At 66.4% G+C, this 55492-nt stretch carries 56 protein-coding genes (2 of these 56 only partly in view); 38 read left to right on the top strand and 18 right to left on the bottom strand.

Features of this window, described 5'->3' with window-relative positions:
- The 11 genes from bchC to dxs all read left to right on the top strand — a co-directional run.
- Nucleotides 1-799, top strand: the 3' portion of a protein-coding gene (bchC, locus tag QQK83_RS00555; protein WP_284260592.1) for a chlorophyll synthesis pathway protein BchC. It extends 179 nt beyond the left edge of the window; the window shows 799 of its 978 coding nt (coding positions 180-978); its start codon lies off the left edge, out of view; it ends in the stop codon at nucleotides 797-799.
- Nucleotides 796-1797 (top strand): chlorophyllide a reductase iron protein subunit X, encoded by a 1002-nt coding sequence (locus tag QQK83_RS00550; protein ID WP_284260590.1) that lies wholly within the window; start codon nucleotides 796-798, stop codon nucleotides 1795-1797. The genes bchC and QQK83_RS00550 overlap by 4 nt, the downstream gene beginning before the upstream one ends.
- Before the next feature lie 4 nt (nucleotides 1798-1801).
- On the top strand, nucleotides 1802-3394 hold the full coding sequence (gene bchY, locus QQK83_RS00545) for a chlorophyllide a reductase subunit Y (protein WP_284260588.1): 1593 nt from the start codon (nucleotides 1802-1804) through the stop codon (nucleotides 3392-3394).
- A complete protein-coding gene (gene bchZ / locus QQK83_RS00540; protein WP_284260586.1) occupies nucleotides 3388-4866 on the top strand; it encodes a chlorophyllide a reductase subunit Z in 1479 nt (492 codons plus the stop codon). The genes bchY and bchZ overlap by 7 nt, the downstream gene beginning before the upstream one ends.
- Nucleotides 4863-5081 carry a cytochrome PufQ gene (gene pufQ, locus QQK83_RS00535; RefSeq protein ID WP_284260584.1) on the top strand — a complete coding sequence of 73 codons (219 nt, stop codon included), beginning with the start codon at nucleotides 4863-4865 and terminating at the stop codon, nucleotides 5079-5081. The genes bchZ and pufQ overlap by 4 nt, the downstream gene beginning before the upstream one ends.
- 218 nt (nucleotides 5082-5299) lie before the next feature.
- The gene (gene pufB, locus QQK83_RS00530; RefSeq protein ID WP_213684747.1) at nucleotides 5300-5449 is read left to right on the top strand and encodes a light-harvesting antenna LH1, beta subunit; all 150 of its coding nucleotides are present in this window, start codon (nucleotides 5300-5302) and stop codon (nucleotides 5447-5449) included.
- Between the two features lie 15 nt (nucleotides 5450-5464).
- Nucleotides 5465-5629: a light-harvesting antenna LH1, alpha subunit gene (gene pufA / locus QQK83_RS00525; RefSeq protein ID WP_109666569.1), complete on the top strand. Its 165-nt coding sequence runs from the start codon at nucleotides 5465-5467 to the stop codon at nucleotides 5627-5629.
- 141 nt (nucleotides 5630-5770) lie between these two features.
- On the top strand, nucleotides 5771-6670 hold the full coding sequence (gene pufL / locus QQK83_RS00520; RefSeq protein WP_284260576.1) for a photosynthetic reaction center subunit L: 900 nt from the start codon (nucleotides 5771-5773) through the stop codon (nucleotides 6668-6670).
- A 3-nt stretch (nucleotides 6671-6673) separates the two neighbouring features.
- Nucleotides 6674-7681, top strand: coding sequence for a photosynthetic reaction center subunit M (gene pufM, locus QQK83_RS00515; RefSeq protein WP_284260574.1), 1008 nt, complete (start codon nucleotides 6674-6676; stop codon nucleotides 7679-7681).
- 3 nt (nucleotides 7682-7684) lie between these two features.
- Entirely contained in the window at nucleotides 7685-8785 is a 1101-nt protein-coding gene (pufC, locus tag QQK83_RS00510) for a photosynthetic reaction center cytochrome PufC (protein WP_284260573.1), read from the top strand.
- A gap of 167 nt (nucleotides 8786-8952) precedes the next feature.
- Complete coding sequence (gene dxs / locus QQK83_RS00505) at nucleotides 8953-10872, top strand: 1-deoxy-D-xylulose-5-phosphate synthase (protein ID WP_284260572.1); 1920 nt, start codon at nucleotides 8953-8955, stop codon at nucleotides 10870-10872.
- 47 nt (nucleotides 10873-10919) lie between these two features.
- Here dxs and idi read toward each other — a convergent pair whose 3' ends face one another.
- The 6 genes from idi to QQK83_RS00475 form a co-directional block, all read right to left on the bottom strand.
- Nucleotides 10920-11441 (bottom strand): isopentenyl-diphosphate Delta-isomerase, encoded by a 522-nt coding sequence (gene idi / locus QQK83_RS00500; protein WP_284260571.1) that lies wholly within the window; start codon nucleotides 11439-11441, stop codon nucleotides 10920-10922.
- The gene (locus QQK83_RS00495; protein WP_284260570.1) at nucleotides 11438-12619 is read right to left on the bottom strand and encodes a geranylgeranyl diphosphate reductase; all 1182 of its coding nucleotides are present in this window, start codon (nucleotides 12617-12619) and stop codon (nucleotides 11438-11440) included. Before QQK83_RS00495 ends, idi begins: the two co-directional genes overlap by 4 nt.
- Nucleotides 12620-12621: 2 nt before the next feature.
- A complete protein-coding gene (locus QQK83_RS00490; protein WP_284260569.1) occupies nucleotides 12622-13914 on the bottom strand; it encodes a BCD family MFS transporter in 1293 nt (430 codons plus the stop codon).
- Nucleotides 13911-14834, bottom strand: coding sequence for a chlorophyll synthase ChlG (gene chlG / locus QQK83_RS00485; RefSeq protein WP_284260568.1), 924 nt, complete (start codon nucleotides 14832-14834; stop codon nucleotides 13911-13913). Before chlG ends, QQK83_RS00490 begins: the two co-directional genes overlap by 4 nt.
- 105 nt (nucleotides 14835-14939) lie before the next feature.
- On the bottom strand, nucleotides 14940-16397 hold the full coding sequence (gene ppsR, locus QQK83_RS00480; protein ID WP_284260567.1) for a transcriptional regulator PpsR: 1458 nt from the start codon (nucleotides 16395-16397) through the stop codon (nucleotides 14940-14942).
- A 6-nt stretch (nucleotides 16398-16403) separates the two neighbouring features.
- Nucleotides 16404-17219 (bottom strand): cobalamin B12-binding domain-containing protein, encoded by an 816-nt coding sequence (locus QQK83_RS00475; RefSeq protein ID WP_284260566.1) that lies wholly within the window; start codon nucleotides 17217-17219, stop codon nucleotides 16404-16406.
- A 316-nt stretch (nucleotides 17220-17535) separates the two neighbouring features.
- Between QQK83_RS00475 and bchF the strand changes: the two genes are divergently transcribed.
- The 15 genes from bchF to QQK83_RS00400 all read left to right on the top strand — a co-directional run bounded on the left by bchF (nucleotide 17536) and on the right by QQK83_RS00400 (nucleotide 33515).
- The gene (bchF, locus tag QQK83_RS00470) at nucleotides 17536-18021 is read left to right on the top strand and encodes a 2-vinyl bacteriochlorophyllide hydratase (RefSeq protein WP_284260564.1); all 486 of its coding nucleotides are present in this window, start codon (nucleotides 17536-17538) and stop codon (nucleotides 18019-18021) included.
- The gene (locus QQK83_RS00465) at nucleotides 18018-19301 is read left to right on the top strand and encodes a ferredoxin:protochlorophyllide reductase (ATP-dependent) subunit N (RefSeq protein WP_284260563.1); all 1284 of its coding nucleotides are present in this window, start codon (nucleotides 18018-18020) and stop codon (nucleotides 19299-19301) included. The genes bchF and QQK83_RS00465 overlap by 4 nt, the downstream gene beginning before the upstream one ends.
- Nucleotides 19298-20872 (top strand): ferredoxin:protochlorophyllide reductase (ATP-dependent) subunit B, encoded by a 1575-nt coding sequence (bchB, locus tag QQK83_RS00460; protein ID WP_284260562.1) that lies wholly within the window; start codon nucleotides 19298-19300, stop codon nucleotides 20870-20872. Before QQK83_RS00465 ends, bchB begins: the two co-directional genes overlap by 4 nt.
- Nucleotides 20862-24431 carry a magnesium chelatase subunit H gene (locus QQK83_RS00455; protein WP_284260561.1) on the top strand — a complete coding sequence of 1190 codons (3570 nt, stop codon included), beginning with the start codon at nucleotides 20862-20864 and terminating at the stop codon, nucleotides 24429-24431. The genes bchB and QQK83_RS00455 overlap by 11 nt, the downstream gene beginning before the upstream one ends.
- Nucleotides 24432-24486: 55 nt before the next feature.
- Entirely contained in the window at nucleotides 24487-25410 is a 924-nt protein-coding gene (gene bchL / locus QQK83_RS00450; RefSeq protein ID WP_284260747.1) for a ferredoxin:protochlorophyllide reductase (ATP-dependent) iron-sulfur ATP-binding protein, read from the top strand.
- 1 nt (nucleotide 25411) lies between these two features.
- On the top strand, nucleotides 25412-26104 hold the full coding sequence (gene bchM / locus QQK83_RS00445) for a magnesium protoporphyrin IX methyltransferase (protein ID WP_284260560.1): 693 nt from the start codon (nucleotides 25412-25414) through the stop codon (nucleotides 26102-26104).
- The gene (locus QQK83_RS00440) at nucleotides 26101-27534 is read left to right on the top strand and encodes a PucC family protein (RefSeq protein ID WP_284260558.1); all 1434 of its coding nucleotides are present in this window, start codon (nucleotides 26101-26103) and stop codon (nucleotides 27532-27534) included. Before bchM ends, QQK83_RS00440 begins: the two co-directional genes overlap by 4 nt.
- A gap of 28 nt (nucleotides 27535-27562) precedes the next feature.
- Nucleotides 27563-28348: a photosynthetic reaction center subunit H gene (gene puhA, locus QQK83_RS00435; protein WP_284260556.1), complete on the top strand. Its 786-nt coding sequence runs from the start codon at nucleotides 27563-27565 to the stop codon at nucleotides 28346-28348.
- A 69-nt stretch (nucleotides 28349-28417) separates the two neighbouring features.
- Nucleotides 28418-29062 carry a photosynthetic complex putative assembly protein PuhB gene (puhB, locus tag QQK83_RS00430; protein WP_284260554.1) on the top strand — a complete coding sequence of 215 codons (645 nt, stop codon included), beginning with the start codon at nucleotides 28418-28420 and terminating at the stop codon, nucleotides 29060-29062.
- 6 nt (nucleotides 29063-29068) lie between these two features.
- Nucleotides 29069-29557, top strand: a complete 489-nt coding sequence (puhC, locus tag QQK83_RS00425) for a photosynthetic complex assembly protein PuhC (protein WP_284260552.1) — start codon at nucleotides 29069-29071, stop codon at nucleotides 29555-29557.
- A gap of 3 nt (nucleotides 29558-29560) precedes the next feature.
- Nucleotides 29561-29857 (top strand): hypothetical protein, encoded by a 297-nt coding sequence (locus QQK83_RS00420; RefSeq protein ID WP_284260550.1) that lies wholly within the window; start codon nucleotides 29561-29563, stop codon nucleotides 29855-29857.
- Nucleotides 29854-30969 (top strand): magnesium-protoporphyrin IX monomethyl ester (oxidative) cyclase, encoded by a 1116-nt coding sequence (acsF, locus tag QQK83_RS00415; RefSeq protein ID WP_284260549.1) that lies wholly within the window; start codon nucleotides 29854-29856, stop codon nucleotides 30967-30969. Before QQK83_RS00420 ends, acsF begins: the two co-directional genes overlap by 4 nt.
- Nucleotides 30969-31784, top strand: coding sequence for a putative photosynthetic complex assembly protein PuhE (gene puhE, locus QQK83_RS00410; RefSeq protein WP_284260547.1), 816 nt, complete (start codon nucleotides 30969-30971; stop codon nucleotides 31782-31784). The genes acsF and puhE overlap by 1 nt, the downstream gene beginning before the upstream one ends.
- Nucleotides 31781-32992, top strand: a complete 1212-nt coding sequence (hemA, locus tag QQK83_RS00405; RefSeq protein ID WP_284260545.1) for a 5-aminolevulinate synthase — start codon at nucleotides 31781-31783, stop codon at nucleotides 32990-32992. The genes puhE and hemA overlap by 4 nt, the downstream gene beginning before the upstream one ends.
- A 109-nt stretch (nucleotides 32993-33101) precedes the next feature.
- A complete protein-coding gene (locus tag QQK83_RS00400; protein ID WP_284260543.1) occupies nucleotides 33102-33515 on the top strand; it encodes a c-type cytochrome in 414 nt (137 codons plus the stop codon).
- A gap of 60 nt (nucleotides 33516-33575) precedes the next feature.
- Here the strand turns inward: QQK83_RS00400 and bchO are convergent, their stop codons facing one another.
- From bchO to crtA, 4 genes are read right to left on the bottom strand one after another with little or no spacing between them, the layout of a single operon-like run.
- Nucleotides 33576-34442, bottom strand: coding sequence for an alpha/beta fold hydrolase BchO (gene bchO, locus QQK83_RS00395; protein ID WP_284260541.1), 867 nt, complete (start codon nucleotides 34440-34442; stop codon nucleotides 33576-33578).
- Entirely contained in the window at nucleotides 34439-36142 is a 1704-nt protein-coding gene (locus tag QQK83_RS00390) for a magnesium chelatase subunit D (RefSeq protein ID WP_284260539.1), read from the bottom strand. The genes bchO and QQK83_RS00390 overlap by 4 nt, the downstream gene beginning before the upstream one ends.
- Nucleotides 36139-37143 (bottom strand): magnesium chelatase ATPase subunit I, encoded by a 1005-nt coding sequence (bchI, locus tag QQK83_RS00385; RefSeq protein ID WP_284260746.1) that lies wholly within the window; start codon nucleotides 37141-37143, stop codon nucleotides 36139-36141. Before bchI ends, QQK83_RS00390 begins: the two co-directional genes overlap by 4 nt.
- Before the next feature lie 11 nt (nucleotides 37144-37154).
- Complete coding sequence (crtA, locus tag QQK83_RS00380) at nucleotides 37155-37892, bottom strand: spheroidene monooxygenase (RefSeq protein ID WP_284260538.1); 738 nt, start codon at nucleotides 37890-37892, stop codon at nucleotides 37155-37157.
- 135 nt (nucleotides 37893-38027) lie between these two features.
- On the opposite strand from crtA, the gene QQK83_RS00375 reads away from it, so the two are divergent.
- From QQK83_RS00375 to tspO, 3 genes are read left to right on the top strand one after another with little or no spacing between them, the layout of a single operon-like run.
- On the top strand, nucleotides 38028-39581 hold the full coding sequence (locus tag QQK83_RS00375) for a phytoene desaturase (protein WP_284260536.1): 1554 nt from the start codon (nucleotides 38028-38030) through the stop codon (nucleotides 39579-39581).
- Nucleotides 39578-40603, top strand: a complete 1026-nt coding sequence (gene crtB / locus QQK83_RS00370; RefSeq protein ID WP_284260534.1) for a 15-cis-phytoene synthase — start codon at nucleotides 39578-39580, stop codon at nucleotides 40601-40603. Before QQK83_RS00375 ends, crtB begins: the two co-directional genes overlap by 4 nt.
- 17 nt (nucleotides 40604-40620) lie before the next feature.
- Nucleotides 40621-41094, top strand: a complete 474-nt coding sequence (gene tspO, locus QQK83_RS00365; RefSeq protein WP_284260744.1) for a tryptophan-rich sensory protein TspO — start codon at nucleotides 40621-40623, stop codon at nucleotides 41092-41094.
- On the opposite strand, the gene QQK83_RS00360 is transcribed toward tspO, so the two are convergent.
- From QQK83_RS00360 to rimP, 6 genes are all read right to left on the bottom strand, one after another.
- Nucleotides 41091-41435, bottom strand: coding sequence for a type II toxin-antitoxin system RelE/ParE family toxin (locus QQK83_RS00360; protein ID WP_284260532.1), 345 nt, complete (start codon nucleotides 41433-41435; stop codon nucleotides 41091-41093). The two genes, tspO and QQK83_RS00360, sit on opposite strands and share 4 nt — an antisense overlap.
- Nucleotides 41419-41694 carry a type II toxin-antitoxin system ParD family antitoxin gene (locus tag QQK83_RS00355; protein ID WP_284260530.1) on the bottom strand — a complete coding sequence of 92 codons (276 nt, stop codon included), beginning with the start codon at nucleotides 41692-41694 and terminating at the stop codon, nucleotides 41419-41421. Before QQK83_RS00355 ends, QQK83_RS00360 begins: the two co-directional genes overlap by 17 nt.
- 96 nt (nucleotides 41695-41790) lie before the next feature.
- Nucleotides 41791-44280, bottom strand: a complete 2490-nt coding sequence (gene infB, locus QQK83_RS00350) for a translation initiation factor IF-2 (RefSeq protein WP_284260527.1) — start codon at nucleotides 44278-44280, stop codon at nucleotides 41791-41793.
- On the bottom strand, nucleotides 44277-44909 hold the full coding sequence (locus QQK83_RS00345) for an RNA-binding protein (RefSeq protein WP_284260525.1): 633 nt from the start codon (nucleotides 44907-44909) through the stop codon (nucleotides 44277-44279). Before QQK83_RS00345 ends, infB begins: the two co-directional genes overlap by 4 nt.
- A 24-nt stretch (nucleotides 44910-44933) precedes the next feature.
- Nucleotides 44934-46565, bottom strand: coding sequence for a transcription termination factor NusA (gene nusA / locus QQK83_RS00340; RefSeq protein WP_284260522.1), 1632 nt, complete (start codon nucleotides 46563-46565; stop codon nucleotides 44934-44936).
- A 6-nt stretch (nucleotides 46566-46571) separates the two neighbouring features.
- On the bottom strand, nucleotides 46572-47105 hold the full coding sequence (rimP, locus tag QQK83_RS00335; protein WP_417750322.1) for a ribosome maturation factor RimP: 534 nt from the start codon (nucleotides 47103-47105) through the stop codon (nucleotides 46572-46574).
- 203 nt (nucleotides 47106-47308) lie between these two features.
- Here rimP and QQK83_RS00330 point away from each other — a divergent pair, with 203 nt between their 5' ends.
- Complete coding sequence (locus QQK83_RS00330; protein WP_284260518.1) at nucleotides 47309-47761, top strand: hypothetical protein; 453 nt, start codon at nucleotides 47309-47311, stop codon at nucleotides 47759-47761.
- A 192-nt stretch (nucleotides 47762-47953) separates the two neighbouring features.
- Here the strand turns inward: QQK83_RS00330 and QQK83_RS00325 are convergent, their stop codons facing one another.
- Entirely contained in the window at nucleotides 47954-48223 is a 270-nt protein-coding gene (locus tag QQK83_RS00325) for an I78 family peptidase inhibitor (RefSeq protein WP_284260516.1), read from the bottom strand.
- Between the two features lie 75 nt (nucleotides 48224-48298).
- On the opposite strand from QQK83_RS00325, the gene QQK83_RS00320 reads away from it, so the two are divergent.
- Genes QQK83_RS00320 through QQK83_RS00305 form a run of 4 tightly spaced genes read left to right on the top strand, consistent with a single transcriptional unit; the run spans nucleotide 48299 to nucleotide 51059 of the window.
- Complete coding sequence (locus QQK83_RS00320) at nucleotides 48299-49429, top strand: S-(hydroxymethyl)glutathione dehydrogenase/class III alcohol dehydrogenase (RefSeq protein WP_284260514.1); 1131 nt, start codon at nucleotides 48299-48301, stop codon at nucleotides 49427-49429.
- Nucleotides 49430-49437: 8 nt separating this feature from the next.
- The gene (locus tag QQK83_RS00315; RefSeq protein ID WP_284260513.1) at nucleotides 49438-49935 is read left to right on the top strand and encodes a GNAT family N-acetyltransferase; all 498 of its coding nucleotides are present in this window, start codon (nucleotides 49438-49440) and stop codon (nucleotides 49933-49935) included.
- On the top strand, nucleotides 49898-50356 hold the full coding sequence (locus QQK83_RS00310) for a hypothetical protein (protein ID WP_284260511.1): 459 nt from the start codon (nucleotides 49898-49900) through the stop codon (nucleotides 50354-50356). The genes QQK83_RS00315 and QQK83_RS00310 overlap by 38 nt, the downstream gene beginning before the upstream one ends.
- Nucleotides 50343-51059 (top strand): NYN domain-containing protein, encoded by a 717-nt coding sequence (locus QQK83_RS00305; protein WP_284260509.1) that lies wholly within the window; start codon nucleotides 50343-50345, stop codon nucleotides 51057-51059. Before QQK83_RS00310 ends, QQK83_RS00305 begins: the two co-directional genes overlap by 14 nt.
- Here QQK83_RS00305 and QQK83_RS00300 read toward each other — a convergent pair.
- Nucleotides 51032-51940, bottom strand: a complete 909-nt coding sequence (locus QQK83_RS00300; protein ID WP_284260507.1) for a CPBP family intramembrane glutamic endopeptidase — start codon at nucleotides 51938-51940, stop codon at nucleotides 51032-51034. The two genes, QQK83_RS00305 and QQK83_RS00300, sit on opposite strands and share 28 nt — an antisense overlap.
- Nucleotides 51941-52086: 146 nt before the next feature.
- On the opposite strand from QQK83_RS00300, the gene ilvD reads away from it, so the two are divergent.
- The 4 genes in view from ilvD to QQK83_RS00280 are tightly spaced (at most 59 nt apart) and all read left to right on the top strand, a layout consistent with a single transcriptional unit that may run on beyond the window.
- Nucleotides 52087-53820 carry a dihydroxy-acid dehydratase gene (gene ilvD / locus QQK83_RS00295; protein ID WP_284260505.1) on the top strand — a complete coding sequence of 578 codons (1734 nt, stop codon included), beginning with the start codon at nucleotides 52087-52089 and terminating at the stop codon, nucleotides 53818-53820.
- Nucleotides 53801-54607, top strand: a complete 807-nt coding sequence (locus QQK83_RS00290; RefSeq protein ID WP_284260503.1) for a hypothetical protein — start codon at nucleotides 53801-53803, stop codon at nucleotides 54605-54607. Before ilvD ends, QQK83_RS00290 begins: the two co-directional genes overlap by 20 nt.
- A 59-nt stretch (nucleotides 54608-54666) precedes the next feature.
- The gene (locus QQK83_RS00285; RefSeq protein WP_284260501.1) at nucleotides 54667-55440 is read left to right on the top strand and encodes a DUF6478 family protein; all 774 of its coding nucleotides are present in this window, start codon (nucleotides 54667-54669) and stop codon (nucleotides 55438-55440) included.
- A gap of 19 nt (nucleotides 55441-55459) precedes the next feature.
- Nucleotides 55460-55492, top strand: partial view of a hypothetical protein gene (locus tag QQK83_RS00280; protein ID WP_284260499.1) — the 5' end (the start) only. 342 nt of this gene lie beyond the right edge of the window; the window shows 33 of its 375 coding nt (coding positions 1-33); the start codon lies at nucleotides 55460-55462; the stop codon falls past the right edge of the window.

Raw genomic sequence — 55492 nt, 5'->3', positions numbered from 1 at the left:
GCTTGTCCCCGGCTACGAGGCCGCGGGCGAAGTGGTCGAGGCCGCGGCGGGCACAGGCTACACGCCCGGCGACATCGTCTTTGTCCCCGGTGCCAATTGCTACGGCGACGTGAAGGGCCTGTTCGGCGGTGCCGCGCACAGGCTGGTCACGAAATCCGACCGCGTCGTCCGCATCGACGGCGCGCTGGGCGCCGAGGGGGCGCTGCTGGCGCTGGCCGCAACGGCGCGTCACGCGCTGGCGGGGATGAACACGCAGCTGCCCGAACTGATCATCGGCCACGGCGTATTCGGCCGCCTGCTGGCGCGGCTGACCATCGCCGCGGGCGGCAAGCCCCCCACCGTCTGGGAGATCGACGCGGACCGTCAGGCCGGGGCCACCGGCTATGAGGTCATCCACCCCGATGCCGACGAAAAGCGCGATTACGGTTGCATCTACGATGCGTCCGGCGTGTCCTCGCTGCTTGACACCATGGTCGGCCGCCTTGCCAAGGGTGGCGAGATCGTGCTGGCCGGGTTCTACCCCGAGCCGCTGCAATTCTCCTTCCCGCCCGCATTCCTGCGCGAAGCCCGGTTCCGGATCGCCGCGGAATGGACGCGCGAAGACCTGGTCGCCACCCGCGACCTGATCGACCACGGGGCCCTCAGCCTTGCCGGTCTCATCACCCACACCGTCCAGGCAGAGCAAGCCGAGAGTGCGTATCAGACCGCGTTCGAAGACCCCGCTTGTCTCAAGATGATCCTGGATTGGATGCCCTCAAGCAGCAACGCGGTAGGGCACAAAAAGGAGAACGCCGCATGAGCCTCGATGTTCCGAACCTGCGTGAGTATGACGCCAAGCTCCGCGAAGAAGCCAGCGAGCCCACGCTCGAGGTGCCGCAGGGCGAGCCCACCAAGAAAACCCAGATCATCGCGATCTACGGCAAGGGCGGCATCGGCAAGTCCTTCACGCTCGCCAACCTCAGTCACATGATGGCCGAACAGGGCAAGCGCGTGCTGCTGATCGGCTGCGACCCGAAATCCGATACCACCAGCCTTCTGTTCGGCGGCAAGGCCTGCCCGACGATCATCGAGACCTCGACCCAGAAGAAACTGGCCGGAGAGGAAGTGAAGATCGGCGATGTCTGCTTCAAGCGCGGCGGCGTCTTCGCCATGGAGCTTGGCGGGCCCGAGGTCGGCCGAGGCTGCGGCGGGCGCGGCATCATCCACGGGTTCGAACTGCTGGAGAAGCTGGGCTTCCACGATTGGGATTTCGACTATGTCCTGCTCGACTTCCTGGGCGACGTGGTCTGCGGTGGCTTCGGCCTGCCCATCGCGCGCGACATGGCGCAGAAGGTGATCCTTGTCGGGTCGAACGACCTGCAATCGCTTTACGTGGCCAACAACGTCTGTTCGGCGGTGGAATATTTCCGCAAGCTGGGCGGCAATGTGGGCGTCGCTGGCCTTGTCATCAACAAGGATGACGGTTCGGGCGAGGCGCAGGCTTTTGCCGAGGCAGTGGGCATCCCGGTGCTGGCCGCCATCCCGCAGGATGATGACCTGCGCAAGAAATCCGCGAATTACCAGATCGTCGGCACCGCCGAGAGCCAGTGGGGCGCGCTGTTCGCGGCGCTGGGCGAGAACGTCGCCGTTGCCCCGCCGATGCGCCCCGTGGCGCTGTCGCAGGACCAGCTGCTCGAGCTGTTCGACGGGTCGGAAACCGGAGCGGGCATCACGCTGGAGCCCGCCACCGACATGGACATGCGCGGCAAGAACTCGGTGCCGAAAGCCTCCCTCGAAGTCGTCTACGACGAGGCCTGAACCGATGGATGATCAACCCAGAGAAGTCCGCTACGACGACGCAGCCGACGCCGAGGTGATCCGGGGCGAGGCGCGTGTCGACGTAACTGAATCAGGCTCTGCACCGCAGGGTGGTGACGGTATGGGCTGCCATTCCGGGTCCACCATGGCCGAGGCCGCCCGCAAGGCGGGCAAGTCGGAGATCCTCGACCAATACGCCAAGGATTACCCGCAAGGCCCCCATGACAAACCGCAGTCCATGTGCCCCGCCTTCGGCTCGCTCCGCGTGGGTCTCCGGATGCGGCGCACGGCGACCGTGCTTTCCGGCTCGGCCTGCTGTGTCTACGGCCTGACCTTCGTCAGCCATTTCTACGGGGCGCGCCGCTCGGTCGGCTATGTGCCCTTCAACTCGGAAACCCTCGTCACCGGCAAGCTGTTCGAGGACATCCGCGACGCGGTTCACGAGATGGCCGACCCCGCGCGTTACGACGCGATCGTGGTCACCAACCTCTGTGTGCCCACCGCGTCCGGCGTGCCCCTCCGGCTGTTGCCTGACGAGATCAATGGGGTTCGGATCGTCGGCATCGACGTTCCGGGCTTCGGAGTGCCGACCCATGCCGAGGCGAAAGATGTCCTCGCCGGGGCGATGCTCAACTATGCCCGACGGGAAGTGGAGGCCGGCCCAGTCCAAGCCCCCGTTTCGGGTAAATCAGACCGTCCGACAGTGACCCTGTTGGGCGAAATGTTCCCTGCAGACCCATTGGGTATTGGAGGGATGCTCGCGCCACTCGGTCTGGCGGCAGGTCCGGTCGTTCCCTGCCGTGAGTGGCGCGAGCTCTATTCCGCGTTGGACAGCAAGGTGGTGGCCGCGATCCACCCCTTCTACACCAGCGCAATCCGCGAGTTCGAAGCGGCGGGCCGCACCATCGTGGGGTCCGCCCCGGTGGGCCATGACGGCACCGCGGCGTGGCTCAAGGCCATCGGTGAGGCTTACGGCGTTTCGCCTGACAAGATCGCCGCCGCGCAGAACGCGTTCCTGCCCGCGATCAAGGGCGCGCTTGCCTCGGTTCCGATCAAGGGCACGATCACGCTCTCGGGCTACGAAGGGTCCGAACTGCTGGTCGCGCGCCTGCTGATCGAGAGCGGGGCGGATGTGCCCTATGTCGGCTCGGCCTGTCCCAAGACGAAATGGTCCGCGCCCGATGTCGAATGGCTGGAAGCGCGCGGCGTGAAGGTGAAATTCCGCGCCAGCCTCGAGGACGATTGCGCCGCGATGGAGGCGATCCGCCCCGACCTCGCCATCGGCACCACGCCCGTGGTGCAGAAGGGCAAGCAGATGGGCATCCCGTCGCTCTACTTCACCAACCTGATCTCGGCCCGGCCCCTGTTCGGCCCCGCCGGTGCGGGCTCGCTGGGGCAGGTGGTCAACGCCGCCATGGCGAACAAGGACCGCATGGACCACATGAAGGCCTTTTTCGACGGCGTCGGCGAAGGCGATACCGCCGGGATCTGGGAAGGCGCGCCGAACCTGCGCCCCGATTTCCGGGCGACCAACCTCAAGAAGCTCGAAAAGGCTGAAAAGGCCCGCATCGCGGCGAATGGGGGTGTGAAATGCTGATCCAGGATCACGACCGCGCCGGGGGTTACTGGGGTTCCGTCTATGCCTTCACCGCGGTGAAGGGCCTTCAGGTCATCATCGACGGCCCCGTGGGTTGCGAGAACCTGCCGGTGACCAGCGTCTTGCACTACACCGATGCGCTGCCGCCGCATGAGCTGCCCATCGTGGTGACGGGCCTGGCCGAGGAAGAGCTGGGCCGCGACGGCACCGAGGGCGCGATGAAGCGCGCCTGGGACGTGCTGGACCCGGCCTTGCCGTCCGTTGTCGTCACCGGTTCCATCGCCGAGATGATCGGCGGCGGTGTCACGCCGCAGGGCACCAACATCCAGCGGTTCCTGCCGCGCACCATCGACGAGGACCAGTGGGAAAGCGCCGACCGTGCGATGACCTGGATCTTCACCGAGTTCGGCATGACCAAGGGCCGGATGCCGCCCGAGAAGAAGCGCGAGGAGGGGGCCGCGCCCCGCGTCAATATCCTCGGGCCGATGTACGGCACGTTCAACATGCCCTCGGACCTGCACGAGATCCGCCGCCTGGTCGAAGGCATCGGCTGCGAGGTCAACATGGTGATGCCGCTCGGCAGCCACCTGGCCGAGATGCGGAACCTCGTGAATGCGGACGTCAACATCTGCATGTACCGCGAATTCGGCCGCGGCCTCTGCGAGGTGCTGGGCAAGCCCTACCTGCAGGCGCCCATCGGGGTGGAAAGCACCACCAAGTTCCTGCGCAAGCTGGGCGAGCTGACGGGCCTTGACCCCGAGCCCTTCATCGAGCGCGAGAAGCATTCGACGATCAAGCCGGTCTGGGACCTCTGGCGCTCGGTCACGCAGGATTTCTTTGCAACCGCCAGCTTCGGCATCGTGGCGAACGAGACCTATGCCCGCGGCGTGCGCAACTTCCTCGAGACCGACATGGGCCTGCCCTGTGCCTTTGCCGTCGCCCGCGTCGCCGGTCACAAGACCGACAACGACGAAGTGCGCGCGATGATCCACGGCAAGCGGCCGCTCGTGCTGATGGGGTCGATCAACGAGAAGATGTATCTCGCCGAGATGTCGGGCGGGCACGGGCCGAAACCGGCCTTCATGCCCGCAAGCTTTCCCGGTGCCGCCATCCGGCGCGCGACCGGCACGCCCTTCATGGGCTACGCGGGCGCGACCTACATCATCCAGGAGGTCTGCAACGGCCTGTTCGACGCGCTGTTCCACATCCTGCCGCTCGGCAGCGACATGGACAGCGCCGAGGCCACGCCGACCACGCTGCGCCGCGATTTCCCGTGGGATCCGGACGCGCAGGCCCTGCTCGACCGGATCGTCGCCGAACACCCGGTTCTGACCCGCATTTCCGCCGCCAAAAGCCTGCGTGACGCCGCCGAAAAGGCTGCGCTGGCGAACGGGGCCGAGCGGGTCGTCAAGGATACCGTCCGCGCCCTCGCGCCGGCGGGTTTCGAACTCAACGAGGGAGAGGAAAGATGACGGACTTCACCTCCAACCACACGGTCGTAAAGCACAAGCCGCCGAAGACCGAGTTCATGATCTATTTCGGGATCATCTTCCTGGCGACGCTGCCGCTTGCGACCCTGACCTGGGCGCTGGCGGCGATCCGCTCGGGAAGCTTCACCGACAAGGGGCCCGTCAAACGGGCCTGGGGTCAGGCGAGCATCATCACACCGATGATCTTTTCCGCCTGATCCGGCTCTGATCCGCCCATGCGAGCCTGTCGTCAGACCACAGGCGGGCGGAGCGAGAGCCACCAAGACACACTCGGCGTGACGACCGGAGCCGATTTCAGGAGTTCGCCACATCCCGCGATGCGGGGTGGGGTGGATGGCCGGCAGGGCAATGAGGCCTTGCCGGGGCCCGGCCGCGGGGTTCGCGGCATCGGTCTAACGTTCCGGAGGAAAGTTAAATGGCTGATAATTCCGACCTGTCCTTCACGGGTCTTACCGACGAGCAGGCTCAAGAGCTGCACGCGGTGTACATGAGCGGGCTCTGGCTGTTTGCGGCCGTCGCCCTCGTTGCTCACCTTGCCACGTACATCTGGGCACCCTGGTTCTGAGGAAGGAACACCAACATGGCTAAGTTCTACAAGATCTGGCTCATTTTCGACCCCCGCCGCGTGTTCGTGGCCCAGGGCGTCTTCCTGTTCCTTCTCGCGGCGATGATCCACCTGGTGGTTCTGTCGTCCGGTCTGAACTGGTTCGAGTCCGCAGCAGCGACCGCCGGTTTCGGCGGGTGACCTGCGCCCGCGCCGCTCGAGGCGCGGACAATCCCTTGCTGCGGGCGGCGCGTGTCCGCCTCGCCCGCAGCGATCCGACCAAATTGACTGACGGCTGACCGGTTTTTCGACCCACGCCGCCAAACTCGCGGAGACAGACGCATGGCTTTGCTAAGCTTCGAAAAAAAGTACCGCGTCCGCGGAGGGACGCTGATTGGCGGTGATCTGTTCGACTTCTGGGTAGGGCCCTTCTACGTGGGCTTCTTCGGGGTCACGACAGCATTTTTCGCCCTGTTGGGGACGGTTCTGATCTTCTGGGGGGCTGCCATGGATGGCAACTTCAACCCCTGGACGATCAACATCGCACCCCCTGACCTGAGCTACGGGCTCGGGTTTGCGCCGCTCATGGAGGGCGGCCTGTGGCAGATCATCACCTTCTGCGCGATCGGGGCCTTCGTGTCCTGGGCGCTGCGCGAGGTCGAGATCTCGCGCAAGCTGGGCATGGGGTATCACGTTCCCTTCGCCTTCGGCTTCGCCATTTTCGCCTATGTGACGCTCGTGGTGTTCCGCCCGCTTCTGATGGGCGCCTGGGGGCACGGCTTTCCCTATGGCATCTTCAGCCACCTCGACTGGGTGTCGAACGTCGGCTACGCCTACCTGCACTTCCACTACAACCCGGCCCACATGATCGCGGTGACGTTCTTCTTCGCCACGACCTTTGCGCTGGCGTTGCACGGCGGCCTGATCCTCTCGGCGGCGAACCCCGAGAAGGACACCGAGGCGAAAACCCCGGATCACGAAGACACCTTCTTTCGGGATTTCATCGGCTACTCGATCGGCACGCTGGGCATTCACCGTGTCGGCCTGTTGCTGGCGCTGAACGCCGGTTTCTGGAGTGCGGTCTGCATCATCATCTCCGGCCCGGTCTGGACCTCCGGCTGGCCCGAGTGGTGGAACTGGTGGCTGACCCTGCCGATCTGGCCCGACCAGGGCGTCGTCTATGACAGCACGGGCATGGTCACCTACGGCACCAACGCCCCCGCCGTCGTGGGAGGGAACTGAACCATGGCCTATTTCGAATATCAGAACATCTTCACCCAGGTGCAGGTCCAGGGCGAGCCCGAGATGGGCATGGCCCAGACCGGCGAGAACATCCTGGGCGGCGAGCGGACCAAGAAGGCCGGGTTTTCGACCCTGATCGGCTGGTTGGGCAATGCGCAGCTCGGTCCGATCTACCTCGGCTGGGCGGGGCTGATCAGCCTTGCCACCGGCACGCTCTGGTTCAACATCGTGGGCCTGAACATGCTGTCGCAGGTCGACTGGTCGATCCCGGAATTCATCCGTCAGCTCTTCTGGCTGGCGCTCGAGCCTCCGGGGCCGGAACACGGGCTGAGCTTCCCGCCGCTCAATGACGGCGGCTGGTACATCATCTCGAGCTTCTTCCTGCTCGTCTCGGTGATGAGCTGGTGGCTCAGGACCTACCTGCTCGCCGTGCAGCACCAGATGGGCAAGCATATCGCCTGGGCCTTCCTCGCGGCGATCTGGCTCTTCCTCGTGCTCGGCCTGTTCCGTCCCGTCCTGATGGGATCGTGGAGCGAGGCGGTGCCCTACGGCATCTTCCCGCACCTCGACTGGACCACGGCCTTCTCGATCCGCTACGGGAACCTCTACTACAACCCGTTCCACGCGCTTTCGATCGTGTTCCTTTATGGCTCCGTCCTGCTCTTTGCGATGCATGGCGCGACCATCCTGGCCGTCTCCCGCTATGGCGGCGACCGCGAGCTGGAGCAGATCTACGACCGCGGCACGGCATCCGAACGCGCAGGCCTGTTCTGGCGCTGGACGATGGGCTTCAACGCCACGATGGAGGGGATTCACCGCTGGGCCTGGTGGTTCGCGGTCCTGACACCCATCACCGGCGGGATCGGTATCCTTCTCACCGGCACCGTGGTGGACAACTGGTTCATCTGGGCCATCGAACACAACTTCGCACCCGAATACCTCGGCGCTTACGGCTACGAAGCCTACGGCACCTACGAGAACTTCGGCGGCGTCCCGGCGGGAGGTAACTGAGCCATGTTTCCCAAGTGGTTTGACAACTGGAACAAGGACAACCCGACCAACATCTTCGGCCCTGCTATCGCCGTGGGTGTCGCTGGATCGGCGATCTTTGTTGCAGCCATGATCGTGGCCTGGGGCCAACCCTTCGCCACGGCCAGCCAACAGACCGGCCCCCGCGGCACCGGCATGCATGTGCAGGAGTTCGTCTCGAGCCTGTCCGAATACCCGGATGTCGACGGCTACGTCACCTCCGAGCCGGTGGTCCCGACCGCCGACTCGCAGCTGGCCATCGATGTGCTCGAGGGGGTTCCCCCCACGCTCGCCAATGTCACGGTCGAGAATTACGAGCGCCTGCGGGAGGCGATGCGGTCCTGGACCGGCATCCCCGACCTGCTGGAGCCGGGTAACGACAGTTACCAGACGGCGCTGGCCTACTCGATGATCGAGATGACGCAGAACCTGAACCAGAACTGGATCGGACACGTCCAGGCCAACGCGGAGGTGGGGGTGACCTGTTACACCTGTCACCGCGGACAGCCCGTGCCGAACAACATCTGGTTCCGCGTCGGAAACGTGAATTCGAACGTGGCCGGCTGGCCCGCGATCCAGAACCGGGTGACGATGACCTCGAACTTCACCTCGTTGCCCTCGACCTACCTGGAGCATTTCCTGCTTCAGGACGAGAACGGGCAATACGGTGTCGCGCAGGTCCACGACCTTGTCAGCCGGGCCGAGAACCCGCCGGGCAGCCCGCTCATCCAGCAGACGGAAATGACCTATGCCTGGATGAACTACTTCGCCAACTCGCTGGGCGTGAACTGCGTGTTCTGCCACAACTCCCGCGCCTTCTACGATCCTGCGCAGGTGACCCCGCAATGGGCCACTGCCAGCCTCGGGATCATCATGGTGCAGGAAACGCTTGAGCAATACATCCTTCCGCTCGAGTATGTGCTGCCCGAAGAGCGCCTCGGCCCCGTCTTCGCCGACGTGCCGAAACTGGCCTGCCGCACCTGTCACCAGGGCGAGCAGCGGCCGCTCAACGGGTTGAACGTGATCCGCAACTGGCCCGAGCTTGCCGTCCTCGACGATGAGCCGGACTACTCGGCCTTCGAGTAGGCGATGCGGGCCGCGGCCCATATCGAGACAGGCCGGGGGCGCCCCACAGCGCCCCCCGCCAAGACGGACCCTTACGTCCCTTCGTGAGGTTCCCTGAGCCGCGGGCAGGTCAGACCCTGTTCGCGGTTTTTTCGTCTCTGACCAGCCGGTTCGGGAGGACCGACAGAATGACCGACAGACCCCACACCCCCGTTCTCGACCGTGTCACCTACCCCGCGGACCTGCGCCGCCTGACTGACGCCGAGCTGAAACAATGCGCCGACGAGCTGCGCGCCGAGACGATCTCGGCGGTCAGCGAGACGGGCGGGCATCTTGGCTCCTCGCTTGGGGTCGTCGAACTGACCGTCGCCATCCACGCGGTCTTCAACACGCCCTATGACAAGCTGGTCTGGGACGTCGGCCACCAGTGCTATCCGCACAAGATCGTCACCGGCCGCCGCGACCGCATCCGCACGCTGCGGCAGAAGGGTGGCCTTTCGGGGTTCACCAAGCGCAGCGAAAGCGATTACGATCCGTTCGGGGCCGCGCATTCATCGACCTCGATCTCGGCCGCGCTGGGCTTTGCCATGGCGCGCGAGATGGGGCAGGCTACGGGCGACGCCATCGCCGTGATCGGCGACGGCTCGATCAGCGCGGGCATGGCCTACGAGGCGCTGAACAACGCGGGCCATATCGGCCGCCGCCTCTTCGTGATCCTGAACGACAACGACATGTCCATCGCCCCGCCGACGGGCGCGATGTCGAGCTACCTCGCCGGGCTGTCCAGGAACTCGCCGCTGGCAGCGCTCAAGGATATTGCCGACGGCGTCGCCGCCCATCTGCCTCAGCCGCTGCGCGAGGGCGCGGAACGCGCCAAGGAACTGGTGACCGGCGCGCCCAAATCCGCGACGCTCTTCGAGCATCTGGGTTTCACCTATATCGGCCCGGTCGACGGGCATGACATGGGCCAGCTGCTCAACGTGCTGCGCAGCGCCAAGGCGCGGGCGACCGGGCCGGTCCTGATCCATGCGGTCACCGTGAAGGGCAAGGGCTACGCCCCCGCCGAGCGGTCGGATGATTGCTATCACGGCGTTGCGAAATTCGACGTGGCGACCGGGGTGCAGCAGAAATCCACGCCCAACGCGCCCGCCTATACCAAGGTCTTCGGCGAGTGTCTGAAGCGCCATGCAGAGACGGACTCCGCCGTTGTCGGCGTCACCGCCGCGATGCCGGGGGGCACGGGGCTGAACATCCTGCAAAAGGCGATGCCGGGCCGGGTCTTCGACGTGGGGATCGCGGAACAGCACGCGGTGACCTTTGCCGCCGGGATGGCCGCGGGGGGGATGAAACCCTTTTGCGCGATCTACTCGAGCTTCCTTCAGCGTGGCTATGACCAGGTGGTGCATGACGTCGCGCTGCAGAACCTGCCCGTGCGCTTCATGATCGACCGCGCCGGGCTGGTCGGGGCCGACGGCCCGACCCATGCCGGGGCCTTCGACGTGAATTTCCTGGCCGCCCTGCCCAACATGACCGTCATGGCCTGCGCCGACGAGGCGGAGCTGGTTCACATGATGGCCACCGCCGCCGCCCATGACAGCGGGCCGATTGCCCTTCGCTATCCGCGGGGCGAGGGGACCGGCGTGCCGATGCCCGACCAGGGCGAGGTGCTGGAGATCGGCAAGGGCCGCGTCCTGCAGGAGGGGCGTGACGTTGCCCTCCTGTCTTTCGGCGCGCATCTGACCGAGGCGACCGAGGCCGCCCGCGCATTGGAAGCCCGCGGGTTGAGCGTGACCATCGCCGACGCGCGCTTTGCCAAGCCGCTGGATACCGCGCTGGTGGACAGGCTGGTCGCAGGCCACGGCGCGCTGATCACGGTCGAACAGGGCTCGATGCTGGGCTTCGGGGCGCTGGTGCTGCACCATCTCGCGGCCACCGGCCAACTCGACCGCGGCTGCGCGATCCGCACCATGACCCTGCCCGACCGGTTCATCGACCAGGCCAGTCCCAGCGACATGTATGCCGACGCTGGGCTTACCGCGCTGGACATCGCCGCCGCCGCGTTGCAGGCGCTGGGGGTTGCCACGCTGCACGAAAAAGCCCGCGCCTGAAGGGGCACGGGCCGGAAAGGAAAGGGGCGCCCTTGCGGCGCCCTTTTTCATGCGTCCTGAAAGATCACCCCGGCATGGTCGCGCAGGTAGATCTGCAGCCAGGGCGTGAAGCCCTTGGGGCTTTCCACCACCTCGCGCATCAACTGCGCAAGCGGCTGCCAGATCGTGTCCATCACCTCATCGGGGTTCGGCACGGGCTCGCGCCCGGCGGGCAGTTCGCCCACGAAGATATCGACGACCTCGTGCTCGATCAGCCCGCCGCCGACATCGGCGCGGTATTCGACCGTGTCGCGGAAGGTCAGCGCGATACCGCCCAGGCCCAGTTCCTGCTCCAGCCGCCGGGTGGCGCAATCCAGCGCGGCCTCGCCCCAATGCGGATGCGTGCAGCAGGTGTTCGCCCACAACCCCGGCGTGTGATACTTGCCAAGCGCGCGGCGCTGCAGCAGCACCTTGTCCCCCCGCATCAGGAACACGGAAATCGCCTTGTGGCGATGGCCCTTCACATGGGCCTCCAGCTTTTCGACGGGGGTCAATGTGCCGTTCACCCAGGCCGGGATCATGTCGGTCATACGCGCGTCGGGGCCACGAGCCCGGTCAGGTGGGCAAGGTTCTTGATACCGATCTTTATATGCGCAAGCGGGCGCGCCTTGACCAGTTCCTTGTTCATGTAGGCCTCGAAGGTCAGGCGCTGCACATCGACGTCATGGCAGAGCGAGACGAACCGTTCCCGGCGTTCGTCGGACTTGTAATAGGCATCCTGCATCGCGCCGAGGATCTTGAAGACCGATTTGTGCTCGCGCATGAAGAGTTTCCGCGCCAGTTTCAGGTCCTTGATCATGCCGGTCTGCAGCTTGGTCGCCGCGGCGATGGCCGCAACGCGTCCGCCCATCATGGCGTAGTAGATGCCTTCGCCCGAGGACGGGGCCACGACGCCGGCGGCATCGCCTGCCAGCACCACGTCGCGCCCGTTGTCCCATTGGTCGAGCGGACGAAGCGGGATCGGCGCGCCCTCCTTGCGGATGGTCTTGCAATCGGCGAGACCCGACGCCTCGCGCAGATCGGCGGTGGCCTTCTTCAGGTCCACCTCCTTCAGGAAGCTGCCCATGCCGATGCTGGCGGATTTCCCGTGCGGAAAGACCCAGCCGTAGAAATCGGGGCTGATGCGCCCGTCATAGACCACGTCGCAACGGTCGGGGTGGTATTCGCCGCGGGGGCCGGGGGCCTCGACGATCTCGTGATAGGCGATGACATAGGGGATCTTGTCACCGTCCTTGATCTCGGTCCGGGCGACGTTCGAGCGCGCGCCATCGGCCCCGATGACAAGGCGTGTGGTAAGGCTGCGATCCTCGCCCGTGGCCTTGTCGCGGTAATGGACATGGGTGCCGTCCTTGTCGCGGGTGATGCGCGTGTAGGTGCCAGTCACGCGTTCCGCGCCCGCCTCCTGCGCGCGGACACGGAGGAACTCGTCGAAATGCTCGCGGTCGACCATGCCGACGAAGCCGTTCTCGATGGGAATATCGACGCGCCGCCCGGTGGGCGAGATCATCCGCGCCGTGGTGATCTTGGCGACGAGTTGCTCGTCGGGGATGTCGAAATCGCGGATCAGCCGCGGGGGAATGGCCCCGCCGCAAGGCTTGATCCGACCGGCCCGGTCGATCAGCGCGACCTTGTGGCCCGAGCGCGCCAGATCCTCGGCGGCGGTGGCGCCCGACGGGCCCCCGCCCACGACGACGACATCGTATTTCATGGTCATTCTCCCGGAACGGCTGCGCCGGTCTGCGGCGCCATGGAAACCTTGCCCTCCATCACCCGCAGCGCCATGACGGCGGAGGCGAGATAGAGAAGGGCCTCGAAACTGAAGACCGCGCCGAAGGCTGTGGCATCGGGCATCACGGTGCGGGCGAGATCGGCAAGGGCCGCGCCCGCCAGCCCGCCAAAGCCCGCGGCGATGGCTTGTGCCGCGCCCCAAAGGCCCATCCGCGTGCCCTCGCGCGCGTCGCGGCCTTCGCCGGCCAGCGCCATCATCGAACCGATGGCGGCCACGGCGAACATGCCGTTGAAGAACCCCATCGCCACGACCGCAGGCAAAAGCGGCGCGCCCGGCCCCATCTGACCAAGCGCGGTGATACCCAGAAGCGCCGCGGCCGAGCCGATGCAGCCGACCACAACCCACGCCTTGAGGCTGAGAAGCCGTAGCGCGGTGCCCGCGACGCCGACCACGACCATGCCGAGGAAGACGCCGCCGTTCTGCGCGCCCGAGAGCGTGGTGGACTGGCCCGGCGTGAAGCCGAAGACGAGGCCGGAATAGGGCTCGAGGATCAGTTCCTGCATGAAATAGGCGGTCATGCTGAGGAAGACGAAAAGGGTGAACATCCGCGCCTTGGGCTCGGCCCAGACCTCGCGCAGACCGTCGAGGAAGGGGGCGGCGGGTTCCTGCGGGCGGGAAATCACGCGCGCCTCGATGCCCCGAACGGCAAGCGCGGTCAGCGCGAAGGCGCCAAGGGTCACGACGCCGACAACCTCCATCAGGCGCAGGGGCGTATAGGGGTCGAGGAACTGGCCCGAGACGCCAGCGGTCATGGCGATGCCGAAGATCATCATCAGCCATGTGATCGTCGCGGCGGCAGGGCGGCGACGGGGGGCGGTTGCGGTGGCCAGCAGCGCCAGAAGCGAGGTGCCCGAGGCACCGACGCCGACCCCGATCGCCGCATAGGCAAGGATCGAGACGATCAGGCCGAGCGTCGCCTGCGTCTCCATCAGGACGACGCCATAGGCCGCCGACAGCCCGCCGAGCGCGAGGATACCCATGCCACCGATGATCCAGCGCGTGCGCTTGCCGCCGGTGTCGGATTTGTAGCCCCATTGCGGCCGCGTGATCTGGATGCCGTAATGCAGCGCGACCAGGAGGCCCGGCAGAACGGCGGGCAAGGCAAGCTCCACCACCATCAGGCGGTTGAGCGTCGAGGTCGTCAACACGACGATGGCCCCGAGCGACATCTGCACGAGGCCAAGCCGGATGATCTGCAGCCAGGAGAGCGTCACGGCCAAGCCTCCAGCGTGCGGACGGCAAAGGCGGTGACCATCATGCCCGAGACGTAAAGCGCGACGCCGACGCCGTTGTACCAAGGCGCCTTGCCTTTCGGGTCACGCAGCAGCACCTGCATCGCGTAAAGCTGCGCGATGAGCGAGACGGCGATGGCAAGGCCATGAACCGGGCGGTCCCAGACGAAGAAGAGCAGGACAAAGACGATGACCTGCGGAACGGCCATGACCACGCAGGCCAGTTTCGCCGCGCGTTCGGGGCCGAGCGTGACGGGAAGCGAGTTCACCCCCATCTGCCGGTCGCCTTCCAGCGCCTTGAAATCGTTGAGTGTCATGATGCCATGCGCGCCGAGGCCATAAAGGACGGCCACGATGATCACCGGCCAGCTGGGCGCGCCCATCGACAGGACGGCGGCACCGGTGAACCACGGCAGGGTTTCATAGCTGAGACCGACAAGCCCCGGCCCCCACCAGCCCGACCGTTTCAGGCGGACTGGCTCGACCGAATAGGCCCAGGCGGCGGCGATGGCGACCAGCGTCGCGCCGAACCCCCACGGGCCGAGGGCGAGGCCGACAACCGCGGCGAAGGCGGACATGGCGATGGCGATCCACAGCCCCCAGCGCCCCGGAATGCGCCCCGAGGGGATCGGGCGATGCGGCTCGTTGATCGCGTCGACGTGCCGGTCGCACCAGTCATTCGCCGCCTGGCTCATCCCGCAGACGATGGGCCCGGCCAGGATCACGCCGAGGATCACGGCAACCCAATGCCCGGCAGGCGAGACGCCCGCGGACACGGCACCGCACAGATAGGCCCACATCGGCGGGAACCAGGTGATCGGTTTCAGCAGCGTCAGGACGGCCTTCGGTTCGGGAAAGCTGCGTGGCGATGTCGGCGGTGTGAGGTCGGTCGTTACACTCATGAGTGTAAACATAGACTGACACATCACGAGTCGGCAAGTGTAAAGGCGCGCTGACGCACGGCGAAAGACCCGCCGGGGCGGGTGCCTTTGGCCATGGTTCGGGGATCAGTTCGACGCGTTCCGGTCGTTCTTGTTCAGAAGCCCGTATTTCCGAAGCTTCACGTAGAGCGACTGCCGCGACAGGCCGAGCATCTCGGCGGCGGCGACACGGTTGTTGTCGGTCAGTTCGACCGCGGTCTCGATGCACATCTTCTCGACCACGTCGGTGGTCGCCGCGACGATATCCTTGAGCGGCGCGGAGCCGACGAGGTCCATCACGTTGCGCATCGCATCGTCCGACACGGGCGAACCACCGGACATGCTGGCCATGGTGGCGGCGGGCTCGCGCACCACCTCCATCCGAGAGGTGTCGCGGATCACGAAGGCAAAGCCCGACGCGCCCCCCGCGTTCAGATGCGTCGCCGACAGCTCCACCGAAAGTTGCGAGCCATAAGCCCCCTCGAGCCGGGTGGCATACATGCGCATCTTGCCCGAGCGCGCGGCGTTGTCGGTCAGAACCTTGAGGTCGACACTGCCACGGGCGAGGTATTCGCCCAGCGACTTGCCCTTCACATCGGCCAGCGACCCGGCATCGGTCAGCCCGAGAAAGGCGTCATTGGCAGATCGGATGGCGCCATGACCGTCGGTGACGACGATGGCATCCGGCCCCTCGCGGTAGAGCTGCGCCAAGGTGGTCGACAGTTCCGCCGCGACCGTCTCGACGCTTTTGGCGGTCTCGATCCGGCACAGGAGCGATTTCTCGCCCGCGGCGCGGAACACGGTCGGGTGGATCGCCACATCGGCCTTGCCGCGGCGCGTGGTGACTTGCACCGGCCCCCCGGCCTCGTCACCGGCCGACAGTACCAGCCCCTCGATGAACTCGCCGCGGCGGCGTCCCTCGAATTCCTGGGTGAAGGCGCTGCCGGTCAGGCTGTCGGCCTCGGCCCCGAGGATCTGGGCCGCCGAGGAATTCAGGTCGAGGATGCGCCCCGAGGCGACATCGACCAGCACCAGCGCGTCGCGCGCGGCCTCCATGATGACCCGGTAGCGCGTTTCGTAATCGCGGTGGGTCTCGTAATCCTTTTCCAGCGCGAGCTGCGCCTTGACCAGCCGGTGCTGCAGCTCGGCGATGGGGCGCAGGTCACGGCCCAGCATCAGGATGATGTCGGGGTTGTTCGTCTTGTGGATCGTGTAGCGGATCGGGAATTCCCAATTCGCATTGTCGAAATGGTTGACCTCGATCGCGTCGACGGCCTTTTTCTGACCCTCGCGGTACGCCTCGAGCTGGCTTTCCAGCTTCGACAGGCTGTCCTCGGCCATGAACTCGCGGATGTCGCGGTCTTTCCAATGGTCGAGCCGCCCGAGCGTCGGGTTCAGCGGGTTGGTGATGACGGATTTCACCGTGCCCTGCGTGTCGAGCACGATGGCGAGGTCCGCCGCCGTCGTCACGATCTCGTTGAACTGCTCCGGGCCGATGGGCGGCGCCTGAGGCTGGTCGAGGAATTCCGATCCGCGCGTGTTCATGAAACCTTAACCCTCACCACCGGTCACCCCGTTTCCGGTGCGGTTTGAATTCGTCATGGACAGGGTCCTTTTCCCTGTTTGCTCGAGCCCGCACTTCATCAACGCCGAGGCGGCATCCCGCGCGATGTGATCCGCCCCGGTCAGTGCCAGCACGTCCAGATCCTTGTCGAGGACAGGGCCACCGATGATGACAGGTGTCACGCGTGTGACGGTAGAGCGAATTATGTCCACCAATTCCTTTACCGATGCAAGCGTTCTGCGCCCCGAGGCGGTGATGCCGACCATGTGGTAGCGGCGTTTGCGCATCAGCTCGGCCAGTTGGCGCGGGTGACGGTCGACCGCGATATCCACCGCGACCCCCCGCCGGCGCAGCTGATCGGCCAGCACGAAGGTGCCGAGCGTGTGATGCTCGGCCCGCGGCACGACCAGGAGAACCGCCCGCTCCGCATCGGCTTCGTTGCGGCGTCCGAGGGCGCGCACCGTTTCCTGCAGGCGCGCGGCCCCGATGGTCACATGGGCAAAGCTGATTTCATCTGCGAACCAGCGTTCCCCCATCAGGCGCGCTACCGCGGGCACAAGGTGATCGACGAGGTCCTCGTTCGACACCCCGTCCTGCCGCAGCCGCAAAAGCACCTCGTGGCGCTGGGTCTCGTCACTCGAGATGAAGGCGTCGCTCATCTGGATCAGGCGACGCGCCATGCCGTCGCTGCGTCCTGGCCCATGCGCGGCAAGGACGGCGATCGCGCGCCGGGCAAGGCGCGTGACCTCCTCGGGCTCCATGACCGAAACGGTCACTGGCCGCATGTGAGAGTCGTCCTTCATGAGAATTCACCACTTGCGCCGCCGCCTAACGTCTATTTGTCGTCTCGCGTCGGTCGGTCAGCAAATGTTCGCCTTCAGTGTCGCTGATCCATGTCCATCTGTCAAAGTAAATTGACATCCTTTCACTTTCAAGGGGTGCGCCCCACGCTCACCCCCCGTAACCCGCCTTTTTTTCTTGGTAAAGGCCGGGTGGGCGATGGCCCTTTGCAGGCCCTCTCCGCATTTGAAACTAGACGCGCAATGTGTAAGTTTTAATTGACACTCTGTCCTGCACGGGGCTAGATTTTCCCTATCGCCCAGAGGAATCGACGCTCGCATGCCAAGCGACACACTTACATCCACGCCGTCACGCCAGCTTTACACCGCCGAGGAACGCGCCCGCCGGGATGCAACGATCTGGACAACCGTCCAGGGTGTCCTTGCCCCCGTGCAATTCCTTGTGTTCCTTGTTTCGTTGGCTCTCGTGATCCGGTTCATGGTTACCGGGGCCGGCTTCGAGGCCGCGACGATCTCGATCGTGATCAAGACCGGTGTGCTGCTGACCATCATGGTCACCGGCGCGATCTGGGAGAAGGTCGTCTTCGGTCAGTATCTCTTTGCGCATGCCTTCTTCTGGGAGGATGTCGTCAGCTTCGCGGTGATCGCGCTGCACCTGACCTATGTCTGGGCGCTGCTGTCGGGCTGGCCGCACGCCGACCAGATGTGGATCGCGCTGGCCGCTTATGCCGCCTACGTGATCAACGCGGCGCAATTCGTCTGGAAACTGCGCATGGCGCGCCTCGACGCGGAGGGCCGCCTGTGAATCGCCCCGCCAACATTCCCGCTGCCACCTGCCGCGATGTGCCCGTCCTCAAGGAACGTGGCCAGCGCGAGGTGTTCTGCGGCCTGACCGGCATCATCTGGCTGCATCGCAAGATGCAGGATGCGTTCTTCCTCGTGGTGGGCTCGCGCACCTGTGCGCATCTGCTGCAATCGGCGGCGGGCGTGATGATCTTCGCCGAGCCGCGCTTCGGCACCGCGATCCTCGAGGAAACCGACCTGGCCGGTATGGCCGACGCGAACGATGAGCTTGACCGCGAGGTGGCGCGCCTTCTGTCGCGGCGCCCCGACATCAAGCAGCTGTTCCTTGTCGGCTCCTGCCCGTCCGAGGTCATCAAGCTCGACCTCGCCCGCGCGGCGGAGCGTCTGACGCAAATTCACGCGCCTCATGTGCGCGTGCTCAACTATTCCGGCAGCGGCATCGAGACGACCTTCACCCAGGGTGAAGATGCCTGTCTCGCCTCGATGGTCCCGGTCCTCCCCCGGACCGAGGCGCGCGAGCTGCTGCTTGTGGGTGCCCTGCCGGATGTTGTCGAGGATCAGGCCGTGGGCCTGCTGCGCAAGATGGGCATCGGCCCGATCCGGGTTCTGCCCGCGCCGCGCAGCGCGGATGCGCCGGGCGTGGGGCCGAACACCGTCTTCGCCTGCCTCCAGCCGTTCCTTGGTGATACGGCGGCGGCATTGGAGCGCCGCGGCGCGCGGATGATCCAGGCGCCTTTCCCCTTCGGCGAAGAGGGCACGACCCTCTGGCTCAAGGCCATCGCGGATGAGTTCGGCGTCGATGACGCCACTTTCGAGGCGGTCACCGCCGCGCCCCGCGCCCGCGCGCGGACGGCCATCGCCAACGCCTCCGCGCATCTGCGCGGCAAGACGATCTTCTTCATGCCCGACAGCCAGCTCGAGATTCCGCTGGCGCGTTTCCTGACCCGCGAATGCGGGATGGAGGCGGTCGAGATCGGCCAGCCCTTCATTCACAAGGGCCTTGTCGGCCCCGACCTCGACCTGATCCCGGCAGGCCCCACGATTTCCGAGGGGCAGGATGTCGACAAGCAGCTCGACCGCGTCCGCGCGGCGCGGCCCGACCTGACGGTCTGCGGCCTTGGCCTTGCCAACCCGCTGGAGGCCGAGGGACTGACGACGAAATGGGCCATCGAACTGGTCTTCACGCCCGTCCATTTCTACGATCAGGCCGGTGACCTGGCGGGGCTGTTCAGCCGTCCGTTGCGCCGCCGCGACCTCCTGAAACTGGAGGCTGCGGAATGAAACTCACCGTCTGGACCTACGAAGGCCCCCCGCATGTCGGCGCGATGCGTGTCGCCACCGCGATGAAGGGTCTGCATTACGTGCTGCACGCCCCGCAGGGCGACACCTATGCCGACCTTCTGTTCACCATGATCGAGCGGCGCAATCACCGCCCGCCGGTGACCTACACCACCTTCGAAGGCCGCGACCTGGGCGAGGATACCGCCGGTATCTTCAAGCAGACCTGCCAGGACGCCTATGACCGCTTCAAGCCGCAGGCGATCATCGTCGGCGCCTCCTGCACCGCGGAACTGATCCAGGACGATCCCGGCGGCCTGGCCGAGACGATGGACATTCCCGTGCCGGTCGTGGCGCTGGAACTGCCCAGCTACCAGCGGAAAGAGAATTTCGGCAGCGACGAGACTTTTTACCAGCTGGTCAAGGCGCTGGCCGGCCCGGTCGAGAAGACGCCCGAGATCACCGCGAACCTGATCGGCCCCCTCGCGCTGGGCTTCCGCCACCGCGACGACATCGAAGAGATCAAGGGCCTGCTGTATGAAATGGGCATCGGCATCAATGTCGTGGCCCCCTTCGACGCGACGCCCCATGACCTGACCCGGCTGGGTGCGGCGCATGTCAACATCCTGATGTATCCCGAACATGCCGAAACCGCCGCCCGCCACATGGAGCGCGCGCTGGGCATCCCCTACACCAGGACGGTTCCCATCGGCGTCGGCGCGACACATGATTTCGTCGCGGAAGTGGCTCGACTCTGCGGTGTAGAGCCGAAAAAAGACCTCTCCCGCCTGCGTCAGCCCTGGTGGTCGAAGTCGGTGGACTCGACCTACCTCACCGGCAAGCGCGTCTTCCTGTTCGGCGACGCGACCCATGTGAAGACCGCCGCCCGCATCGCGCGCGACGAGATGGGCTTCGAGGTTGTGGGCCTTGGCTGCTACAACCGCGAGTTCGCCCGCGACATCCGCAAGCTGGGGCAGGAATTCGGCCTCGAGCCGCTGATCACCGACGATTACCTAGAGGTCGAGAAGGCCATCGAGGATGCCGCGCCCGAGATGATCCTCGGCACGCAGATGGAGCGGCATATCGGCAAGCGCCTCGGCATCCCCTGCGCGGTGATCTCTGCGCCTGTGCACGTGCAGGATTTCCCCGCGCGCTACTCCCCCCAGATGGGCTGGGAAGGCGCGAACGTGATCTTCGACACCTGGATTCACCCGCTGGTGATGGGGCTGGAAGAGCACCTGCTGGCGATGTTCCGCGAGGATTTCGAGTTCCACGACGAGGCGGGCGCAAGCCATCATGGCGGCCACGCGCCCAGGTCCGTGGCCGAGGCGCCCGTGGCCGAGGTCGCTCCCGAAGGCCGTATTTCCGGGAAGATGAAGGACGAGGTCGCGCCCGAAGCGACCGGGTCCGATGTCATGGTCTGGCTGGCCGATGCCGAGCGCGAGTTGAAGAAGATCCCGTTCTTCGTGCGCGGCAAGGCCAAGCGGAACACCGAGAAATTCGCGGCCGAGCGCGGTGTGACCGAGATCAGCGTCGACACGCTTTACGAGGCCAAGGCCCATTATGCGCGGTGACGGGGATCATATCCCCGGTTACCGGGTCGTGATCGTCACGTTGGACAGCCACGCGGCTGGCCCGGCGGCGCGCGTCTCGGAGCGGCTGGCCGGTGAGTTCCCCGGCCTGAACGTCAGTGTCCACGCCAGCGCCGAATGGGCCGAGAACCCCGCCGCGCTGGAAGAAGCGCGCATCGCCGTACGGCATGGCGACATCATCGTCGCCAACCTTCTGTTCATCGAGGAACATATCACAGCGATCCTGCCCGAGCTGCAGGCGCGCCGCGATCACTGCGACGCGATGATCGGTGTCATCTCGGCCAAGGAAGTCGTCCAGCTGACCCGGATGGGCGACCTGGACATGATGAAGCCCGCCACCGGGCCGATGAAGCTGCTCAAGAAGCTGCGCGGGTCCAAGGACCCCTCGGCGAAATCCGGCGAGAAGCAGATGAAGATGCTGCGCCGCTTGCCCAAGATCCTCAAGTTCATTCCCGGCAAGGCGCAGGACCTGCGCGCGTGGTTCCTGACCATGCAATACTGGCTGGGCGGTTCTGACGACAACGTCGAGCAGATGGTGCGCTTCCTGATCGGCAGCTACGCCACCGACCGCGCCTTCAAGGGCGCCAAGGCCGCGGCGCCGATAGATTACCCCGATGTGGGGCTTTATCACCCCGACCTTCCGGGCCACCGGATCGTGACCGACATCGAGCAGCTGCCGAACCCGGAGAACCCGGTCGCCACCGTGGGCCTGTTGATGATGCGCAGCTACGTGCTGGCGTCCGACACCGGCCATTACGACGGCGTCATCCGCAAGATGCAGGCCGCGGGGCTGGCCGTGGTGCCGGCCTTTGCCGGTGGCCTCGACGGTCGGCCCGCGATTGCCGAGTATTTCACCGGGGGCCGCATCGACGCCATGGTCTCGCTGACGGGCTTCAGCCTGATCGGCGGCCCGGCCTATAATGACAGCGCGGCGGCGGTTGAGGTGCTGAAGGGCCTCGACCTGCCCTATATCGCGGCCCACCCGATCGAGTTCCAGACGCTCGGGCAATGGGCCTCCTCCGCCGGTGGGCTTGGCCCCGTGGAAACCACGATGCTCGTGGCGCTGCCCGAGATCGACGGCGCGACCAACCCCACCGTCTTCGGCGGGCGGCACGGCCCCGAAGGGTGCCAGGGCTGTTCCTACAACTGCCCGCGCGCGTCGGACAGCAAGGCGATGGCGCCCTGCCTCGAACGCATCGACAGCCTTGTCGAAAAGACCAAGCGCATGGCCCTGCTTCGGCGCAAGGCGAATGCCGAGAAGAAGGTCGGCATCGTCCTTTTCGGCTTCCCGCCCAACGCGGGGGCCATAGGCACGGCGGCTTACCTGAGCGTCTTCGAAAGCCTGTTCAACACGCTCACGCGGATGAAGGCCGAGGGCTACGCGGTCGAGGTTCCGGCCACCGTCGATGACCTGCGCGCCGCGATCCTGCACGGGAATGCGAAGCAATACGGGCAGGAGGCGAATGTCGCCGCCCATGTCGATGCCGACACCATCGTGCGCAACACGCCGCCGCTGAAGGTGATCGAAAGCGTCTGGGGCCCCGCGCCGGGCAAGATCCAGTCGGACGGGCGGGGGGTCTTTGTCCTCGGCCATCACTTCGGCAATGTCTTCGTCGGCGTGCAGCCCACCTTCGGTTACGAGGGCGACCCGATGCGCCTGCTCTTCGAGCATGGTTTCGCGCCGACCCACGCCTTCACCCAGTTCTACCTCTGGCTGCGCAACACCTATCGCGCCGATGTGCTGCTGCATTTCGGCATGCATGGCGCGCTGGAGTTCATGCCGGGCAAGCAGGCGGGCCTGGGCGCGCGCGACTGGCCCGACCGCCTGATCGGCGAGCTGCCGAACGTCTATCTTTACGCCTCCAACAACCCGTCCGAGGCGACGCTGGCCAAGCGCCGCTCGAACGCCGTGACGATCACGCACCTGACCCCGCCGCTGGCGGCTGCGGGGCTTTACAAGGGTCTGTCCGAGCTGAAGGACAGCCTGACCCGCTGGCGCGGGCTTGCCCCCGATGCGCCCGAGCGCAGCGAACTGGCCGCGCTGATCGAGACGCAGGCCGAGGCGGTGGACCTGTCCGAACGCGACCCCGACCGCCTGTGGCTGACGCTGCTGGAAACCGAGGATGCGCTGATCCCCGACGGGCTGCATGTCGTGGGCCGCCCGATTGCCGAGGCCGAGCTGCAGGAACATCTGCGCGTGATGGCAGAAACAGACCCTGACACGCGGCGCAGGGTCGAACATCTGCTCCGGCAGGAGACGGAATTGACCGGCCTGATGCGCGCGCTTTCGGCCCGCTATATCGAGCCCGTTCCGGGCGGCGACCTGATCCGCTCACCCGAGGTTCTGCCGACGGGGCGCAACATCCACGCCTTCGACCCGTTCCGCATGCCAACCGCCTTTGCGCTGCAGGATGGCGCGAAACAGGCGCAGCGCCTGATCGAGGCGGCGGAGGCGTTTCCGCGCTCGGTCGCGCTGGTGCTGTGGGGGTCGGACAACATCAAGTCGGACGGCGGCCCAATCTCCCAGGCATTGGCGCTGATGGGCGCGAAGCCCCGCTTCGACGGTTACGGGCGGCTCTGCGGGGCCGACCTGATCCCGCTCGAGCAGCTCGGCCGCCCGCGTATCGACGTGGTGATGACCCTTTCGGGCATCTTCCGCGATCTGCTGCCGTTGCAGACCCGGATGCTGGCCGAAGCCGCCCACAAGGCTGCCACCGCCGACGAGCCGGTCGAGATGAATTTCGTCCGCGCCCACGCGCTCGACTATGCCGAGAAGATGGGCTGCGACATGGAGGAAGCCGCGCTTCGCGTCTTCTCGAATGCCGAGGGGGCCTATGGCTCCAACGTCAACGCGCTGGTCGACAGTGGGGCATGGGGCGAAGAGGACGAGCTGGCCGACGCCTACGAGGCGCGCAAGAGCTTTGCCTATGGCCTCGACGGCAAGGCGAAGAAGAACGCGGGGCTTCTGCAGGCGGCGTTGAAGGATGTCGACCTCGCCTATCAGAACCTTGAAAGCGTCGAACTGGGGGTCACGACCGTTGACCACTACTTCGACACGCTCGGCGGCATCTCCCGCGCGGTGAAACGCGCCAAGGGGGGCGTCGAAGCGCCGGTCTACATCGGCGACCAGACCCGCGGCGAGGGCAAGGTCCGCACGCTGAAGGACCAGGTCGCGCTGGAAACCCGCAGTCGCAGCCTGAACCCCAAGTGGTTCGAGGGCCTCCTGAAACACGGGCACGAGGGCGTGCGCCAGATCGAGGCGCAGGTGACGAACACGCTGGGCTGGTCGGCCACCACCGGGCAGGTCGACCCCTGGGTCTACCAGCGCCTGTCCGAGACCTTCGTTCTGGATGAAGAGATGCGCCGCCGCATGGCGGCCCTGAACCCGCAGGCCTCGGCCCGCATGGCGAACCGCCTGCTCGAGGCGTTCGAACGGAACTACTGGCACCCCGACGAGGCAACACTCGCCGCGCTTCAGGCTGGCGCGGATGAGCTCGAAGACACGCTCGAGGGGCTCACCCCCGGCGTGGCCGCCGAATGAGAAAGGACCGACCCTGATGCTGGACGAAAGAAACCCCCCCGCCGCCCGCGCCGCCATGCGCGAGGCCGCAGGTCTGGAAAAGCGGGGCCTTGGCGCGCCGCCGGTCCTCAAGAAGGGCGAGGATGGCGAAGGCTCGCTTCAGGTCCACCAGGATGCCTCGATGAAGATCGAGGGGGCCAAGGTCTTTGCCGTCTACGGCAAGGGCGGGATCGGCAAGTCGACGACAAGCTCGAACCTGTCGGCCGCCTTTTCCAAGCTGGGCAAGAAGGTGCTGCAGATCGGTTGCGACCCGAAGCATGACTCGACCTTCACGCTCACGGGCCACCTGCAACCCACGGTCATCGACATCCTGAAAGAGGTCGATTTCCACGCCGAGGAACTGCGTCCCGAAGATTTCATGGCCCGCGGCTACAACGGCGTCATGTGCATCGAGGCCGGCGGCCCGCCCGCGGGCACCGGTTGCGGCGGCTATGTCGTGGGGCAGACGGTGAAACTGCTGAAGCAGCATCACCTGCTGGAAGACACCGATGTCGTCCTGTTCGACGTGCTGGGCGATGTCGTCTGCGGCGGCTTTGCCGCGCCGCTTCAGCATGCCGACCGCGCGGTGATCGTGACGGCCAATGATTTCGACTCGATCTACGCGATGAACCGCATCATCGCCGCCGTTCAGGCCAAGTCGAAGAACTACAACGTGCGGCTTGCGGGCTGCATCGCCAACCGGTCGAAAGACACGGATGAGGTCGACCGCTTCTGCGAGCGGACGAATTTCAAGCGCATCGGCCACATGCCCGACGTGGACGCGATCCGCCGCTCGCGGCTGAAGAAGAAGACGCTCTTCGAGATGCCCGATGACGAGGACATCGTGCAGTGCCGCGCGGAATACATCCGCCTGGCCGAGCTGATGTGGCGCGGCACCGACCCGCTGATGCCGCAGCCGCTGGAAGACCGGGACATTTTCGAACTGCTGGGATTCGACTGAGATGGTGGCAACGCCGACATACGGCGCCACGCGCGACCGCGTCGAAGCCTATTTCGACCGCACCGCCACGAAAACGTGGGAGCGGTTGACATCGGATGCGCCCGTGTCCGGCATTCGCCAGACCGTGCGCGAGGGGCGGGACAGGATGAGGGCGATCATGCTGTCCCGCCTCGCACCGGACCTGACCGGCAAGCGCGTGCTGGATGCCGGTTGCGGGACGGGTGCGATGACCGAGGAACTCGCGCGCCGCGGCGCCGAGGTGGTGGCGATCGACATCTCGCCCTCGCTGGTCGAAATCGCGGCGAAACGCCTGCCGGAAGAGTTGGCGGCCAAGGTGACCTTCACCTCGGGCGACATGTTGTCGTCGGACCTGGGGTCCTTCGATCATGTCATGGCGATGGACTCGATGATCTATTACGAGGCCCCCGACCTTGGCCGGGCGCTGGCGCATCTCTGCCCCCGTGTCCGCGAGAGCGTCGTCTTCACCGTCGCGCCGCGCACGGCCTTCCTGATGGCCTTCTGGACGCTTGGAAAGCTCTTCCCGCGCTCCGACCGGTCGCCCACGATGATCCCCCATGCGCCCAAGCGGCTGGCCCGTGAAACGGCTCTGCACGGCGCAACAGGGTCGATCACCGAGGTCGAGCGCGTGAGCCGCGGCTTCTACATCTCGACATGCCTGGAGTACCGGGCATGAAGACCCTGCTGAAGCGCATCTCGGTCGCCTACCTGCCCTTCGCCGATGCGGCGTCGGACGAGTTGCCGCTTGGCCAGTTGCTGCGCCTGTCGCTGTTCCAGATCTCGGTCGGCATGGCGATGGTCATGCTGCTCGGCACGCTCAACCGCGTGATGATCGTGGAGCTTCAGGTTCCGGCCTTTCTCGTCGCCTCGATGGTGGCGTTGCCCGTGCTGATCGCGCCCTTCCGCGCGCTGCTGGGCTTCAAGTCGGACACCTACAAATCCGCAATCGGCTGGAAGCGCATTCCTTACCTGTGGTTCGGCACTCTCTGGCAGTTCGGCGGCCTTGCCATCATGCCCGCGGCCCTGCTGGTGCTGGGCGGCGATGTCACGCAGGTGCGTTACGACATCCCCTATGCGGGTGAGCTGCTGGCCGGCATCGCCTTCCTGATGACCGGCCTGGGGATGCACATGACCCAGACCGCGGGGCTGGCGCTGGCCGCCGACCGCGCGACGGACGAGACGCGGCCGCGGGTCGTGGCGCTGCTCTATGTCATGTTCCTGATCGGCATGGGCGGCTCGGCGCTGGTGATCGGCTGGCTCCTGCGGGAGTTCACCGCGATCGAGCTGATCCAGGTGATCCAGGGCACCGCCGTGGTGACCGTCGTCCTGAACGTCATCGCCCTGTGGAAACAGGAAACCGTGCGTCCGATGACCAAGGCCGCGCGCGAGGCCGAGGAAACACCCAGTTTCCGCGACGCATGGGCCGATTACCTGAGCGGCGGCGTGGCCGGGCGGCTTCTGGTCGTCGTGTTCCTCGGCACCATGGCCTTCAACATGCAGGACGTGCTGCTCGAGCCTTATGGCGGCGAGATCCTCGGGCTTTCCGTGTCGGCAACCACGCTTCTGACTGCCAGTTGGGCCGTGGGTGCGCTGGTGGCCTTCGGCCTTGCCGCGAAATGGCTGGCGGGCGGGATCAACCCGTTCCGCATGGGCGGGCGCGGCATCCTTGCGGGGCTTGCCGCCTTCTCCGCCGTGATCTTTGCGCATCCGTGGGACTCGACGCCGCTGTTCTTCGCGGGCGCGATGCTGATCGGCTTCGGCGGCGGCCTCTTCTCGGTCGCCACGCTGACCGCGGCGATGACCATGCCCGCGGGCAAGGCGGGCCGGGGCCTTGCGCTGGGCGCGTGGGGTGCTGCGCAGGCGACCGCCGCGGGGCTGGCCACGCTGATCGGCGGGGGGCTGCGCGATGTCATCAATTCCGCCGCGACGCAGGGGCACCTGGGCGTCGCGCTCAACGATCCGGCGACCGGCTACTCGGTGGTCTACCACCTCGAGATCCTGCTGCTTTTCGTAACACTGGTGGCCCTCGGGCCGCTTGTCCGCACTGCAACGACCAACAGGGAAGGGGGGGCCGGAAAGTTCGGGCTCGCCGACCTGCCCACCTGAAACCGCCGAACCCTGAAAGGACCACATCATGACAAACGCGTTCTTCGGCAATTTCGACCTCGCCAGCCTGAGCATCTGGCTGTTCTGGATCTTCTTCGCCCTGCTGATCTACTACCTGCAGACCGAGAACATGCGCGAAGGCTATCCGCTGGAAAACGAGGACGGCACCGCCGCCCCGAACCAGGGCCCCTTTCCGGTTCCCAACGCCAAGACCTTCAAGCTGATGCATGGCCGCGGCGAAGTGACCGTGCCCTCGCCCGAGAACGAGGAGGCGCACCGCCGCACCGATCTCGCGATGGAAAAGGTCGCCTTCGCGGCCGGCAACGGCTACCCCTATGACCCCACCGGCGACGGCATGGTCGACGGGATCGGCCCGGGCGCATGGGTTCCGCGCCGCGACGTGCCGGAACTGGACGGCCACGGCCACGCCAAGATCGTGCCCATGGGCAAGACCGAGACGTTCCGCGTTTCCGCCGGGCGCGACCCGCGCGGCATGCCGGTTCATGCCGGTGACGGCGCGGTGGTCGGCACGGTCAGCGACATGTGGGTTGATGCCCCCGAGCAGCTGGTCCGTTACCTCGAGATCGAGCTTGATGCGGATCATGGCGGCGGCTCGCGCCTCGTGCCGATCCACTTCTGCCGGATCTGGGGCGGCAAGGTGAAGATCAACGCCATCTACGGCAAGCACTTCGCAAATGTGCCGCTGACCAAGTCGTCGACGCAGATCACGCTGCTCGAGGAGGAAAAGATCTCGGCCTATTACGGCGGCGGCATCCTCTATGCCTCGCAGGATCGGATCGACCCGCTGCTCTGACACGCGCCTAAGCCCGGCGCGCCTCAGACACGCGCCGGGTCCACGACCCAAGGCAAGGAGAAACGACCGATGCCACATGATCACGACGATTTCGCCACCGAACCGGTGCGCGGCCTGCCCGAGGAGCTGCCCACGGGCGAGGAAATCCTGTGGCAGGGTCAGCCCGCCTGGTGGCAACTCGCCAAGGAGGCGCTCAGCTTCTGGTGGGTGGCCGGGTATTTCACGTTCCTCTTCGCGTGGCGCACCATCGCCGGTGCCGCGACCGAGACATGGGTGGAAAGCGCGACGGCCGCGTCCTTCTTCCTCGTGCTGGGCGGCATCGTCTGCGCCATCCTGCTTCTGGTCGCGCTGATGCAGGCCAAGGCGACGGTCTACACCATCACCAACAAGCGCGTCGCGCTGCGCATCGGCGCGGCGCTGACGATGACGCTGAACATTCCCTTTCGCAAAGTGGCGAATGCCGAACTGGGCATCCGCAAGAACGGCACCGGCACCATCGCGCTGGAGCTGCTGGAAGATGACGGCGTGCGCCTGTCCTACATCCTGACCTGGCCGCATGTGCGCCCGTGGAAGATGAAGCAGACCCAGCCCGCGCTGCGCTGCATCCCCGATGCGCGCAAGGTCGCCGCGATCCTGGCCGAGGCGGCGGAAACCGCCGTTTCCGTGCCCGTCATCGAAACCGTCCCGGCCGCCCGGCCGGTCGCAGCGGAGTAACGCGCCATGGCCTATACCCGCAGCTACACCAAACCGGAACAGAAGCTGGTCGAGCGCGACAAGGAGATGGTGCCGACCATCCTTGTCCGCGCGATGTTCGTCCTTTGCGTCTGCGTCCTGATCATCGTGTCCTATGCCCGTCTCACCGACCGCCCGCTCGAGGCGATGCCGCCCTCCGAGGCGGAGGTGCCCGTGGTGCAGGAACGCGTGATCCGCATCTTCGGCCAGATGGACGGCTCGGCCCGTGTTCTGGACGTCGACGGCAACCTGATCGCCAATCTAGGACCCACCGAAGGCGGCTTTGTCGCCGGCATCTACCGCGTGCTGGAGCGGGAGAGGGGGGCCGTCGGCCTCCATGCATCGGAGCCCATCCGGCTTGTGCGCTTTTCAGACGGGCGCATCGGGCTTCGTGACGACGTGACCGATTTCCGGGCCGAACTGTTCGGCTTCGGGGCGGATAACGAGGCGGTGTTCGCCCGCCTGCTGGAGGAATGACCGATGGGATTGTTGACGAAAGAGTTCGAAACCGCGCCCTGCGTGGTCGAGGTGAGCCACTGCTTCGACTCGCTCCATGCGCATGTGAAATTCCTGAACGGGGCCGTGATCAACCCCGGTGACGAGGTGCAGGTGCAGGGCCCGCCGGTGATGGCCGCCTATGGCGAGGTCGTCCGCGAAGAGCGCATGGCGCGCATCGCGCGGGCGTCCAAGCTGGAACAGCTCTGGACCCGGATGACCGGCGACTTCGAATTCATGGAACTCTGCGAGTTCTCATTCTCCGAGGAGGTCTCGGTATGAAAGACCTGACCCATTCCGCCGACGCCACCACCGTCGAAGAGGCGCTGGCCGCCTCCAACCACCAGGGCATCGTCGACAGCGAGGGCGCGACCGCGCTCGCCATGCAGAACACGCTGCTGACGCCGCGCTTCTACACCACCGATTTCGACGAGCTGGACGCGATCGACGTCTCCTCCGTCCGTCAGGACTGGGACCTGCTGATCGCGCAGATGAAGGCCGACCCGAACAGGGGCCATTTCAAGAAGAACGAGGACTGGGACCATATCGACTGGGAGAACATGGAGCCCAAGCTCAAGGCCGAGTTCATCGACTTTCTCGTGTCCTCCTGCACCGCCGAGTTCTCGGGCTGCGTCCTGTACAAGGAGATGAAGCGCCGCGGGAACAACGAGGATATCGTCACCCTGTTCCAGCTGATGGCCCGTGACGAGGCGCGCCATGCCGGTTTCATCAACGACGCGCTGCGCGAGGCGGGGATCGCGGTGAACCTTGGTTTCCTGACGCAGAAGAAGAAATACACCTATTTCCGGCCCAAGTTCATCTACTACGCGACCTACCTGTCGGAAAAGATCGGCTACGCCCGTTACATCACCATCTACCGCCACCTCGAGAAGAACCCCGAGCTGCGGTTCCACCCGATCTTCAAGTGGTTCAAGGAATGGTGCAACGACGAGTTCAGCCATGGCGAGGCCTTTGCCCTGCTGATGAAGACCGACCCCAAGCTGACCCAGAGCTTCGCCAACAAGCTGTGGATCAAGTTCTTCCTGACGGCGGTCTATTCCACGATGTACGTGCGCGACCACCAGCGCCCGGCCTTCCATGCCGCCCTCGGCGTCGATCCCGACTGGTACGCGCATGAGGTCTTTACCAAGACCTCCGAGATCTCGAAGCAGGTCTTCCCGCTGACGCTCGATATCGACCATCCGCGCTGGCAGAAGGGGCTCGAGGCGCTGCAACGCGCCAATGCCGATCTCGCCGAGGCCAAGAAGACCGGCAACCTCTTCAAGCGCGTCGGTGCCATGGCGCGGGCGGCTACGGCCTTTGTCGGGCTCTACACGATCCCGGCGGTCAAGCATGCCGTCCCCGCCTCCACCCGGTTGGAGCCTGCTTACTGATGCTGCACTCGCCCTGGATCGCGGCCCTTGTGGCCTTGTTCCTCTGGTGGTTCTCCACCGGGGCGATCCTGATGGCCGTCCGGCGCGCGGACCGCGAAGGGGCCAAGGCGCGGCTTTGGGCCGTGCTGTGGAACCTGCCGTTCCTCGTGCTGGGCGCTTTCGGCTTTGCCGATACGCTGGGCAACACAACGGTCGCGGGCGTCTACGTGGCCTTCCTGTCGGCGCTGGCGCTCTGGGGCTGGATCGAACTGGCCTTCCTGACCGGTGTCATCACCGGCCCGGTGCGCCAGCCGCTCAAGGACGGTGTCCCCGAATGGGAGCGGTTCATCCGCGCCTGGGGCACCATCGCCTATCACGAGATGCTGCTGGCCTTCACGCTGCTGGCGATGATCACCGCCAGCTATGGCGCGGAAAACCAGTTCGGCATGTGGACCTTTGCCGTCCTCTTCGCCGCCCGCATTTCGGCCAAGCTCAACCTCTATCTCGGGGTCCGCAAGATCAACGTGGAGTTCATCCCCGAGCACCTGAACCACCTGCCCAGCCATTTCCGCACAGCGCGGATGAACTGGCTTTTCCCGATCTCGATCACCGGTCTGAGCGTCGCCGCCGCCTACTGGCTCGGCCACATCTTTGCCGCCGAAACCGCGGCCGACGCGGTGGGTTACGCCCTTTTGGGCGCGCTCACCGCGCTGGCCCTGCTGGAACACTGGTTCATGGTGCTCCCGCTTCCCGACGAGAAACTCTGGCGCTGGATGCTCCCTTCGCGCCCTGCGCCCACCAACCAAGCAATACTGCATAGCGAGGATGCCCGATGAACTTTGACAAGCTGTTTCAAGCCCAGCTCGATCAACTGAAAGAAGAGGGCAATTATCGCATCTTCGCCGAACTCGAACGCGCCTGCGGGCAGTTTCCGCGGGTGAAGAACCATTCGCATGGTCAGGACGAGGTCACCGTCTGGTGTTCCAACGATTACCTCGGCATGGGCCAGCACCCCAGCGTGATCGAGGCGATGGTCACGACCGTGCAGGATTGCGGCACCGGCGCTGGCGGCACGCGCAACATCTCGGGCAATGCCTGGCACCACAAGCAGCTCGAGGCCGAGCTGGCCGACCTGCACGGCAAGGAAGCGGCGCTTCTGTTCACCAGCGGTTACGTCTCGAACTGGGCCGCGCTGTCGACGCTGGGCGCGCGCCTGCCCAACGCGGTGATCCTGTCGGACGAGCTGAACCACGCCTCGATGATCGAGGGCATCCGCCACGCGCGCTGCCAGAAGGTCATCTGGAAGCACAACGACCCCGAAGACCTCGACCGCAAGCTGGCGGCCCTTCCGGCCAATGCGACCAAGATCGTGGCCTTTGAATCGGTCTACTCGATGGATGGCGACATCGCGCCGATCAAGGAAATTCTCGACGTCTGCGACAAGCATGGCGCGATGTCCTACATCGACGAGGTTCACGCCGTCGGCATGTATGGCCCCCGCGGCGGCGGCGTGGCCGAGCGCGAGGGGCTGATGGACCGCATCACCCTGATCGAGGGGACGCTGGGCAAGGCTTACGGCGTCGTCGGCGGCTATATCACCGGGTCACATGCGCTGGTCGATTTCATCCGCAGCTTCGCCAGCGGGTTCATCTTCACCACCGCCCTGCCGCCCGCTGTTGCCGCGGCCGCGACCGCCTCGATCAGGCATCTCAAGGAAAGCTCCTACGAGCGTGACATGCAGAAGCGGCAGGTCGCCCGCCTGCGCGCGCGTCTCGATGCCGAGGGTATCCCGCACGAGATGAACCCGTCCCACATCATCCCGGTGATGGTGAAGGACCCGGTCAAGTGCCGGATGCTGTCGGATATCCTGATGGACCAGTTCGGCATCTACGTGCAGCCGATCAACTACCCCACCGTGCCCAAGGGGACCGAGCGGCTGCGCTTCACCCCCGGCCCGCTGCACACCGACGAGGATATCGAATACCTGGTCATGGCGCTCAAGACGCTGTGGAAACAATGCGCGATCGCCCATGCGGTTGCGTGAATTCCGTTAGAAAAAACTGGACCCTTGGCGAAACGACATAGTTTATGCACCCGGGACCAACCTGAAGGGAGACTACCCCATGAGTCGCAAAATCGTGCTTGCTGCGGCAATGACGCTTCTTTCCGCACCGATGGCATTGGCCGACGCCCATGCCGCTTCGGGCGACGCCGCGGCCGGTGAGGCCGCATTCCGCCAGTGCGTGGCCTGCCACGTCGTCGTGAACGAGGCCGGCGACACGCTTGCCGGCCGCAACGCGCGCACCGGCCCGAACCTCTACGGGATCGCGGGCGCACCGATCGCGCATGTCGAGGATTTCCGCTACTCGCCCGGCCTGACCGCGCTGAACGAGGCCGGCGTCGTGTGGACCGAGGAAAACTTCGTCGCCTACGTGCAGGACCCGACCGGCTACATCCGGGAGGCCTCCGGCGACAACAGCGCGCGTGGCGCGATGGCGTTCCGCGTCCGCTCGGAAGAAGACGCGGTCAACCTCTACGCCTACCTGGTGTCGCTCGCGGCCGAGTGATCGGCAGGGCAAACTGACGGCAACAAGATCACGAAGGGCGTCCCCATGGGGCGCCCTTTGTCATTCGGCCGTAGCCCGGGCCGTGAAGCGCAGGATCTCGTCGGCGACGCGCTCGGGCACCTCTTCGTGGGCGATATGGCCCACGCCGGGCAGCGCGATCAGCCTTGCGTCCGGCATCGCCTGCGCTGCGCGTTCGGCCACGCGAAGGGCGACCGCCCCGTCACGCTCGCCATGGATGAACAGCGTCGGCGTGGCGATGCCGGCCAAGGCCCGGTTCAGCTCGTCCAGCGACCATTGCGCCATCATCGCCAGCGTGCCGTCCACATGGGCGCGGCGCTGGATGAGGTGTGCGTAGCGCGCCACCCCCTCCTCGCTCAGTTCGGTGCCCGCGCTCGACAGCACCCTGCGGACCTGCTCGACCGAGCGCCCGCCCTGGCTGATCAGTAGCCCGGTAAACGGGTTCAGCGCCAGCATCCTGGCCATCATCGGGAAAAGCCATCCGGCAGCCCCGCGAAAATTCTCGAGGGCGCCGTTCAGGATCACCAGCCGGTCGGGCCGCAACAGACCCTGACGCGCCAGTTCGAGACTGACAGCGCCCCCCGCCGAATGGCCGATCACGAGGCGCGGCGACCACCCCTCCTGCGCGCAGAGCGACGCGATATCGGCGGCGACGTCCCCCAGCCTGGCCCGTCCGCGCGGGCTGCGCGTCCAGCCATGGCCGGGCAGGTCCAGCGCGATGACGCGGTGCCGGTCGGCGAGATGGGGCACCAGCGCCGCCCAGCTGTGTGCCGAGGCGCCCGCGCCATGCAGCAGCAGGATGTCGGGACCCTCGCCCGTCACCTGCACATGCCAGCGATGGGGCCGTGCGGCGACGATCCGGCTGGCCCCGCGATAGGGCCAGTCGGCGGGGGGCAGCAGGTCGGTCATGCCGGGGTCAGCGACGCATCCACCGCCGCCGACAGCGTCTTCGCATCCGCGCGCGGCAAGGGCAGGTAGGGTGCCCCCATCTCGCGCGCCAGCGCGTCAAGGCCGCGGGTGGGCCGCAGCCCGGTGTCGATCACCAGCCCCGGCCAGCCCCGCGCCCGGATCGCGCGCGCCATCGCGGTCGCGTCCTCGCCCGCCTGCGCGCGGTTGGCGATGCCCGAAAGGTCCACGTTCGCGCGCCCGTCGGTCAGCAGGGCGACCGAGGGCGTCATCCCCTTGCCCTGCGCCAGCAGCGCCAGCTCCAGCGCCGCGCGCAGGCCCGCGGCCAGCGGCGTGCCACCGCCACCGGGCAGTTGCGCAAGGCGGCGCTTGGTCTGCACCAGCGAGCGGGTGGGCGGCAAAAGCACCTCGGCCCCGTCGCCGCGGAAGGCCACCAGCGCGACATGGTCGCGGCGGGCATAGGCCTCGCCCAGCAAGAGCTCGATCGCCCCCTTCGCCTCGCCCAGCCGGGCCAGCGCGGCGGAGCCGGAGGCGTCGACCACGAAGATGATCGCGCGGTCCGACGTTTCTTCGAACTGGCGCAGGCGGATGTCGGACATGCGGATATGGAGGCGCTCATGATCGCCCACCGCCTTGCGCCGCATCGGCTGCCACGGCGCAGCCGCGCGCAGCGTCGCCACGAGGTCCACACGCGCCTCGCCGCCCATGCGACCGGGCCGCGAGGGCAGGGGGCGACCACGGCGGTTGCCTTTCTTGGCGGCCCCCGTGCCGCTGGCCGATTGGCTGGCGCGGGCGGCACGCCCTGCCTGCAGGCGGGCGAGAAGATCGGGGGGGAGCATGGCCTTGGCGGCCTCGAGCAGCATCTCGGCGGGGGGCAGGGGGGTGTCGTCCTGCTCGCCGTCCTGCTCGGGCTGGTCTTCGGGCTGGTCGGGTTGCTCCGGCTCGGGGTTCTCTTCGGGCGCGTCGCTTTCCGTCTCGGGGATCTGCGTGGCGCGGGGGGCAAGGACCAACTCGACCGCAAGGGTCAGGTCGGCGGCCTCCACCTCCGTCTCGCCCGAAAGCGCGGCCGAGGCGCGGGCGACGGCCAGCGCCTGCAACGGTGCGCGCAGCGACAGGATGCCGAGCCGGGCTGCGACCTCGGCCAGTTCGGCGATGGCGGTCTCGGGAACCGTGACAAGAGGCAGAAGCGCGCGCGCCTCGGCCAATGCCTCGGGGTCGAGGGGCAGGTCGGGGGCATCGGACAGGCTCTGTTCCGCCAGTTCGAGATGAATCGCGAGCCTGTCAGCCAGCGCCGATGGCAAGGTCTCCTCCGGCTCCGCGCCTTCGTCGAAGGCGATCAGGGACAGACCCTGTTTCCCGTCCAGCGCCCCGGCAAGACGGGCCGCAAGCGCCGGCTTGACCCGCTCGGCCATGGGCATGACCAACACGGCAGGCTCGCCCAGCAAGCCACGGGTGCGCACCACGTGCCCTTCGGCCAAGGTTGCGGCCAGATCGACACCGCCAAACAGCGCGTCATCCCCAATACCGGGGTGGAGGCGGCGCAGAGTCAGACCCTGCAAGGCGGTTTCGAGACCTTTTTGCACCCGGTCCCGCACAGGCCCGACACGGGCGCGCAGCCAGATGCCGCCAAGCGCGGCAGGGTCGAGCGCGAAACAGGCCAGCGCAAGGTTGACCCGGCTCCAACGCTCTTCGCCGGCGCTCACGCCAGCACCTCCTCCACCACGCGTTCCACGCGGGTGGTCGACCCGGCCTCGTCCAGCGGATCGCGGCGCAGGCGGTGGCGCAGCGCCGACGGCGCAACGCGGCGCAGCTGGTCGCGGCTGACGGACACGGCCCCGTCGAAGGCGGCCAGCGCGCGGGCGGCGCGCAGCAGCGTCAGTTCCCCGCGCAACCCGTCGGACCCGAGCGCGACGCAAAGTTCCGCGCAATCGCGCAGCATCTCGTCACCTGCGGCGACACCCGGCAGGGCCGCGCGAGCGTCCAGGATGCGCTGGCGCAGCTCCATGTCGGCACCCCGCCATTCGGTCAGGAACCCACCCGCGTCGCGGTCATAGGCGTCGCGGCGGCGGATCACCTCGATCCGCGTCTCGATATCACGGGGCGAGGTCACCTCGACCGACAGGCCGAAACGGTCCAGCAGCTGCGGGCGCAGCTCGCCTTCCTCGGGGTTGCCGGAGCCGACCAGCACGAACCGCGCGGCATGGCGGATCGACAGCCCCTCGCGCTCGACCACGTTCTGACCCGATTGGGCCACGTCGAGCAGCAGGTCGACAAGGTGATCCTCCAGCAGGTTCACCTCGTCGATATAGAGATACCCGCGGTTGGCCCGCGCGAGCAGCCCCGGCTCGAAGGCCTTTTCACCCAGGGTCAGCGCCTTTTCGATGTCGAGCGCGCCGACGACGCGATCCTCGGTCGCGCCCAGCGGCAGGTCGATCACCGGCGTCGGTTTCTCCACGACATGCCGGTCCACGACCTTGGCCCAGTCGGGAATGTCCCCCTCATGCGCCGAGTTGACGGGGCAGCCCGCGACGGCCTCGATGGGCGGCAGCAGCGCGGCAAGCCCGCGGACGGCGGTGGATTTGCCGGTGCCGCGGTCGCCGAAGACGAGCACGCCGCCGATGCCGGGGTCGATGGCCGTGAGGATCATGGCCTGTTTCATGTCCTCCTGCCCGACGATGGCGGTAAAGGGGAACGGGCCTGTCAAAGCGAAATCCTTCATTCGGCGGCAACTTTCATCTGGTCGGTCATGTCTTGCGGTCCGCGGGTCAGGTCGGGTGTCTGGCCCGCCCATGTGCCTTCGATGGCATCGACTCGGAACCGGGCGTAAAGGTCTTCGCGGAACAGTTTCCCCTCGCGCACCTCGCGGATGGCCTGTGCATGGGGGCCGTCGGCGCGGGCGAAGGCGGCCATGGTCCGGGTGTCGGGCCAGATCGAGAATGTCGCCTGACGGACCATCGGCAACTCGCCGATGCCGATCTTGAAGATCACGTTGGGATCGCGCCCGATGGCGCGGGAAATCGCGGGCTCCTGCCGCCAGAAGCGGGCGGCGCTGCGCAGCTTGACCGTGGCGCGCGTCAGGGCGGCAACCGGGCCGCCCGGTTCCACGTCCTGCGGGGTGAAGGGCTCGGCCCCGTCCCAGCGCCCGCGGGCGGAGGTGGGGGTGAGGAAGACGGTCATCCGTTCCTCCGACATCTCGGCATAGCGGCGAAAGATGCGGGTGCCGAACATCGCGCGGCGCGCGGTGCCATGGTCGGGCCAGGTGGCGAGAATCGCGTAGACCGAGGTGTCGGGAACGGGGGTGAACCCCTCGCCCACGCCGGACCCGCAAAGCTTCACCGTGCCGATCTTCGGGATCGCGCGGAGGGCGAATCGGGCGGGGCCCATCTGAAACAAGGCCCATGCACGCGCAGGGGCAGAGCCGAAGCGATACAGGCTCAAGGTTACGGATTGCATGGCCGGTCTCTCCATGTGTCAACTTAGTCTGACATAATGACGCTGCGAGGAAAAGGCATTTCGCGCCTAGATTGTCTTGGCAAAACGTCGCCGCATGACCTATTGTAAATCTTGCTAGACAGTTTGAGGCCAAGGATGACCGACCGACCGACCACCGCCGGCCCCTCCAGCGCGATCGTCATCGGGGCGGGGCTTGGCGGGCTATCCGCCGCGATGCGGCTGGGCGCCAAGGGCTACCGGGTGACGCTGCTGGACCGGCTCGACCGGGCGGGCGGGCGTGGATCGTCGGTCACGCAGAACGGCCACCGCTTCGACCTTGGCCCGACCATTGTGACCGTACCGCAGGTGTTCAAGCAGCTCTGGTCAGACTGCGGCCGCGACTTCGACCGCGAGGTCGATCTGCGCCCGGTCGATCCCTATTACGAGATCCGCTGGCGCGATGGCTCGGTCTTTACCGTCCGGCAGGACGAAGAGGCGATGATCGAGGAGGTTCACCGCCTCAGCCCCCGCGATGTGCCGGGCTACATGAAATTCCTGAAGGACAGCGAGGCGCGATATCAATTCGGCTTCGAAGGGCTGGGCCGCCGCCCGATGAACAAGCTGATGGACCTGATCCGCGAGCTGCCCGGTTTCGTGAAACTGCGCGCCGACCGCTCGGTCTATGGCCACGCGAGCGCCCGCGTCCGCGATCCTCGCCTGCGGATGGCGCTGTCGTTCCACCCGCTCTTCATCGGGGGCGACCCGACGCATGTGACCTCGATGTATATCCTTGTTTCGCATCTCGAAAAGGAGTTCGGGGTGCATTACGCGATGGGCGGCGTGCAGGCGATGGCCGACGCGATGGTCCGCGTGATCGAGGATCAGGGCGGCACCGTGCGCCGTGGCGTCGAGGTGGACGAGATCACCGTTTCCGGCGGGAACGCCGACGGCGTCGTGACCACCGAAGGCGAGCGCATCGCCGCCGATATCGTCGTCTCGAACGCCGATCCCGGGCACACCTATGATCGGCTTCTGCGGAACCAGACCAAGACGCGTTGGACCAAGCAGCGGCTGAACCGCTCGCGTTGGTCCATGGGGCTGTTCGTCTGGTATTTCGGGACGAAGGGGACGGCGGGCAAATGGTCTGACGTGGGACACCACACGATCCTGAACGGGCCGCGCTACAAGGGGTTGCTGAACGACATCTTCATGAAGCGGCACCTGGCGCATGACATGTCGATCTACCTGCACCGCCCCTCGGTCACGGACCCGTCGGTGGCGCCCAAGGGGGATGACACCTTCTACGCCCTCAGCCCGGTGCCGAACCTGCACGGCGCGGACAGCGTCGACTGGGCCGAGATGGAGGAGACCTATCGCCAGCGCCTCGCCCGCGTGCTGGACGAGCAGCTGATCCCCGGCTTCGAGGATCACCTGTCGGCCAGCCATATCCTGACCCCGGCCAGTTTCGAGAGCCGCTACCTCAGCCCCCATGGCGCGGGCTTCAGCCTCGAGCCGCGGATTTTCCAATCGGCGTGGTTCCGGCCGCACAATATTTCCGAGGAGTTCGGCAACCTCTTTCTCGTCGGCGCGGGCACCCATCCCGGTGCCGGTATCCCCTCGGTCGTGACCTCCTCCGAGGTGCTGACTCAGCTGGTGCCGAATGCGCCCCGCCCGCTGGTGCTGCCGCAAACCAAGATGGCCGCGGAATGATTGCCGAGGCCGACCGCGACTGGTGCCGGGAGGCGATCCGCGAAGGGTCTTATTCCTTCCACGCGGCCTCGAAACTCCTGCCCGCCGATATCCGCGACGCGGCGCTTGCGCTTTACGCCTTTTGCCGTGTCGCCGATGACGAGGTCGACTTCGGCGACAACAAGCCCGCCGCGGTCCTCGCGCTGCGCGACAGGCTCGATCTGGCCTATTCGGGTCGCCCAAGGAACGCGCCCGCCGACCGCGCCTTTGCAGCGTTGATCGAGGATTACGACATGCCCCGCGCGCTGCCCGAGGCGCTGCTGGAGGGGCTGGCCTGGGACGGGATGGAGCGGCGCTATGCCAGCCTGTCCGATGTCCGCGCCTATTCCGCGCGTGTCGCCGCCGCCGTGGGGGCGATGATGTGCGTTCTGATGCGCGTGCGCGATCCCAATGCGCTGGCGCGGGCCTGTGACCTGGGCGTTGCGATGCAGCTGACGAACATCGCCCGCGACGTGGGCGAGGATGCGCGGGCAGGCCGCCTCTACCTGCCGACCGACTGGCTGGAGGAGGCGGGCATCGACCTCGACGCCTTCTTTGCGAACCCCCGGCCCTCGCCCGCGCTGCGCCGCATCGTCAAGCGCCTGCTGGCCGAGGCGAACCGCCTCTATTTCCGGTCCGAGGCGGGGATCAAGGGCCTGCCCCTTGCCGCGCGGCCCGGCATCTTCGCGGCGCGCCATTGTTACGACGCCATCGGGCGGCAATTGGCGCGCAACGGGCATGACAGCGTGACCTGCCGCGCCTTCACCACGCGGCGGCAGAAGCTGGGGCTTCTGGGTTGGTCGATCCTGCGGGCCGGGTCGGTCACGGTCTTTCCGCAAAGCGCGGTGATCTACGCCAAGCCGCTGCCCGAGGTCGCCTTTCTCGTCGAGGCCGCGGCGCATCCCGACGCGGCGAAAACCGGCTGGGGCGACGGCGTGCTGTCGGTTCTGTCGCAGCTCGAAGCGCGCGATCGGACCGCGCCTGCCTTGGCGCGGAGCGCGTGACGCCCTATCTGCTCTTCATGGATTGGGGATTGTTCGCCATTTTTCTGGCCGCCTGCGGGGCGGCTGCCACGACCGGCTCGATGTTCATGCCGGGCGCGTGGTACCGCGGCCTGTCGAAACCCGGCTGGACGCCGCCCGACTGGGTCTTTCCCGTGGCATGGACGGTGCTCTACCTCTCCTCCGCCATCGCCGCGGCCCGTATCGCGCCGCTTGAGGGCAACGCCTATGGCATGGCCTTCTGGGCGATGCAGATCGCCTTCAACACGCTCTGGACGCCGGTCTTCTTCGGGCTGCACCGGATCAAGGCGGCCTTCGTCATCATGGCCTTCCTCTGGATCGCGGTGGCGGGCACGATGGTGACCTTCTTCCAGCTCGACTGGATCGCGGGGGCCTTGTTCGTGCCCTACCTGGTGTGGGTGACCATCGCGGGCGCACTGAACGGCAGCGTGTGGATGCGCAACCCGAAGGAAGCGGCGCAGCCGACGGGTTAACGCAGCATCCGCGCTAGCATGCGGCGGGTATGATCCTGCCCGCCGTGGAAGACGGCGAGAATGCGAACGGTCTGCGTGTCTTCGATGACGTCGAAATAGACGATGAACCGATCCATGGTGACATTGCGCACGCCGCGCCCAAGGTCAGGCCTGAGCGTTCCGCGGTAGGGGGCGTTCGACAGCCCTTGCAAGGCCCGTGCAAGATGGGTCAGCCGGCGCTCGGCCTCTGCCTCGGCTTGATCGGTCGAGCTGCCGACGCGAAGGGCGTTGTTAGCGAAAAAGTCGAGGATTTCCTCAAGATCCGAGGCAACGCTCTCTCCACGTTCAAGCTTGTACGCCACGCTTGGCCCGCCAATTCGTCACGACCTTGCGTGTCAGTTCGCCGGGTGGTTCCATGGGTACGAAAGGCCCCTTCCGCCGTTCCTCCAGCACCGCGCGCAGCGCCTCGACATCGGCCATCTCGGCCTCGCGCTCCATCTGGAGGCGGTCGAGGCCGTGCTGGATCACGGCGCTGATGCTGGCGTAGCGGCCTTCCTCCACCAGCTTGCGGGCAAAGGCGGCCTGCTGGTCGCTGAGCGATACGGATGTCTTCACGGTCATGGGTCAGCCCCCTTGGTGCTACTGGGTAGTATAGCGGCAAGGCGCGCAAAGAAAAAGGGCGCCCGAAGGCGCCCCGTTCCGTAACCATGCAAAGGATCACGCCAGCGAGCGTTCGACCTCTTCGCGTTCGAAGATCTCGATGACATCGCCCTTGCGGATGTCCTCGTAATTCTCGAAGGCCATGCCGCATTCCTGGCCGGATTGCACTTCCTTGACCTCGTCCTTGAAGCGCTTGAGCGTCTTCAGCGTGCCTTCGTGGATCACCACGTCGTCGCGCAGCAGGCGCACACCAGCAGATCGGCGGGCAACGCCCTCGGTCACGAGACAGCCAGCGACATTGCCGACGCCGGAGACCTTGAAGACTTCCTTGATCTCGGCATAACCGATGAAGTTCTCGCGGATCTCGGCACCGAGCAGACCCGAGGCCGCGGCCTTCACGTCATCCACAAGGTCGTAGATCACGGAGTAATACCGGATCTCGACGCCCTTCTGGTTGGCCGAGTTGCGCGCAGGCGCATTGGCACGAACGTTGAAGCCGATGACCGGCGCGCCCGAAGCCTCGGCAAGGCCGATGTCCGATTCGGTGATCGCGCCGACACCGTAGTGCAGAACGCGCACACGAACCTCGTCGTTGCCGATCTTTTCCATCGCCTGCACGATGGCCTCGGCCGAACCCTGCACGTCCGCCTTCACCACGATGGGCAGTTCGGCGACGTTCTTGTCGGCCTTGGCCTTGGCGAGAAGCTGATCCAGCGTGGTTGCGGCACCGGCGGCGGCGCGCTTGTCCTTGGCGGCCTGCGCGCGATACTCGGCGATCTCGCGGGCCTGGGCCTCGGTCTCGACAACGTTCAGGACGTCGCCGGCCTCGGGCGTGCCGTTGAGGCCAAGCACCTCGACCGGAACCGACGGGCCCGCCTCTTTCACGCGCTCGCCCTTGTCGTTCTCCATCGCGCGGACCTTGCCCCACTGTTCGCCGACGACGAAGATGTCGCCCTGCTTCAGCGTGCCCTTCTGCACGAGGACGGTGGCGACCGGGCCGCGGCCCACGTCGAGCTGCGCCTCGATCACCGCACCCTCGGCGGGGCGGTCGGGGTTGGCCTTGAGCTCGAGGATCTCGGCCTGCAGCGCGATGGCTTCGAGCAGCTCGTCGAGACCCTGCCCGGTGTGGGCCGACACCTCGACATCCTGCACCTCGCCCGACATGGCCTCGACGACCACCTCGTGCTGCAACAGGTCCGTGCGCACCTTGGTCGGGTTCGCGGCGGGCTTGTCGATCTTGTTGATCGCCACGATCATCGGGACCTTGGCAGCCTTGGCGTGGTTGATGGCTTCGACCGTCTGCGGCATCACCGCGTCATCGGCGGCGACCACCAGAACGACGATATCCGTCACCTGCGCGCCACGGGCCCGCATCGAGGTAAAGGCCGCGTGGCCGGGCGTGTCGAGGAAGCTGAGGACAGCACCCGAGGCAGTCTTGACCTGGTAGGCGCCGATATGCTGCGTGATGCCCCCGGCCTCGCCCGAGACGACATTCGCCTGGCGGATCTTGTCGAGAAGCGAGGTCTTGCCGTGGTCGACGTGGCCCATGATCGTGATGACCGGCGGACGCGGCTGGAGGTCTTCCGGCTTGTCCTCGATCGCGTCGATCACATCCTCGACGTCCGAGTCGGACACGCGCTGCACGCGGTGGCCGAAGTCCTCGATGATCAGCTCGGCGGTGTCGGCGTCGATGGTCTGGTTTTGCGTGACCATCATGCCGTTCTGCATCAGCGCCTTGACCACGTCGGCCACGCGCTCGGCCATGCGGTTGGCCAGTTCGGAGACCACGATGGTTTCCGGCAGCTGCACATCGCGCACGACCTTTTCGCGGTCCTGGGCACCGCCCATAGCCTTCTGGCGCGCACGCTCCTGCTTGCGCTTCATCGCGGCGAGGCTGCGCTGACGGCCGCCTTCGCCACCGGTCAGCGCCTGGTTCACCGTCAGCTTGCCCGAGCGGCGTTCGCCGCCCCGCTCGCCGCCACGGCCACGGCCGCCGCGGTCGTCATCCTCGGCCTTGCGGCGCACGGGCGTTGCGGCGGGCTTTGCACCGCCACGCGCGGCAGCACCGGAGGCCGCGGCCGCCTCGACGGCGGCGGGATCGACCGGCGCTTCCTTGGGCGCGTTGCGGCGGGCTTCTTCCTCGGCCTTGCGGCGGGCGTCTTCCTCTTCCTTGGCCTTGAGCGCCTCTTCGCGCTCACGCTCTTCGCGCTCCTTGGCCTCGGCCTCGGCGCGGCGGCGGGCGCGTTCTTCCTCGCGGTCCTTTTCCTCCTGCTGGCGGCGCTTCTCGTCCTCGGCCTCGCGGGCCTTGGCGGCTTGCAGGGCTTTCAGACGGCGCTCGAGCTCGGCGTCGGGAACGGATTTGTCACGCTTGCCGCCCTCGGCATTCTGCGCCGCGGCGCTCTGCTGCCCCGGCTTGGGCACCATCACGCGCTTGCGCTTGGTCTCGACCACGACGCTTTTCGTGCGTCCGCGCGAAAAGCTCTGGTTCACGCGGCCAGACCGCGTGCCGGAGAGGCCAAGGGGTTTCTTTCCGTCCGTGTCGCTCATGCGTTCCGTTCGTCTTTCCCGGCGGTCGCTCCGCCGTCTGCCTTGCGCAGGCCCTGCAGTTTTGCGGCCCCCTCTACAACACGAGGGGCAAGACCGCCAGCCGCAAGCGCGCCATGTATCACACTTTGGCGTCCGAATGCCAAACCCAATTCCCGGGCGGTCAGGACGCTGAAGTACCGGGCGCCAGTGGGCGTCCAGAGTTTCGATTTACCGCGCTCCGAGCCGTCGCTGGCCTGGAGCAGAACCTTGACCTGCCGCGTGGCGAGCCAATCCTTGACCTTCTCGAAACCGGCGACCGCTTCGCCCGCCTTGCGGCTGAGGGCGATCAGGTCGGTCAGTTTCCGGGCCAACCCGGCCTCGACCAGCGCGACAAGGTCGGGCGGCACGGTAACCGGCTGTTTCGCTGCGCGCGCGAAGAGCTTTTTCTTCACGGCCAGCTCGAGCGCGGCACGATCCGCCGCGACCCAGATGCCGCGGCCCGGCAGTTTTTCCGACAGGTCGGGCACGACCTGCCCCTCGGGGCCGACCACGAAGCGGATCAGCCCATGCTTGGGCTGCACCTCGCCGGTGGCGATGCAGCGCCGCTCCGGGCCATCGGCCCTGTCCTTGTCGTGACCGCCCCTGCTCATCTGCGGGTCCCGGACCGGAGGGCCTTAGCCCTCCGCCCCCTCTGCTTCGGCTTCGGCCGCGGCGGCCTCGGCTTCGGCGGCGGCTTGTGCCTCGAGCTCTTCGATGGTGACCCAGCCCAGCTTGACGCGGGCGGTCATCACCATGTTCTGCGCTTCCTCGAGGCTGACATCGAAGGGCTCAAGCAGGCCCTCGTCCTTGATGCGCTCGCCGTTGACGGTGGTCCAGCCGCCGGCCAGTTCCCAGTCGGCGCAGGTGGCGAAGTCGTCCAGCGTCTTCACGCCATCCTCGCCCAATGCCACCAGCATCTGGGGGGTCAGGCCGTCGAAGTCAATGAGGCTGTCCTCGACACCCATCTCGCGGGCCTTTTCAAGCGCCAGCTTGTTCTGCTCTTCCAGGTAGTCGCGGGCGCGGGCCTGAAGCTCTTCGGCGGTGGATTCGTCCACGCCGTCGATCACGAGCAGTTCGTCCTGTTCGACATAGGCCACTTCCTCGAGCGAGGTGAAGCCCTCGGCCACCAGCAGCTGCGCGAAGAATTCGTCCAGGTCCAGCGTGTCCATGAACAGGCGCGTGCGCTCTTCGAACTCGGCCTGGCGGCGCTTGGATTCCTCTTCCTCGGTGAGGATGTCGATGTCGAGGCCGGTCAGCTGGCTGGCGAGACGCACGTTCTGACCGCGGCGGCCGATGGCCAGCGACAGCTGTTCGTCGGGCACGACAACCTCGATCCGCTCGGCATCCTCGTCGATGACGACCTTGGTCACCTCGGCGGGCTGCAGCGCGTTGACGAGGAAGGTCGCGGCATCGTCGTTCCACGGGATGATGTCGATCTTCTCGCCCTGCAGCTCGTTCACCACGGCCTGCACGCGGCTGCCGCGCATGCCGACGCAGGCGCCGACGGGGTCGATCGAGCTGTCGTAGGAGATGACGCCGATCTTGGCGCGGCTGCCCGGGTCACGGGCGACGGCCTTGATCTCGATGATGCCGTCGTAGATTTCCGGCACTTCCATCTTGAACAGCTCGGCCATGAACTCGGGCGCGGTGCGGCTGAGGAAGATCTGCGGGCCGCGCGTCTCGCGGCGCACGTCCTTGACGTAGCAGCGGATGCGGTCGCCGTTGCGATAGGCCTCGCGGCCGATCTTCTCGTTGCGGCGCAGCACGCCCTCGCCCGCGCCGACATCGACGATGACGTTGCCGTATTCCTCGCGCTTGACGACACCGTTGATGATGGTGCCCACGCGGTCCTTGAATTCTTCGTACTGGCGGTCGCGCTCGGCCTCGCGGACCTTCTGCAGGATCACCTGCTTGGCCGATTGTGCGGCGATCCGGCCCATCTCGACGGGCGGCACCTCGTCGACGATCACGTCGCCGACCTTGGGGTCGTCAAGCCAGGGCTTGGCCTGCGCGACGGTCAGTTCGGCCTTTTCGTTCTCCAGCTCTTCATCGGCGACGACGGTGCGCACGCGGGTAAAGGTGGCACGGCCGGTCTTACGGTCGATCTTGACCCGGATGTCGAGATCCGCGCCGTAGCGCGACTTGGCGGCGCGGGCGAGGGATTCTTCCATCGCCTCGATGACCAGCGAGGGGTCGATCATCTTCTCGCGGGCCACCGCCTCGGCGGTCTGCAACAGTTCCAGCTGGTTGGCTGACGTGATGGCCATTGTGCGTTACTCCTCCGCCTCCGAGGATGTTTCCTCGATCTCGTCAAACTTGGTTTCGTCGATGATGCCCGCGGCCTTTCTCTGGCGCAGCATTTCCTTGATCAGCTCATCGGTCAGCACGAGCTTGGCATCCGACAGCCAGTCGTAATGCAGACCCACGGTGCCCTCTTCGATGTTCAGCAGGATCTCGTCGCCCTCGACGCCCGCCAGAACGCCCTTGAAGCGGCGGCGGCCGTCGATCATGTCGGTCGTCTCGATCCGCGCCTCGTAGCCTTCGAAGGTCTCGAAATCCTTGAGCCGCGTCAGCGGGCGGTCGATGCCGGGGCTGGACACTTCCAGCGTGTAGGCGTCATCGAGCGGGTCCTCGACATCCAGCACGGCCGAGACGGCGGTCGAGATCTCGGCGCAATCGTCCACCTCGATGCCGCCCTCGGGGCGCTCGGCCATGATCTGCAGCGTCTTGGTCTGGCCACCCATCAGGCGGATGCGCACCAGCTCGAACCCCATGCCCTCGATCACGGGGGTCAGGATCTCGGCCATGCGCCGGTCGATGGCGGTCTTGGCGATCAGGTCGGACACGGGGGTCTCCAGAAACGAAAAAACGGGCCAAGCGGCCCGTCGAACTTGTCCGGTGGTGCCGTCCGGTGTGGACCCGGGGGCGCCGCTGTTGAGGGGCATATAGGGGGAATCGGGGGGCGGCGCAAGAGAGCGCAGGATTGACCCGAAACGTGACATGGGATTGCGTGACACCCACCGTGGTGTTGATGAGTGTTTCCGTGAAGCTGTCGCAACCCGAGATCTTGAGGCTCGTCACCGGAGAACGACATGAACCGGTTATCGTGGGACGGGTGCCCAAGGCCTACGCAGCGCAGGTTGGTGCCCTGCACACCCATGTCTGGTTGAGCCGTGAAACTCTTCTCAAACAGCTTGCGCGCCACCCCGACATCCCATTGGCCACTTATGAGAACCTCGATTGGGTTCTATCCAGTTCGATGATCTATGGCGACCGTCGGGCTGGTCGTTTTCACCTTGTGGCCCCGGTTGAGCGTCTCGGATCACAGCCTAAACACTTCAAGGTGACGATAAAGAACGTTCGAAACTCGGAGCGTCTATTTCTGTTGAGCGCTCACGATCTCCGTAGTTCTTCACTTCGGAAACTGATTGCGGCGTCAGAAAAAATAAGGCCCCCCAGATGATGGAGGGCCGCCCGAGGAGGGGCCTGCTAAGCACCCCCAATCAACGACTGGATCACTCCAGTGTCACGGTCAGCAGATTTTTCACCGCATCCCCCGGGTGCTAAACGATACCACAGGATCTTGAATCGGACAAGAATTCCAATGATTTGTGTAAGTCATTGATACAGATTCGAAAAACACCTGCGCCGTCCTTCACCCGCACCTGACCACTGCAATCAAACCTTCCTCATCCAGTTCGAAATTGATCCGGTCCGGGCGGTAATCCATCGTCACGGCCATGCCGGGCTCGATCACGCGCATCGGCTGGTCCAGCTCGAGCAACCGTGCAATCTCGCCCGTCTGGCCGACGAGGCCCCGGAAGCCGGACGCGCCGCAGGTATCCTCGCCATTCGCCCCTGCGGGCAGGCTCCACGGCAGCACAAGACAGGCGGCAGCGATGGTCGGGACGATCCGGGGCAGCATGGGCATCCTCCGTTGCGTTGCCCGAAAGATTGGAACAAGGTCGCGGCAAAACAACCCCAAGGGAAGGACCCGACCATGCGCACACGTGCCGCCGTCGCATTGGAAGCCGGAAAACCGCTGGAAATCATGGAAGTGAACCTCGAGGGCCCCAAGGCGGGCGAGGTTCTTGTCGAGATCAAGGCCACCGGCATCTGCCACACCGATGAATTCACCCGCTCGGGCGCCGATCCCGAGGGGCTGTTTCCCTCGATCCTCGGCCACGAGGGGGCGGGTGTCGTCCTCGAGGTGGGCGAAGGCGTCACCACGCTGAAGCCGGGCGACCATGTCATCCCGCTCTACACGCCCGAGTGCCGGCAGTGCCCCTCCTGCCTGTCGGGCAAGACGAACCTCTGCACCGCGATCCGCAACACGCAAGGTCAGGGCCTGATGCCTGACGGCACCACGCGCTTCTCCATGCTCGATGGCACGCCGATCTATCACTACATGGGCTGCTCGACCTTCGCCAATCACACGGTCATGCCCGAGATCGCGCTGGCCAAGGTCCGCGAGGACGCGCCCTTCGACAAGATCTGCTACATCGGTTGCGGCGTCACCACGGGCATCGGCGCGGTGATCAACACCGCCGGCGTCGAGATCGGATCGACCGCGGCCGTCTTCGGCCTTGGCGGGATCGGCCTGAACGTGATCCAGGGCCTGCGGATGGCGGGTGCGGACATGATCATCGGCGTCGACCTGAACGACGGCAAGGAAGAGATGGCGCGCAAGTTCGGGATGACGCATTTCGTCAACCCTTCGAAGATCGAAGGGTCCGTGGTGCAGGAGATCGTCAACCTCACCAAGCGCGGTGCGGACCAGATCGGCGGGGTGGACTATTCCTTCGACGCCACCGGCAACGTGAAGGTGATGCGCGACGCGCTGGAATGCTCGCACCGCGGCTGGGGCGTGTCGGTCATCATCGGCGTCGCGCCCGCGGGGGCCGAGATTTCCACCCGGCCCTTCCAGCTGGTCACCGGCCGCGTCTGGAAGGGAACCGCCTTTGGCGGCGCCAAGGGGCGGACGGATGTTCCGAAATTCGTCGATTGGTACATGGACGGCAAGATCGAGATCGACAGCATGATCACCCACACCATGCCGCTCGAGGAGATCAACAGCGCCTTCGACCTGATGCACGAGGGCACCTCGATCCGCTCGGTCGTGGTCTACTGACGCGCATCATGTCCGACCTGGCGATCAGGCCCGCCGCGCCGGGCGATGGCGCGGCGCTGGCGGGGCTGATCCTGCCCGTGTTCCGGGCGGGCGAGACCTATACCATCGACCGCGACATCCCCGAGGAGGCCGCGGTCGCCTACTGGACAGCGCCCGACAAGACCGTCTTTGTCGCCGAGGACGAGGCGGGCCGGGCGCTGGGCACCTACTATATCCGCCCCAACCAGCAGGGCGGCGGCGCGCATGTCTGCAACTGCGGCTTCGTCACCGCGGCCGAGGCGCAGGGCAAGGGCGTGGCACGCGCCATGCTCGCCCATTCCCTCGATCAGGCCCGCGCGCAGGGCTACCGGGCGATGCAGTTCAACTTCGTGGTCGAGACCAACACCCGCGCCATCGCGATCTGGCAGCAGGCGGGGTTCGAGGTGGTCGGCCGCCTGCCCGGTGCCTTCCATCACCCGGCCGAGGGATATGTCGATGCGCTGGTCATGTATCGCAGCTTTCTGTAGCGCGCTGCTGCTTGCGCCGCCCGTGCCGGCTGACAGCCTTGGCGCGCGCCTCGGCCTCGCGCCGCCCGATCCGGTGCTGGTCTACACCCTTGCGGGGCAAGAGGTGGCGCTGATGCCGCGCGATGTCGCCGCGATCGAGATATCGGAAAGCGGCGGGATCACCGATGTCTTCGTCCGCCTCGCGTTGCCCGCGACCGATGCGATGACAGGCTTGATGGACGCGTCCGCAGGTCAGCCGATGACCGTTCGCGTTTGCGATGTCCTCATGCTCGAGACCGTGGTAGCGGCCCCGACGAACAGCGGCACCCTCTACATCCCCGGAACCAACGCCCTTCGCGCCGAGGGGATGCGGGCGCTCTGGCATGGCAGGGCGCGCTGTGACACGTTGGGGCCGGAGGTATTCGAGCATGTCAAACAATGATACCCCGCTTCTTGCGGTTCTGATCGACGCGGACAACACGTCTCACAAGCACGCCAAGGCGATCTTCGACGAGATCGCGGGGTTCGGCGAGGCGAGCGTGCGCCGCATCTACGGCGATTTCAGCTCGACCCACATGAAGGGCTGGTCGGGCGTTCAGGCCGAGTTCGGCATCGTCCCCCATCACCAGCCCGCCAATACCGTGGGCAAGAACGCCAGCGACATCGCGCTGGTCATCGACGCGATGGACCTGATGCTCTCGGGCCGCTTCGACGGTTTCGTTCTGGTCAGCTCCGACAGCGATTTCACGCGCCTCGCGCAGCGCATCCGCGAGCAGGGGCTCGATGTCTACGGCATCGGCCAGAAGAAGACGCCCGACGCCTTTCGCAAGGCCTGCAAACGGTTCATCTTCGTCGAGAACATCCTGCCCGCCGATCCCAAGGCCCCGAAGGAGGACGGCAAGCCCGACGACACCCGCCCCCTGACCGAGGCGCGCGACCTGATCTTTCGCGCGATGGAGAGCATCGAGCAGGAAGACGACTGGTATTCGCTGGGCCAGATCGGCCAGTTCATCACCGCCGCGAACCCCGATTTCGACACGCGCACCTATGGCAAGCGCAAGCTGAGCGACCTTGTGCAAAGCCTGAAGATGCTCGAGGTCAAGCGCGGGGCGGGCAATCAGCTTCTGGTGCGGCGGCTTGACTGATCGCGGCTGACGGCCAGCCGGATCGCGCCCCAGGTCAGCAGCGTCACGGCCATGTCCACCACAAGCGCCGGGCGCAGCTCGGCCGCGGTCATCTCGGCCATGGGCACGGTGTAAAGCGCAAGCCCCGACAGCGGCCCGTCCATCGCCACGATCAGGATCGCCACGCAATTGTTGGCGAAGTGAAAGCCCCATGCCGCGCCGATGCTGCCGGTCCTTGCCGTAAGGTCGGCGGCCAGCACCGCGAACAGGAACACCGCGCCCACGACGAGCCACGCGTTGTCGCCCATCAGGTCGGGTTGGTAATGCAGCACCGCGAAAAGCGCCGAGGGCAGCAGCATCCACGCCACCGGCGAGGCAAGCCGCGCGGCCAGTTGTTGCTGGATGTAGCCGCGGAACAGGACCTCTTCCGCGCCGGTCTGCACCAGCACCCCCACCAGCGCCAGCGGCAGGAACCCCGCCCAGAGGGCCGGGGCAAGGTTCGGCTGCGGCGCGATGTTCGAGGGCACAAGCGCGCTTGCCGTGTAGATCGCCACGCAGATCGCCGCGGCGATGACGAAATGCCGCCAGAGCACCGCGCGCGGCCCGAACAGCGTGCCTATGCCGCGCCGGTGCAGCCAGCGCGCCGCCAGCATCGGGCCAAGCCCCATGCCGAGGAATGTGGCCAGAACCAGAAGCGTCGAAGTCGGCGTCCCTGCGCTCGCCATGCGGCTCATCCAGATCTCGGCGCCCTCGAAGCCGCTGACCGCGACCAGCACGAGGAAGATTGCGCCCATCCCCAGCACGTAGACCGTCACGACAAGCAGAAGACCGGCCAGAAGCCGCCACGCCGCCGCGTGCGGCACGGCGGGGGCCACGAAATCGGCATGAACTGGATACTGCATCGGACCTGCCTTTGGCGGCTTTTCGTTCCCCTCAGCCTAGACCGCGGCGGGGATCGCGGCAATCTCGCTTGTCTGGCCTGCGCCCCGCGTCTATTTCGAGGGCAACGCATCAATCCGACACGCAAGCGAGAGGGGAGGCCCGCACCATGGCAAAGGGCAATCTGGACAAGTCGAAACTACCCAGCCGCCACGTGACCGAGGGGCCCGCCCGCGCGCCGCACCGGTCGTATTTCTACGCCATGGGCCTGAACGACGAGGAAATTCACCAGCCTTTCGTCGGCGTCGCAACCTGCTGGAACGAGGCCGCGCCCTGCAACATCGCCCTCAGCCGTCAGGCGCAGTCGGTCAAGGTCGGCGTGAAGAACGCGGGCGGCACCCCGCGCGAGTTCACGACGATCACGGTCACCGATGGCATCGCCATGGGCCACGAGGGGATGCGCTCCTCGCTCGCCTCGCGCGATGCGATCACCGACACCGTCGAGCTGACGATGCGCGGCCATTGCTATGACGCGCTGGTCGGTCTTGCGGGCTGCGACAAGTCGCTGCCGGGGATGATGATGGCGATGGTCCGCCTCAACGTGCCGTCGGTCTTCATCTACGGCGGGTCCATTCTTCCGGGTCGTCTGGACGGTAAGGACATCACCGTTCAGGACGTGTTCGAGGCCGTGGGCCAGCATCAGGCCGGCAACCTCAGCGACGAGGCGCTGGCCGTGATCGAGCGCGTCGCCTGCCCCAGCGCGGGTGCGTGCGGAGGCCAGTTCACCGCCAACACCATGGCCTGCGTCTCGGAGGCGATCGGCCTTGCGCTGCCCAACTCCTCGGGCGCGCCCGCGCCCTACGAGAGCCGCGACCAGTATGGTGTCGCCTCGGGCGAGGCGGTGATGAAGCTGCTCGAAACCGGGCTGCGCCCGCGCGACATCGTCACCCGCAAGTCGCTGGAAAACGCCGCCCGCGTCGTGGCCTGCACCGGCGGGTCGACCAATGCCGGCCTGCACCTGCCCGCCATCGCGCATGAGGCGGGGATCGCCTTCGACCTCTTCGATGTCTGCGAGATCTTCAAGGACACGCCCTATTTCGTCGACATGAAGCCGGGCGGCCAATACGTCGCCAAGGATCTCTACGAGGTCGGCGGCGTTCCCGTCGTCATGAAGGAACTGCGCAAGATCGGCCTGATCCATGAGGAGTGCATGACCGTCACCGGCCGCACCATGGGCGAGGAACTGGACCTGATCGAGCGCGAGGCCGACGGCAAGGTCATCCATCCCGCCGCCACCCCGATCACCAAGACCGGCGGTGTCGTGGGCCTGAAAGGCAACCTCGCCCCCGAGGGCGCGATCGTGAAGGTCGCGGGCATGGCCGCCGAGCAGCAGGTCTTCACCGGCCCCGCGCGTGTCTTCGAATCCGAAGAAGACGCCTTCGAAGCGGTCAAGACCCGCGCCTACAAGGAAGGCGAGGTCATCGTGATCCGCAACGAAGGGCCCAAGGGCGGCCCCGGCATGCGCGAGATGCTGGCCACCACCTCGGCGCTCTCGGGTCAGGGCATGGGCAAGAAGGTGGCGCTGATCACCGACGGCCGTTTCTCGGGCGCGACGCGCGGCTTCTGCGTCGGCCATGTCGGCCCCGAGGCGGCGGTGGGCGGGCCCATCGGCCTGCTGCAGGACGGCGACATGATCACCATCGACGCGATCACCGGCGAGCTGTCGGTCGCCCTGAGCGATGACGAGCTCGAGGCCCGCCGCAAGGCATGGGCCGGCCCGCGCGAGACGATCTACGCCACCGGCGCGCTGTGGAAATATGCGCAGCTGGTCGGCCCGGCGGTGAAGGGCGCCACGACCCATCCCGGCGGTGCCGAAGAGAAGCATGTCTACGCGGATCTCTGATCATACGAAGCGGGCCGCCCTTGTGGCGGCCTGTTTGCTGCTGGCGTCCTGTGGCGGTGGGGGTCTGGACTTCGGTCTGGGGCGCGCGGCCGACGCGCCTGCCGAGGTCGCCGTGACGGCCGACCGGATCGTCGTGACCGGGCCCGAGGGCTTTTGCGTCGATCCGACCGCCACGCGCGACACCGGCGACACGGGTTTCGTCCTTCTGGGCAATTGCGCGGCCATCGCCAATTCGCGCCGCGCGGCCCAGCCGCAAAGCCCCGCGCTTCTGACCGCGGCGATCTCGGCCCCGTCGGGCGACGGGCGGCTGGCCGACAGCATCCCCGAGCTCGACGGGTTCTTCCGCTCGCCCGAGGGGCTGTCGCTTCTGAGCCGCGCCGGAGAGCCGGACAGCGTGCAGGTGCTTGAAACCGCCACTGTCGGCGATGCCTTTCTGCTCCATGCCAGCGACACGAGCGCCGGCGCGATCGACGGGGTGCAGCCCGATTACTGGCGCGCCTATCTCGACGTCGGCCCGCGCATTGCGACCCTGTCGGTCCTGGCGCTCGAGGACCGGGCGCTGGACCGTGAAGAAAGCCTTGCGGTCCTGACCTCCTTCGTGAACGCCGTGCAGGCGGCGAATTCCGCGCCGGTCACGAACGCGGCCCCGGTCCCGGCACAGGCCCTGCCGGTGCAGGCCGCCCCCCCGCCGCCGCCCGTTGCCCCCGCGCAAGGCACGCCGCGCAATATGCCGCGCGCCCTCGAGCCATTGTGGAATGTCGGCCTGTTTCGGAGGATATTCGGCTAGGTCGCCGCGGCGCGCACCCCCCTGTGTCGGACGCGCGGATGGTCTGGAGTATTTGGTGAATGAGTCACGATCGTATCGGTTTCCTTGGGCGCTTCGCCCCCGCGCAGGCTGTCACGCGCTGGACACGCGCGATGAAATCGCCCGCGTCGCTGACCACGCGCGACCTGTCCTCGATGCGTGGCGAGATGGTGTCGCTGCGCGACAATCTCGACCGGATGGCCGGAACGGCGGAAACCGAACTGCTTGCGCGGGTCGGGGTGGCGGATGGCATCACGCGGCCCGATCAATGCGACTGGGCCGAGCGGTCGGCCCCCTGGCGTCAGAAGATCCATCCCCGCGGCCATGTCGATTTCGCCTCTCCGCTGCCCATCGGCGGCGGCGTCACGCTGTTTCACGATGCGGATCAGGCCGATCTCTGCCTTCGGCAGGATCCCGCCCCGCCCGGCATCGTCGGCCCGGTCTTCGGCCTCGTGCTCGAGGTCTATCGCTTCGACGGCTCCTTCCTGTCGCTGGTGCAGGATCTGCCCGAGGCGGCGGTGCGCGGCATGACCCTTGGCCATGTCTTCACCGTGCAGTTGCGCCTGAGCCGCGAGCAGCCGCTCGAGATCTATGCCCGGCTGAACGTGCAGCACGGGCCGAACCTCGAACAGATCGTGCGGCAATTCCACATCGAACACGACAGCGGCGTGGCCGAGTTCGATCTTGCCTATACGACGATCAACGAGAAGCGCGTCGAAAAGGCCTGGCTCGACCTGATCCTCGAAGGGCCGGAAATGAACCGGATCGCCCTGTGGGACATGGTGATCCTGCGCGCGCCGCGCGCCGATATCTGACGGAGGAGAAGGTGCCGCGATGGACCCCGAGACACTGACGCCGGTCCGCCTG

This window comes from Roseicyclus amphidinii (assembly GCF_030163755.1).
Lineage (GTDB): Bacteria > Pseudomonadota > Alphaproteobacteria > Rhodobacterales > Rhodobacteraceae > Roseicyclus > Roseicyclus amphidinii.
This window is presented reverse-complemented; position numbering and strand designations above follow the sequence as displayed.

What these genes read in the sequence shown, in the direction of transcription:
- QQK83_RS00550 (WP_284260590.1), top strand. Translation starts at nt 796, where the DNA reads ATGAGCCTCGATGTTCCGAACCTGCGTGAGTATGACGCCAAGCTCCGC.
- bchY (WP_284260588.1), top strand. Translation starts at nt 1,802, where the DNA reads ATGGATGATCAACCCAGAGAAGTCCGCTACGACGACGCAGCCGACGCC.
- bchZ (WP_284260586.1), top strand. Translation starts at nt 3,388, where the DNA reads ATGCTGATCCAGGATCACGACCGCGCCGGGGGTTACTGGGGTTCCGTC.
- pufQ (WP_284260584.1), top strand. Translation starts at nt 4,863, where the DNA reads ATGACGGACTTCACCTCCAACCACACGGTCGTAAAGCACAAGCCGCCG.
- pufB (WP_213684747.1), top strand. Translation starts at nt 5,300, where the DNA reads ATGGCTGATAATTCCGACCTGTCCTTCACGGGTCTTACCGACGAGCAG.
- pufA (WP_109666569.1), top strand. Translation starts at nt 5,465, where the DNA reads ATGGCTAAGTTCTACAAGATCTGGCTCATTTTCGACCCCCGCCGCGTG.
- pufL (WP_284260576.1), top strand. Translation starts at nt 5,771, where the DNA reads ATGGCTTTGCTAAGCTTCGAAAAAAAGTACCGCGTCCGCGGAGGGACG.
- pufM (WP_284260574.1), top strand. Translation starts at nt 6,674, where the DNA reads ATGGCCTATTTCGAATATCAGAACATCTTCACCCAGGTGCAGGTCCAG.
- pufC (WP_284260573.1), top strand. Translation starts at nt 7,685, where the DNA reads ATGTTTCCCAAGTGGTTTGACAACTGGAACAAGGACAACCCGACCAAC.
- dxs (WP_284260572.1), top strand. Translation starts at nt 8,953, where the DNA reads ATGACCGACAGACCCCACACCCCCGTTCTCGACCGTGTCACCTACCCC.
- idi (WP_284260571.1), bottom strand. Translation starts at nt 11,441, where the DNA reads ATGACCGACATGATCCCGGCCTGGGTGAACGGCACATTGACCCCCGTC.
- QQK83_RS00495 (WP_284260570.1), bottom strand. Translation starts at nt 12,619, where the DNA reads ATGAAATACGATGTCGTCGTCGTGGGCGGGGGCCCGTCGGGCGCCACC.
- chlG (WP_284260568.1), bottom strand. Translation starts at nt 14,834, where the DNA reads ATGAGTGTAACGACCGACCTCACACCGCCGACATCGCCACGCAGCTTT.
- ppsR (WP_284260567.1), bottom strand. Translation starts at nt 16,397, where the DNA reads ATGAACACGCGCGGATCGGAATTCCTCGACCAGCCTCAGGCGCCGCCC.
- QQK83_RS00475 (WP_284260566.1), bottom strand. Translation starts at nt 17,219, where the DNA reads ATGAAGGACGACTCTCACATGCGGCCAGTGACCGTTTCGGTCATGGAG.
- bchF (WP_284260564.1), top strand. Translation starts at nt 17,536, where the DNA reads ATGCCAAGCGACACACTTACATCCACGCCGTCACGCCAGCTTTACACC.
- bchB (WP_284260562.1), top strand. Translation starts at nt 19,298, where the DNA reads ATGAAACTCACCGTCTGGACCTACGAAGGCCCCCCGCATGTCGGCGCG.
- QQK83_RS00455 (WP_284260561.1), top strand. Translation starts at nt 20,862, where the DNA reads ATGCGCGGTGACGGGGATCATATCCCCGGTTACCGGGTCGTGATCGTC.
- bchL (WP_284260747.1), top strand. Translation starts at nt 24,487, where the DNA reads ATGCGCGAGGCCGCAGGTCTGGAAAAGCGGGGCCTTGGCGCGCCGCCG.
- bchM (WP_284260560.1), top strand. Translation starts at nt 25,412, where the DNA reads ATGGTGGCAACGCCGACATACGGCGCCACGCGCGACCGCGTCGAAGCC.
- QQK83_RS00440 (WP_284260558.1), top strand. Translation starts at nt 26,101, where the DNA reads ATGAAGACCCTGCTGAAGCGCATCTCGGTCGCCTACCTGCCCTTCGCC.
- puhA (WP_284260556.1), top strand. Translation starts at nt 27,563, where the DNA reads ATGACAAACGCGTTCTTCGGCAATTTCGACCTCGCCAGCCTGAGCATC.
- puhB (WP_284260554.1), top strand. Translation starts at nt 28,418, where the DNA reads ATGCCACATGATCACGACGATTTCGCCACCGAACCGGTGCGCGGCCTG.
- puhC (WP_284260552.1), top strand. Translation starts at nt 29,069, where the DNA reads ATGGCCTATACCCGCAGCTACACCAAACCGGAACAGAAGCTGGTCGAG.
- QQK83_RS00420 (WP_284260550.1), top strand. Translation starts at nt 29,561, where the DNA reads ATGGGATTGTTGACGAAAGAGTTCGAAACCGCGCCCTGCGTGGTCGAG.
- acsF (WP_284260549.1), top strand. Translation starts at nt 29,854, where the DNA reads ATGAAAGACCTGACCCATTCCGCCGACGCCACCACCGTCGAAGAGGCG.
- puhE (WP_284260547.1), top strand. Translation starts at nt 30,969, where the DNA reads ATGCTGCACTCGCCCTGGATCGCGGCCCTTGTGGCCTTGTTCCTCTGG.
- hemA (WP_284260545.1), top strand. Translation starts at nt 31,781, where the DNA reads ATGAACTTTGACAAGCTGTTTCAAGCCCAGCTCGATCAACTGAAAGAA.
- QQK83_RS00400 (WP_284260543.1), top strand. Translation starts at nt 33,102, where the DNA reads ATGACGCTTCTTTCCGCACCGATGGCATTGGCCGACGCCCATGCCGCT.
- bchO (WP_284260541.1), bottom strand. Translation starts at nt 34,442, where the DNA reads ATGACCGACCTGCTGCCCCCCGCCGACTGGCCCTATCGCGGGGCCAGC.
- crtA (WP_284260538.1), bottom strand. Translation starts at nt 37,892, where the DNA reads ATGCAATCCGTAACCTTGAGCCTGTATCGCTTCGGCTCTGCCCCTGCG.
- QQK83_RS00375 (WP_284260536.1), top strand. Translation starts at nt 38,028, where the DNA reads ATGACCGACCGACCGACCACCGCCGGCCCCTCCAGCGCGATCGTCATC.
- crtB (WP_284260534.1), top strand. Translation starts at nt 39,578, where the DNA reads ATGATTGCCGAGGCCGACCGCGACTGGTGCCGGGAGGCGATCCGCGAA.
- tspO (WP_284260744.1), top strand. Translation starts at nt 40,621, where the DNA reads ATGGATTGGGGATTGTTCGCCATTTTTCTGGCCGCCTGCGGGGCGGCT.
- QQK83_RS00355 (WP_284260530.1), bottom strand. Translation starts at nt 41,694, where the DNA reads ATGACCGTGAAGACATCCGTATCGCTCAGCGACCAGCAGGCCGCCTTT.
- infB (WP_284260527.1), bottom strand. Translation starts at nt 44,280, where the DNA reads ATGAGCGACACGGACGGAAAGAAACCCCTTGGCCTCTCCGGCACGCGG.
- QQK83_RS00345 (WP_284260525.1), bottom strand. Translation starts at nt 44,909, where the DNA reads ATGAGCAGGGGCGGTCACGACAAGGACAGGGCCGATGGCCCGGAGCGG.
- nusA (WP_284260522.1), bottom strand. Translation starts at nt 46,565, where the DNA reads ATGGCCATCACGTCAGCCAACCAGCTGGAACTGTTGCAGACCGCCGAG.
- rimP (WP_417750322.1), bottom strand. Translation starts at nt 47,105, where the DNA reads ATGGCCGAGATCCTGACCCCCGTGATCGAGGGCATGGGGTTCGAGCTG.
- QQK83_RS00325 (WP_284260516.1), bottom strand. Translation starts at nt 48,223, where the DNA reads ATGCTGCCCCGGATCGTCCCGACCATCGCTGCCGCCTGTCTTGTGCTG.
- QQK83_RS00320 (WP_284260514.1), top strand. Translation starts at nt 48,299, where the DNA reads ATGCGCACACGTGCCGCCGTCGCATTGGAAGCCGGAAAACCGCTGGAA.
- QQK83_RS00315 (WP_284260513.1), top strand. Translation starts at nt 49,438, where the DNA reads ATGTCCGACCTGGCGATCAGGCCCGCCGCGCCGGGCGATGGCGCGGCG.
- QQK83_RS00310 (WP_284260511.1), top strand. Translation starts at nt 49,898, where the DNA reads ATGTCGATGCGCTGGTCATGTATCGCAGCTTTCTGTAGCGCGCTGCTG.
- QQK83_RS00305 (WP_284260509.1), top strand. Translation starts at nt 50,343, where the DNA reads ATGTCAAACAATGATACCCCGCTTCTTGCGGTTCTGATCGACGCGGAC.
- QQK83_RS00300 (WP_284260507.1), bottom strand. Translation starts at nt 51,940, where the DNA reads ATGCAGTATCCAGTTCATGCCGATTTCGTGGCCCCCGCCGTGCCGCAC.
- ilvD (WP_284260505.1), top strand. Translation starts at nt 52,087, where the DNA reads ATGGCAAAGGGCAATCTGGACAAGTCGAAACTACCCAGCCGCCACGTG.
- QQK83_RS00290 (WP_284260503.1), top strand. Translation starts at nt 53,801, where the DNA reads ATGTCTACGCGGATCTCTGATCATACGAAGCGGGCCGCCCTTGTGGCG.
- QQK83_RS00285 (WP_284260501.1), top strand. Translation starts at nt 54,667, where the DNA reads ATGAGTCACGATCGTATCGGTTTCCTTGGGCGCTTCGCCCCCGCGCAG.